This is a genomic window from Stenotrophomonas genospecies 3, from assembly GCF_054473855.1.
Genome location: NZ_JBTMUR010000004.1, coordinates 115344 through 172225, shown reverse-complemented (window position 1 = coordinate 172225; position 56882 = coordinate 115344). Strand labels below are relative to the sequence as shown.

Below are 56882 nucleotides of genomic sequence, written 5' to 3'. Positions count from 1 at the left end.
ACTGCCGGCACGTCCGCTGCAGGCACCGGCATCGCCGCCAGCAGCTGTGCCGAGGCTTCCGGTGCCAGCGGGTAGACCAGATCTGCGGCAACGTCGGTGGCGGTCATCGCCACCGCCTGCGGTGCGGGCAACCAGGCCAGCTGCAGCGGCTGGCTCCAGAACAGGCCGAGCACGGCCTGCAGCGACACCAGCCACCACAGGCGGCAGCGGGTGGCCGCCGACAGCGACGGCAGCGCGCGGCACACGCCGTACACCAGGGCCACCAGCAGCACGGTCTGCAGGCTGGTCCAGCCCAGCCGTTCCAACAACGGGATCAGCATCGTGGTGTCCATGGCTCAGCCCTCGTGGCGGCGCGATTGGAGTTCGGCGACCAGCGCTTCCAGCTCGGCCAGCTCGTTGTCGCTGACCTGCTGGCGCTGCGACAGGTAGGCCACGAACGGCGACACCGAGCCCTGCAGGGTGTTGTCGACGAACTGGGCCACTGCACCCTGCAGCACGCTTTCCGGGCCACGCGTGGCCTGGTAGCGGTAGACGCCGTCCTGCTGCTGGCGACGAAGATACCCCTTCGCCCGCAGCCGCTCCATCATCGTCAGCACGGTGGACCGGGCCAGGCCACGGGCCTCGCCGTAGCCACTGGCGACCTCACCGACGCTGGCCGGCGCATGTTCATCGATGTACTGCAGCAGGGCCAGCTCCTGGTCCCCGATCGTCTTGCCACGCATGACACCACTCCCTTGACTACACGTGTCGCCACTTTCTGCGTGACGACAACTGTAGTCAACCCCCCGGAAGTCATGGGCCGACGAACGGTAGGGGGACGCCGCCCGGCTCAGTACTCCACCCGATACCCGATCGAGAAGGTGCGCCCTGCCGCGGGCAGGCTGGACATCTTCCCGTAGGTCGCCTCGGCCTGCTGGCCATAGACCGTGCGGTAGTCACGATCGGCCAGGTTGTAGATGCCGACACTGAAGCGGCCGCCGGCCAGCGGCAGCTCGCCGATCAGGTCGAACACCGCATAGCCGTGGATCTTCGCCGCCGGGGTAGCGCGGATGCTGGGACTGATCGCTGCGAGCGGCGCATCGCGCCAGGCACGATCGGTCCCGCCCACCACTTGTCCCTGCAAGCGCAGCAGGCTGTCATTGGCGAAGCGCCACTGCCCATGCACACCCGCCTTCAAGGGTGAAACGCGGAACGCATTGAGCTCACGCCAACGTCCGGCAGCATCGCGGTACTGGCCCCGGGTGCTGGCAAGGCTTGCGCCCAGCTCCAGCTGCGCCGTCGGTGTGTAGCGCAGGTTGGCCTCCACGCCCCACACGCGCTCATCGGTGTCGGCCACCGACACGCTGTAGTCGCGGTTGAACTGCACGGTCTTGTCCGAGCGGTTGTAGAACGCGGTCACCGCGCTCTGCAGCGATGCATCGCTGCGGCGCCAGCCCAGCTCATAGCTGTCGACCTTGATCGGGCCGACGTTGCGGCTGTCGATGACGAAGCTTGCCGGTACATCGCGCAGCATGCGCTGGGTGTCGGGCAGGCTGAAGCCCTGCGAGACGTTGGCGAACAGCTGTTGCGATGCATCCATCCGGTACACCACGCCGGCATTGAACAGGGTCTGCGAGTGGCGCACGCGGCCGCCCCGCAGCAGGTGCGGCTGATACCCGGCAACGGCATCGGCGGTGATCGCTTCGGTGTAGGGAAGCGAGTCTTCTACGCGGTTGCGCAGGATCTGGTGGCGCACGCCGGCCTGCACGCTGAAGCGCTCACTCAGCGAATGGTCGGCCTGCAGGAACAGGCCGGTGGTATCCACGCGCACGTCCGGCCCCATCGCGTACTGCGCGGTGGGCTGGTAATCGAGACCGTTGCTGGCGATGAAGCGGTTGATGTCATACATCTGCCCGCGCTGACTGTCCTGCTCGCGCTCGTGGTCCACGCCGTACGACAGCTGCAGGCTGCGGCCCGCCACGTCGAAACCCTTGTGCAGCGCTGTGCGCAGCCCCCACACATCGATATCGGTATTGGACTGCATCGCCACATAGGCGAAGCCACCGCGCAGTGCCGGGTGCACCAGCGTCGACACCGACGGGAACCAGCGTCCCTGCTCGTTGCGGTAATAGGCTTCCACGCTCAGTTCCTGCCCGCCCAGTACATCGCGGTTGCGGTACTGCGCATTCACTCCCTGGTGCCGGGTACGTGGCTGCGCCTCCAGCTGCAGGCCGGGCAGCGCCTGGTGGCTGGGCGTGAATGCAGGGTTGAACAGCACGGCCAGGCGCGGGCCATAGTCGGGGCCATGATCACTGTCCTGCTGATCGTCGAACCAGCGCACGCCCACGCTCAACTGCTGGCTGTCCGTCGGGGTCCAGTCGAAGCGCGCATTGAGTTCGCGGGTCTCGGTGTCCTGCCGATCAGTCTGCGCGATCTCCGGGCCGATACGGCGGCCATGCGCATCCAGCGATGCGCCCTGCCGGCCATAGGCGAAGCCGAACGCGCCACTGAACTGATCGCCGCGCACGGTCATGGTCTGCGCGGCGTTCCAGGCCAGCGTGTCACTGGACAGATGCGAGGGACTGCGCAGGCCGAACTGGCTGGCCAGCTGCACCGGCTGCTCACCGGGCTGAAGGGTGATGATGTTGATGATGCCGCCACTGGCACCGGCGCCATACAGCGCGGTGGCACCGGAGATCACCTCGATGCGCTCGATCATGGTTGGCGAAATGCTGTTGAGCTGGCGCGATCCATCGCGCGCGCCGGTCAGTGGTACGCCATCGATCATCACCTGCACGCTGCGGCCACGCATGGTCATGCCGTAGTTGCTGGTGGTTCCGCTGGCCGGCGCCAGCGACGGCACCAGCTGGCCGAGGATGTCGGCGGCGCTGCGCCCGGCGGTGATCTGCTGGGCAATCTGCTCGCGCTCGATGGCATACACGGTGCCGGCGATCTCGGCCACGCTGCGTGCGCCTCGCACGGCGGTGACACTCACCGCATCCAGTTGCCGGGTGCCGGACGTAGCGGACGCATTCTGCGCCGCCAGCTGGCCACTGATGGCCATCGCCAGCATCGCCAGCGGAAGGGTTGCTGCGGTATGCCGCATGGTGTCCTCGTTGCGTATCAGGGGGAGTTCGTGGGTGCTGCGAAGCGGCGCATCAGCGGCCGGCACAGCAGCAACCCGAGCGCCGAAACTGCCGCCAGCGCGATGTAGTAGATGGGGTAGCCCAGGCCCTTGGCGAGGAAGCCGGACAATGCACCGCCGATGAAATTGACCAGCAGCTCGAAGCACACCAGCAAGGTGAAGTCAGTGCCGGCCTGGGCACGCGAACTGACCCGCATGAACAGGGCATACAGGCTGGTCATCGCCACATAGCGCAGCGCCAGCAGTGCGATCACCAGCGCGCCCAGGCCCCACCGTGACGACGCCATCGCACCGCTGTAAAGCATCAATGCCAGCAGTACATACAACACGGTGCGCCACCAGCCAGCGTGCATCAGCAACTGCTCGGCCCGGCGCTGCTTGAGCAGCCAGGCGGCGGCCACCGCAGCCAGCATGCCGGTACCGGCGCCGCCCACCGAGATCAGCAACCCGATCTCGGTCAGGCTGAACTGCTGGTCGACCAGCAGCGGGTTGATCATCGCCATGGCCGGCGCTTCCACCAGCCGGTACAGCACGATCAGCAGCAGCGCCCAGCGCAGTTCGCGGCGACGCAGCGCACGCAGGATGCTCGGCCGCGGCGCGTCGGGCCTGGCCGGCGTTTCGTTGATCTGCTGCACTGCCAGCAGGGTCAGTGCGCTCATTGCCGCCAGGCTCAGCAGGGCCACGCTCCAGCCGCGGGTTTCATACAGCCACAGCACGCCGGCGCCACCGATCATGCTGCCCAGGGCCACGCCCACGCTCTGCGCCATGCTGCCCAGCCGGTGCTCGGCCGGCGCCAGCGCCTCCACGGTATAGCCGTCGATGGCGATGTCCTGGGTGGCGGCAATGGTCGAGATCCACATGCCGACCAGCACGAACACGACCAGGCCATGATCCAGGCCGGTGAACGCCAGCACCAGGATCCCGGCCAGCAGCAACAGCTGGGTCAGCCACAGCCAGCTGCGGCGGCGACCGAGGGCCGGCAGATGCCAGCGGTCGACCAGTGGTGCCCACAGGAACTTCAGCGCCCACGGCAGGTAAAGCAGCGACAACATGCCGATCCAGCGCAGATCCACGCCCTGGCTGCGCAGGATGGCCGGTACCGCCACGCTGTAGAAATACAGGGGCAAGGCATGCGCCATGTACAGCGCGACGATCACCCCAAGGCCGAACGGCGAAGCGGCGGCGCGCTCAGTGCGCATCAGCCTGCTCCAGGTGCTCGCCAATCCAGCGCATGCCCGCGCCGGCATCGGCGGTGACGAAGTACGGCACGGCCCACGCCGCATGCAGCGCCGGAGTGTCCAGCCGCTGCTGCTCGGCGGCATCGCTGGCGATGCGCACCAGGCCCCGGCAGTACTGCCGGAAGGCGGCCTTGTACTGCTTGTACCAGACCGCCTGCAGGGCACGGTAATCGTCGCAGAAGGTGGCACCGGGCGCGGTGCTGGCAACGAAGTAGAAGGGGCGGTGGGCATCGATCAGCGCCTGCACGCGGTCCAGCCAGTACCGGATCTGGTGCGCATCCACCGCGCCATGGAAGACGGCACGCAGCACCACCGCCTCGTTGATCACCAGACCCATCGCCATCGACCTTCTTGCTGAACAGGGGAAAGGGGCAGCGAACCCCCGCAAATGAGAATAATTTGCAATACCATTGAAAGTTTAGGCGCGACGAAAGAAAATTTAGGCACGACAGCATTCGCGGGTGCCTTGCATGCAGGTCTATTCCTGCGCCGAACTGATGAGCGCCGCCCACGCGCTGGGCGGCCGGGTCGACTTTGAATCGGGCCTCCCCGATGCGCTGCCGGTGCTGGCCGGCTGGCAGCAGGTGCAGTCGATGGACAGCGGCCTGGTGCTCTACCTCAGCCGCAGCCAGGACATGGTCGGCGGCCGCAGCCAGAACTGCCTGCCTGCGGGTCTCACCGCCAGCTTCCTGCTGAAAGGCCAGGCCGAGGTGGTCATTGCCAGCCAGCACCTGGACCTGGACAGCCGGCGGGCGAGGAACCCGGCGATGCTGGTCCATCTGCGGGAGGAAGAAGCATTCCAGCGCCATTGGCAGGCCGGGCGCGAAGAAACCAAGGTCAGCTTGCACCTCAGCCAGGAATGGCTGGCGCGCCAGCTCGATGGTATCGCATCGGCCGGACTCACCCGCCTGCGACTGAGCCACGCACGCAACCAGGCGTGGCAACCGCCTGCGCCACTGCTGCGGCGGGCCGCAGCGTTGTTCGGGGCGGAAACGTCGGAGCCGCCTCTGCTGGCCAACCTGCAACGCGAGAGCTTTGCGCTGGAAGTCGCGGCCAGCGTGGTTCGATCCGTGATCGCCGAACGCGAGGCGCCTGCCCCCAGCGCACATCTGCGGCGTTGCGTGGACCAGTTGCAACAGTGGCTGCAGAGCGGCGAAGCCGATGGCCTGACCATCAACCAGATGGCGCGCAGGCTGGGGACCAACGCCGTCGACCTGCAAAGCACCTTCCAGCAGCTGCACGGCAGCAGCATCGCCGCCTGGCTGCGTGCACTGCGCCTGCAACGGGCGCACGATGCCCTGCTGCAACGACGGGTGTCAGTGGACGTGGCGGCCAGCGTGGCCGGGTACGCCCATACCAGCAGCTTCAGCGCCGCGTTCAAGCGGCAGTTCGGAAGGTCTCCTTCCCGGATCCGCTAGCCGCAGCAGGCACGCCCCGCGCGCACAACCAGTACCTGCCACGCAGCGCAGGTACTGCTTAAACCTTTTACGCACCCGCTGCATCCGATCCTCGACGCCCCGCCGGAATCCCGCATGTTCCGCCCAACGCTTCGAGTCATGCTCATGCTCATCACTGCCCTGCCCTTCGCCGCCATCTCCGCCAGCCAGGACCAGGCCAACGACCAGACCCGCCGCCTGATCCGCCAGATCATGCTGGAGCAGCGCATTCCCGGGCTGCAGGTCGCGGTGATCAAAGACGGGCAGATCGTGTTGTCCGAGGCCTACGGCCTGGCCAATGTCGAGAACGGTGTGCTTGCCTCGCGCGACACCCGCTTTCCGCTCAATTCGGCCACCAAGGCGTTCACCGGCGTGGCTGCCGCGCAGCTGGCCCAGCAGGGGCAGCTGGATCTGGACGCGCCGGCCTCGCGTTACCTGGATGATCTTCCACCAGCGTGGAGAGACGTACGCGTACGCCAGTTGCTTGCGCATACCTCAGGCCTTCCGGACATCCTTGATGCGAACGGGCTGTTGGGTGGTGGCTCCGAAGCGCAGGCGTGGACAGCCGTCACTGCGCGGCCGGTCGAAGCCGCACCCGGGCAGCGCTTCGCCTACAACCAGACCAACTACGTACTGCTGGCACGGATCATCGCGCAGCAATCCGGCATGCCCTACGAACGTTTCCTCGCCACCGGCCAGTTCAGCAGCGCGCGCATGGCCCGCACCACCTTCGGCGACAGCTACGACCTGATTCCGGATGCGGCGACGATGTACAGCCTGGCCCCGCGTGCCACCGACGCAGCCGATGCACCGGCGCGCCTGTCGCACTGGTTCTACGACATTCCGCCTTCACTGTGGGCCGGTGGTGGCATCCTCACCACCGCCGATGACACCGCGCGCTGGCTGGTCGCGTTGACCGACGGGCGCCTGCTTCAGGATGCAGCTCGGAAGAGGATGTGGACCGCAGAGCGCCTCACCGATGGCCGTGCCGGCCCATGGGCGGGCGGCTGGCCGGTGCTGCGCGCATCGCCCGACCTGCAGGTGGCCGGCATCGGTGGCGCGCGATCGGCCTTCATCGTCTACCCCGACCGCGGCGTGGCGGTGGTGGCGCTGACCAATCTGGTCGGTGCCAATCCACAGCAGTTCATTCCGCGCATTGCCGATCTCTATGCGCCTGCGGTGACCGTGCCCTGAGGCTGCCGGCCAGCGGCCGGCACTACCGGAGCATCGGCCGCGCCGACGGCCATTTCCGGCAGAATCGGTGCGTCAGCCGTGCGGCCCGCCCATCACCGGCAGGATCACCCCGCTGATGTAGCTGGCACAGACCGGCGAGGCCAGGAATACATAGGCCGGCGACAGTTCTTCAGGCTGTGCGGGCCGCCCCATGTCGCTGTCCTTGCCGAACTCCGCCACGTCCTCCGCCGGCTTGTCGGCCGGGTTCAGCGGCGTCCACACCGGTCCCGGCGCCACGCAGTTGACCCGGATGCCACGTGGTAGCAATTGGCTCGCCAGCGATTTGGTGAACGCATGGATCGCGCCCTTGGTGGCCGAGTAATCGATCAGCGCCTTGCTGCCGAAGATTCCCGTTTCCGATCCTGTGTTGATGATGCTGGCACCCTCGCCCAGGTGCGGCAGCACCGCGCGCGCCATCTGGATGTAACCGCCGATGTTGGTCTGCAGGGTTTCCTGCAGATGCGCGTCTTCCAGGTCTTCCAGCCGCTCGCAATGCAGCTGGAACGCGGCGTTGTTGACCAGGATGTCGATGCCGCCGAACGCCTTGGCCACCTGCTTGACCGCCTTGTTGCAGAAGCGCGGATCGCGCACGTCACCGGCGATCACCACGCAGCGACCGCCTTCGCGCTCCACGTGCTGGCGGGTGATGTCCGCGTCCTCAGCCTCGTCCAGGTGCAGTACCGCCACATCGGCGCCTTCGCGTGCGAACAGCACCGCCACCGCACGGCCAATGCCGGAATCACCACCGGTGACGATCGCACGCATGCCCTGCAGCTTGCCGCTGCCGGTGTAGTCCGGTGCAAGGAAACGCGGCGCCAGCTCCAGTTCGTGTTCGTGCCCTGGCTTGGCCAGCTGCTGCGCCGGCATCGCCTCCGGCTGACGGCGTGCGCCTGCCTGGGTCGCGGTCTTCCTTGTCGCCTTCTTTGCCGCGCGCACATCCTTGGACTTTTCCTGGTCCTGCAGGCGCCGCTGCCGGGCCGCAACGCGCGCTGCCCGCGGATCGCTGGCGGCCGCCTTGCGGGTTGCGGTCTTCACCACCCGTGGGCGATCGGGGTCGGCGACGGTCTTGGTTGCGGTGCTGCCTTTACGCACCTTCGGCGATGCCTTGCGGCGGGCGGGGGTCTTCTTGGCGGTGGCCATGCAGGTCTCCTCGGGGGGAATGGGGTTGCCGGCCAGCTGCCGGCGCTACCACGGGCGGCATCCGCCGCGCCTGCAGTGTCTCCACCTATGCTGTTGGCGGCAGTGAGCGCACCGTGTCCACGATGTGCACGGTATTCATTCCGCCACCACGTGCGACGTCGCACGCTGCACGCAACCACACAAGGAACGCCACCATGAAACATGCCATCGCCACCACCGCCGTCTGCTTCGCCCTCGCCGCCTGCAGCAGCACACCGATGGCCCAGGTGCAGCCGATCGACGGCGTGATTTCCGGGCAGTGCCACAGCGACATGGTGCGCGGCGCACTTGGCCTGGCCGCTTCGGATGCCACCGTGGCCCGCGCACGCGTGGACAGCGACAGCCTGCATGTGCGGGTGCTGCGCCATGACGGTCCGCGGGTACCGCCGGCCAGCGAAGGCGGCGACCGCCTGACCATCGAAAAGGGCCGCACCAACAACATCACCGCGATCTACTGCGGCTGAGCCTGCGCGCCCTGCGCAGCACGCGCAGGGTGGCCTGCTCCCACTGGCGCGGCCCACGCAGGCCGGCCAGCTTGGCCAGTTCACCGCGCTCCCAGCCGGCGAACACGCACGGGTCGATGTAGGCCTTGCGGCACACCGCCGGCGTGTTGCCCAGCAGCGATGCCACTTCGCACACCACCGCGCGCTGCGCCTGCGCCAGCGCGCGCTGACTGGCCGGTTCCGGCAGTTCGGTGGCGGCAAACGCCTGCACCGCCGCCACCGTGCCACCCCAGGTGCGGAAATCCTTGGCAGTGAAGTCCTCGCCCATCACCTCGCGCAGGTAGTCGTTCACCGCGCCGGAATCCACCGGCTGCAGCGCACCGTCGTCATCGCGGTACTGGAACAGCGCCTGCCCCGGCAGCTGCTGCAGGCGCCGCACCAGCAGTCCCAGCTTGCGGTCGCCCACGGTCACCTCCTGCACCTGCCCGGACTTGCCGCGGAAGCGCATGCGCACCCGGCCGCCGCGCAGCAGCTCCAGATGGCGGTTGCGCAGCGTGGTCAGTCCGAACGAACGGTTCTGTTGTGCATAGGTTTCATTGCCGACCCGCACCAGGGTGTCCGCCAACAGCGCCACCACCATGGCCAGCACCTTTTCCTGCGGAAACCCAGGTCGCTTGAGATCCCGCGACAACCGCCGCCGCAGCGTGGGCAAGGCCTCGCCAAAGGCGATGATGCGGTCGAACTTGCCGGCGTCGCGCTCCTTGGCCCAGTCGGCGTGGTAGCGGTACTGCTTGCGTCCGCGTGCATCGCGGCCGGTGGCCTGCAGGTGGCCGTTGGCGTGGGCGCAGATCCATACGGCGGTATACGCCGGCGGAATCGCCAGCGCACGGATGCGTTGCAGGGTGGTGGCGTCGCGTATCGCGTGACCATCGGCATCGCGGTAGCTGAAACCCTTGCCGGCGCGGCGCCGGCTGATGCCCGGCTGGGTATCGTCGACATAGCGCAGGCCGGCCGCGCGTGCGGCCTGTCGTTCGGGAGTAGAGGGGGTTGGCATGTCGGTAGTCTCGCCGTCGCCATGCCGCGATCCTGTCGATAACGCAAGACAAACACGTGAGGGCCGGTTCGCCGCTATGCTCGGGTCTTCACAACCCCTTCCGGAGTCATGATGTCGTTCCCGATTCGCGCCCGTTCGCTCTCCGCCCTGTTGCTGCCGGCCGTGCTGGCGCTGACCGCCTGCCAGGCACCGGCGCTGGATGAACAGGATTCGGCCACGGCCCACGCCCAGCAGGCCGCCGAAGCCGCCAAGGCGCCGGCCGACGAAGCCGGCAAGGCCACCGAGGCTCCGCCGGTCGGCACCTGCGATGCCAGCCAGGTGCAGAGCCTGGTCGGCCAGACCTACACCGACGCGCTGGGCAAGCAGGCGCAGGAAGATGCCGGCGCCAACCAGGTGCGCGTGCTCAAGCCCAACGACGTGGCCACGATGGAGTTCCTCGGCGACCGCCTGAACATCGAAGTGGACGCCAAGGGCGCCGTCAGCGGCGCGCGCTGCGGCTGAGTCCGGCCCCGCGCCGGCACTGGGTTGCCGGCGCGTTCTGTTGCACCTGCAACCGTGTATTGCGGCGTTGCAGCAACCTGTGATCTAGTCGAGGCATCCGGTGGCCTCACGATGCGCTCCAGGGATTGAGCGGGCTTGAGTGTCCCCGTTCAATTCATTCCGCATCGAGGTAGAGATGGCCCCCCGCAACCGCCAAGGGCTTTACGACCCGCGCTCCGAGCGCGATGCCTGTGGATTTGGCATGGTCGCCCAGCTCGACGATCAACCATCGCGCCTGTTGGTTGATACCGCCATCGCCGCGCTTTCGCGCATGACCCACCGTGGCGGTGTCGCCGCCGATGGCCTGACCGGCGATGGCTGCGGCCTGCTGCTGCGCCGCCCCGATGCGTTCCTGAAACTGCTGGCCAGCGAAGCCGGCATCGCGGTCGCTGCGCGTTTCGCCGCCGGCCTGGTGTTCCTGCCGCACGACGCCGACGCGGCGCAGGCCTGCCGCGCGCAGCTGCAGGCGCAGGTGGAAGCGGTGGGCTGCAAGGTCGCCGGCTGGCGCGAGGTGCCCACCGATGACAGCGTCTGCGGCCAGCTGGCGCGCGACACGCTGCCGCGCATCGAGCAGGTGTTCGTCGACGCCGGCATCGGCCAGGACGATGCCGGCTTCGCGCTGGCGCTGTTCCTGGCCCGTCGCCGCAGCGAACAGCAGCTGCGCGGACACGCCGACTTCTACGTCACCACCCTCACCCCGGATGCGATCAGCTACAAGGGCATGGTGCTGCCGGACAAGCTCAGCCGTTTCTTCCCGGACCTGCAGCGCCGCGAACTGGCCTCCAGCGCCATCGTGTTCCACCAGCGCTTCTCCACCAACACGCTGCCGCGCTGGCCGCTGGCGCACCCGTTCCGCATGCTCGCCCACAACGGTGAGATCAACACCATCGAAGGCAACCGGCGTTGGGCCCAGGCGCGCAGCAAGGTGTGGAAGACGCCGCGCTTCGATATCGGTGAATTCGACCCCGTCATCTCCATGCACGGCTCTGACTCGCAGAGCCTGGACAACATGCTGGAGCTGATGGTGGCCGGTGGCATGGAGCTGATCCAGGCGCTGCGCATCCTGGTGCCGCCGGTCACCCAGTCGCTGGAATTCAAGGACCCGGACCTGGCCGCGTTCTACGAATTCCACGGCCTCAACAGCGAACCGTGGGATGGCCCGGCCGGCATCGTCGCCTGCGACAGCCGCTATGCGGTGTGCACCTTGGACCGCAACGGCCTGCGCCCGGCGCGCTGGATGCTGACCGCCGACCGCCACTTTCTGGTCGCCTCCGAAGCGGGTGTGTGGGAAGTGCCGACCGAGCGCGTGGTGCGCAAGGGCAAGCTCGGCCCCGGCGAAATGGTGGCCATCGATCTCAAGCGCGGTGACCTGCTCGACTCCGATGCGGTGGACCGCATCAACCGCGGTCGCGCGCCGTACAAGCAATGGCTGCAGCAGGGCGTGACCTACCTGCAGACCGAACTTATCGATCCCTCGCTGGTGGAGGAACCCTTCGACGAAGGCACGCTGCGCAGCTACCACAAGCTCTACCAGCTCAGCAGCGAGGAAGTGGAGCAGGTGCTGCGACCGCTGGCCGAGACCGAGCAGGAAGCCACCGGTTCGATGGGCGACGACACGCCGATGGCGGTGCTGAGCCAGCGCAGCCGTCCACTGTACGACTATTTCCGCCAGGCCTTCGCGCAGGTCACCAACCCGCCGATCGACCCGCTGCGCGAAGACTGTGCGATGTCGCTGTCCACCCAGCTCGGCAGGGAGACCAACATCTTCCACGCCGGCCCGGAGACGGTGAACCACGTCATCCTCAACTCGCCGGTACTGAGCCAGCGCAAGCTGCGCCAGCTGCTGAAGATGGACCAGTACGTGCAGGCCAACCGCCTGCTCGACCTGTCCTACAGCGAAGACGAGGGCCTGCGTGCCGGCATCGAGCGCATCTGTGCCGAGGCCGAACAGGCCGCGCGCGACGGCATGGTGATGCTGCTGCTGTCTGACCGCTACCCGGTGGCCGGGCGGCCGATGGTGCATGCCCTGCTCGCCACCAGCGCCATCCACCACCACCTCTCGCGGCTGGGCCTGCGCTGCGACGTGAATCTCATCGTCGAGACCGGCACCGCGCGCGACCCGCACCACATGGCCTGCCTGCTCGGCTTCGGCGCTACCGCGGTGTACCCGTACCTGGCCTACCAGACCCTGTTCGACCTGGGCCGACGCGGCATCCTCAAGCTCAGCAAGGGCGGTGAGCAGTCGCAGATCGGCCGCCGCTACCGCAAGGGCGTCTACAAGGGCCTGTCGAAGATCATCTCGAAGATGGGCATCTGTACCGTGGCCAGCTACCGCGGCGCGCAGCTGTTCGAGATCATCGGCCTGGAACCGGAAGTCGTGGACCTGTGCTTCCCGGATACCGCTTCGCGCATCGGTGGTGCCGGTTTCGCGCGCCTGGATGCCGACGCACGCGAGCTGTGCGCGCAGGCCTGGGACGCGCAGCAGGACGTGGATGTCGGCGGCCTGCTGAAGTACGTGCACGGCGGCGAGTACCACATGTACAACCCGGACGTGGTGACCACCCTGCAGCGCGCGGCGCGCAGCGGCGATCCGCGTGCCTGGCAGCAGTACTGCGATGCCGTGCACGCGCGTCCGCCGTCGGCACTGCGCGACCTGCTGGAACTGGTGCCGGCCGCTGCGCCGACACCACTCGATGACGTGGCGCCGGCCAGCGAGCTGTTCCCGCGCTTCGATACCGCGGCGATCAGCCTGGGTGCACTGTCACCTGAGGCACACGAGGCGCTGGCGATTGCGATGAACCGCCTGGGGGGCCGCAGCAATTCCGGCGAAGGCGGTGAGGATCCCGCCCGCTATGGCACCGCCAAGCGCAGCAAGATCAAGCAGGTGGCCTCGGGCCGCTTCGGCGTCACCGCCGAATACCTGGTCAATGCCGAAGTGCTGCAGATCAAGGTCGCGCAGGGCGCCAAGCCCGGCGAAGGCGGCCAGCTGCCTGGGCACAAGGTCAACGAGCTGATCGCGCGGCTGCGCTACGCGCGTCCAGGCATCGGCCTGATCTCGCCGCCGCCGCACCACGACATCTATTCGATCGAGGACCTGGCGCAGCTGATCTACGACCTCAAGCAGGTCAACCCGACCGCGCTGGTGTCGGTGAAGCTGGTCAGCCATGCCGGTGTGGGCACGATCGCCGCCGGCGTGGTCAAGGCCGGTGCGGACCTGATCACCATTTCCGGCCATGACGGCGGCACCGGCGCCTCGCCGGTCAGCTCGATCCGCTATGCCGGCGTACCGTGGGAACTGGGCGTGGCCGAAGCGCACCAGGCGCTGCTGGCCAACGACCTGCGCGGGCGCACCCTGCTGCAGACCGACGGCGGCCTGAAGACCGGTCTGGACGTGGTCAAGGCCGCGCTGCTGGGTGCGGACAGTTTCGGCTTCGGCACCGCGCCGATGATCGTGCTGGGCTGCAAGTACCTGCGCATCTGCCACCTCAACAACTGCGCCACCGGCGTGGCCACCCAGGACGAGCGCCTGCGCGAGAACCACTTCACCGGCCAGCCCGAGCGCGTGGAGAATTTCTTCCGCCTGCTGGCCGAGGAAGTGCGTGGCTGGCTGTCGTACCTGGGTGCGCGTTCGCTGGAAGAAATCGTAGGCCGCACCGACCTGCTGCGGCAGATCGAGGTGGCGCCGCGCGACGGCGTGCGCGTGGACCTGTCACGCCTGCTGGCCGACAGCCGCTATGAGGGCAGTCACTGTGCCGCGCAGCGCCTGTACGAGTCGCCGGACAGCCTGGCCACGCAGATGGACGGCCTGCTGGCCCCGGCCATCGAACACAAGCGCGGTGGCGAACACCGCTTCCTTATCCACAACACCGACCGCAGCATCGGCACCCGCCTGGCCGGTGCGGTGGCGCGCGCACACGGCAACCAGGGCATGGCCGAGGCGCCGCTGGAACTGCGTTTCCGCGGCAGTGCCGGGCAGAGCTTCGGCGCGTTCAACGTCGGTGGCCTGCACCTGGAAGTGGAAGGTGAAGCCAACGACTACGTCGGCAAGGGCATGGCCGGCGGCCGACTGGTGGTGCGTCCGCCGCGCGGCGCCCGCTTCGAGGCACGCAGCACCGCGATCATCGGCAACACCTGCCTGTACGGTGCCACCGGCGGTGAACTGTTCGCTGCCGGTCGTGCCGGCGAACGTTTCGCCGTGCGCAATTCCGGCGCGCTGGCGGTGGTGGAAGGCGCCGGTGACCACTGCTGCGAGTACATGACTGATGGCGTGGTGCTGGTGCTGGGCAAGGTCGGCCTGAACTTCGGTGCGGGTTTCACCGGCGGGCTGGCCTACGTGCTGGACGTCGACCGCGATTTCGTCGACCGCTACAACCACGAGCTGATCGACATCCATCGCGTGTCCGCCGAAGGCTTCGAGAACTACCGCCAGCACCTGCACCGCCTGATCGGCCGCCATCGCGAGCTGACCGGCAGCATCTGGGCGCAGCAGATCCTGGACGAGTTCCGCGACTACATCGGCAAGTTCTGGCTGGTCAAACCGAAGGCCGCCAGCATCGAGTCGCTGACCGAAACCCTGCGACGCGCCGCGTAACGGTAGTGCCGGCCGCTGGCCGGCATCCCAGGATCACGTAGTGCCGGCCGCTGGCCGGCAACGTTCCCCCCCGCATTCCAGAGCCCGCCATGAGCCGCAAGCACGCCTTCCAGTTCCTCGACCTGCCCCGCACCATGCCGCAGCGCATTCCGGTGGAACTGCGCACGTCCGGCGACTGGGGCGAGCTGTATGGCAAGTTCGGCAAGGAGGACGCCCAGTACCAGGCCGGCCGCTGCCTGGACTGCGGCAACCCCTACTGCAGCTGGAAGTGCCCGGTGCACAACGCCATTCCGCAGTGGCTGCAGCTGGTGCAGGAGAACCGCATCCATGAAGCCGCCACGCTGTGCCACAGCACCAACCCGCTGCCGGAAGTGTGCGGCCGGGTCTGCCCGCAGGATCGCCTGTGCGAAGGCAGCTGCACGCTGGAGGAGTTCGGCGCGGTCACCATCGGTGCGGTGGAGAAGTACATCGTCGACACCGCGCTGGCCAGCGGCTGGCGCCCGGATCTGGGCGCGGTGCAGCCCAGCGGCCACAGCGTAGCGGTGATCGGCGCCGGTCCGGCCGGCCTGGCCTGCGCCGATCGCCTCGCCCGCGCTGGCATTGCCGCCGTGGTCTATGACCGCTATGAGCAGATCGGCGGCCTGCTGCAGTTCGGCATTCCCAGCTTCAAGCTGGACAAGGACGTGATCCACCGCCGCCGCGAAGTGCTGGAGGGCATGGGCGTGCAGTTCCGCCTCGGCGTGGAGATCGGCCGTGACCTGAGCGTGCAGCAGCTGCTGGACAGCCACGACGCGGTGTTCGTCGGCACCGGTGCCTACCGCTACACCGATGGCGGTCTCGACGGCCAGGACCTGAAGGGCGTGCTGCCGGCCCTGCCGTTCCTGGTACAGAACAGCCGCATCGTTGGCGGCGATGACCCGAAGGGTCGGCCGATTGCCGGCTGGGAAGACACCATTGCCCTGCCCGACCTCAACGGCAAGCGCGTGGTGGTGCTCGGTGGCGGCGATACCGGCATGGACTGCGTGCGCAGCGCGGTGCGGCTGGGCGCGGCCAAGGTCACCTGTGCCTATCGCCGCGACGAAGCCAACATGCCCGGCAGCGCGCGCGAAGTGGCCAATGCCCGCGAAGAAGGCGTGCGCTTCCTGTTCAACCGGCAGCCGCTGTCGATCGAAGCCGGCGCCGACGATGAAGTGATCGGCGTGACCGTGGTGGAAACCCGGCTGGGCGAGCCCGATGCCAACGGCCGCCAGAACGCCGTGCCGATCGAAGGCAGTGAATCGCTGCTGGAAGCGGACGTGGTGATCATCGCCTTCGGCTTCTCGCCGAGCGTGCCGGCGTGGCTGGCCGAGCTGGGCGTGGAAGGCCAGTCCAACGGCCGCATCGTGGCCGGCGGCAAGGACCGCCTGCCGTTCCAGACCGCGCATCCACGCCTGTTCGCCGGTGGTGACGCGGTGCGCGGTGCTGACCTGGTGGTGACCGCCGTGGCCGAAGGCCGCGATGCCGCCGCCAGCATCGTGCGGCTACTGGCCCACTGAGTCCGGTACCAGCAATGCCGCCAGCAGCGCCCGCAGTGCGTGCGGCTCCACCGGCTTGGCCAGGAAGTGGTCGATGCCAGCCGCACGACAGGCTTCGCGGGTGCTTTCCATCACGCTGGCGGTGAGCGCGATGATCGGCACCTGCGCACGCGCCGGGCAGGCATCGGCACGGATCGCCCGTGCCAGCGCGAAGCCATCCATGCCCGGCATGTGGCAGTCGGTGATGACCAGGTCGAACGGCTGCGCCTGCCATGCTTCAAGCGCCGACCGTCCATCGGTACAGGCGTGGACCTGCAGCCCGAGCGCACACAGGTGCTGCTCCAGCAGATGCAGGTTGGTGGGATGGTCTTCAGCCATCAGCACGCGCGCCGCCGGCAATGGACGCTCGTCCGCAACCGCCGGCGCGGGCGCTGCCACGGGTGCCTCACAGGCATCCAGGTCCAGATCCAGCCACACCGTGGTGCCCTTCCCGGGTGAGCTGCGCAGCTGCAGCTCCGCCCCCATCGAGATCGCCAGCTCACGGCAGATCGCCAGGCCCAGCCCACTGCCGCCGAAGCGCCGCGTGGTCGAGCGCTCCGCCTGTGTATAGGCAGCGAACACCGCCTGCTGGCGCTCCTCGCTGATGCCCACGCCGCTGTCGCTTACCTGCAGGCGCAGCCGCTGGCCCCAGTCACGTTGCTGCAGTACCTGCACCTGCAGCTCCACGTGGCCGTGCCGGGTGAACTTCAACGCGTTGCCGGCCAGGTTGAACAGGATCTGGCGCAGGCGCAGGCCATCGGCCAGCGATCCCGGCTGCATCTCCGGATCAAGCACCACCTGCAGGTGAAGGCCTCGGCTGGCGGCCACCGGCATCAGCAGCTGCTGCACCGCGCGCACCAGTGCCGCCAGGTCGGTGGGCCGCAGCTGCAGTGGTGCGCCCTCCAGGCGTTGGCTGTGCAGTACATCGTCGAGGATCTGCCGCAGCATCCGCGCGGCATCATCGACGGTGGCCAGCACCTGCTGCTGGCGCGGCTCCAGCCTGCTGCCCGCCAGCCGTTCAAGCATGCCCAGCAGCGTGCTCATCGGGGTGCGGATCTCGTGGCTCATCGTTGCCAGGAAGTGCGCCTTGGCCTGTGCCGCCTGCTCGGCCTCGCGGCGCGCTTCGGCCAACGCACGGGTACGTGACTGCACCTCACTGACGTCGATCCAGTAGCCGCTCCACTCGACGTCGCTGTCGTCGCAGGACAACGGCCGCCCATGCGAGCGCACCCATCGCCAGCCCTGTGGCGAGCGGGTGCGGAAGGTGACGTCGATCGGGCCACGCGCCAATGCAGCCATCTCGACGCAGGCCATCACCTGGTTGCGGTCTTCCGGGTGGACCGCGGCCAACAACCGCTGGTGATCGATCCGCGCGGTCTCCACGCTGATTCCGAACAGGGCCTGCACGTCCCCGGCGATCTGCGGAAAGCTGTAGTGGCCGCCCGCCGAACGACGCGCCTGGTAGACCACCGCCGGCAGGTTCGCGGTCACCTCCTGCAGGCGCTGCTCCACCCCTCGGCGGCGCACGCTCTCGCGATGGACCCGCCAGTAGCCGAAGGCATGGACCAGCGCCAGGGCGAGCAGGATCAGCGAGGCCGGCACCAGCCAGCGCAGGGGCGACGATGACGGAGCGTTGCGCGGCCGGTCCGGCAGCCAGGCCGCGCGGATCTGATCGCGCTCGGTATCGGTCAGCTGCGACAGCGCCTGTTCGAAGCCGGCGATGACATCGGCGCAGGCGGGCGTGGCCGCCAGCACCAGGGCATCATCGAAACCGGCCGGCGCGGCGATCAGCAGTGCATCGCCCTGGTAGCGGCGCAACGCCGCCTCGACGTCGCCAAGGTTGGCGACCACCGCATCGATCAATCCGGTGCCCAGCAGCGGGAGTGCATCGTCCAGCGCTGCCGGAGGCAGCAGCTGTGCACCCGCTGCCTGCTCGGCCAGCAGCCCCTGCAGCGGCACCCGGCTGGGGCTGGCCACAATGCGTCCACGTAGATCTTCCAGGCCCAGCACCGGCGGCGCATCCTCCCGGCGCACGATCACCTGTGGCAGCTGCAGGTAGGGCGTGCTGACCACCCATCCGGCAGGCAGTTGCGAGCGTGGCCATCCCAGCAGCGCCTGGGTGCCGGCCGGCAGCTCGTCCCGGTCCACGCTGGTGGCCGGCACGGGCAACAGCTGCAGTGGCCGTTGCCCGCCCAGCAGCTTCAGGTACGCCGCGCCGAGCCCCCGGGCTTCGCCCTGTTCGCTGGACGACAAAGGAGCACGGTCGGACGGCCAGGCGATGCGCAGCGGTGTGCTGCAGCCCGTGGCGGAGGCCGCGGCAGGCAGCAGCAGGCTGGCCATGACAGCAATGGCTGCCGGGAAGCCGGCGACATTCACGGTAGGCATCCTCATCTCGCGGGCGGAAGGAACGGCCGCGCTGCGGTACCGCTGCCTGCCACGCTATCGACGCCCGGGCCGACGGCAATGAAGAAAGTTGTAAAAGCATCCAGATGGGGGAATGCCGACATACACTGCCGCCTTCACCCGTACCTGCGGAGCGTTCGATGCGCATCGGCCTGGCTGCCAACCGTCTTCATCACCACGACGCGCGCGCTGCGCTGTTCCGTTGGCTGCGCAGCAGCGAGGCCGGCCTGCGCGAGCTGGGCGTGTCGCTGCATGCGGTCGGCCGCACCCATGACGCGATCGAACGGCAGGGCTTCCTGACCGGGTACGCGGGCCTGCACCGTTATCCCTACGGACGCCAGGGTGGCCTGATGAAGCTGGTCGCCGAAGTCGTTGGCATGGGTCCGGATCGGACACTGGATGGCGCGATCTACCTGATCGACCCGGTCGATCCATCCTCGGTGTTTCCGGAAGCAACCGCGCTCAAGCGGCAGTGCGTGATCCACGGCAAGCCGTTCATTTCGACCGTGGCCACCGCACGCGACTGGGTGGAGGTGGAGCGCGTCCACGCCGGGCTGGCAGCCGATGCCGGCGCCGACGACCTGCATGCGTTCGAAGGCCAGACGCTGGCGCTGATCGCGCACGATGCGATGAAGCCGGCGATGCTGGCCTTCGCCGATGAGCACTTCGATGTGCTGGCCCGGTTCGGTGAGCGGGTGGCCACCGGGACCACCGGCCAGCGTTTGAACGAGCTGGCCTGGAGCCGGGGCTGGCCGCGTGATACGCCGTGGGTGACGCGCTACCAGAGCGGCCCGATGGGCGGTGATGCGCAGATTGCCGACCGGGTGCTGGAGGGGCGTTGCCAGCGCGCGATCTTCTTCGAGGATCCGCATGTGGCGCGCCAGCATGAGGCGGATATCCAGCTGCTGGAGCGCGCGGTGACGACGGTGACCGATCAGGCGGTGTGCATTACGGCGCCGCGGGTGGCGGCGCGATGGGCGGCGGCGGCGGCGTTGCGGGCGGGGTGAGGGTTTCGGCCAACGGCTGAGCCCCTCGTGGTGGGTCGTTCAGATCAGAAGCCGTGCTTGGCCGGGTGGGGTGGATTGCGCAGGGGTCGCTGCAAGTACGTCCTTGTAAGCTCGGTCGCCGCATCCATGCGGCTCACGCCCCTGCACAACCCACCCCACCCGGCCACGGACACTTTCCGGTGTGCCCACCACGGAAGAAAGAAAGAAGAGCAGGAGCGAAAGCGGGTCGCGCGCTGCGCGCGCTTTTGTAGAGCCGAGCCATGCTCGGCTGCTGTTGATCGCGAGGGCTGAATATCCGCGCTACGCGCGTTAGCCGAGCATAGGCTCGGCTCTACAGCAGCTGGCGGAGCATAGCTTTCAAGCGGCGCCCTTCGAGCTGGAAGTAGTCGCGCTGTTCGCGCCAGGCGGGGAAGCGTTGTTCCACTTCATGCCAGAACGCGGGTGAGTGATTCGGCTGGATCAGGTGGCAGAGTTCGTGCACCAGCACGTACTCGAACGCTTCCGAACGACCGAGCACCAAGGCCAGGTCCAGTGCCATGCTGCCATCGGGGGCGAGCGAGCCCCATTGCGAGGACATCACCTTCAGGCGCAGGCGGCTGGGTGCGCGCGGCAGGGTGGGCAGGTACTTCGGCAGCCAGCGGCCGACGTCGGCGCGGGTCTGGGCTTCGTAGAACTCGCGCAGCAGGCGGCGCAGGGTGGCATCACCGCCGCGGGTCGGCCACTGCACGCAGGCGCCGTGCGCGTCGATCTCCAGCCGCGCGTAGCGGCCTTCCTGCCAGCGCAGCGGCAGCAGTTCGCCACGCAGGGGCAGCACGCCGTCTTCGCCCGGCTGCAGCGGTGCTGGCAGGCCCTGGCCCTGGTACTGGCGCAGCTGCAGTGCCAGCCAGTCGCGGTGCTGTTCCAGGAAGCGTTCGCCCATCACCAGGCTTGCGCGCGGCGGCAGGGTCAAGCGTGCGCCGCGCTCGTCCACGCTCAGCTTGATGCGGCGCGCACGTGGATCGCGCACGCGCAGCACCTCGATCTCGGCATCCTCCAGGCGCAGGCGAACGGTGTCGCGCTGTACGGTGGCGGGCGGGGTCGGGCTGATCAGGCGGCGCAGCAGACGGCTCATGCGCCCAGCATAGCGCCGCTTCGGGCCGCCGGATGACCGGCGGCCGTCGGGCTGCCTGTTCAGTCAGCCTTGCTGAGCTTGAAGGCTTCTTCCAGCAACAGGAACAGGCGGCGGATCTCGGCGCTCTGCAGGGCGAAGCGGGCGTCGAACTCGGCGCGGCGGCCGTCTTCGTCGGCATGCTCCAGCTGGTCCAGGGCGCCGTCGAGGAACTTCAGCTTGCGCACGATCAGGTCGTCGCCGATCACGAAGGACAGGTTGTCTTCGAAGATCAGCGCCAGCTTGGTCACCTGCTTGCCGGCGTCCAGGTGCTTGTCGATCTCGTCGCAGCGCAGTTCCTGGTGCTGGCACTTGACCACCGCGCCACCTTCCACCGGGTCCTTCATCTCGCACTCTTCGCCCAGGCTCAGCCCGGTCGGCAGCGGCTCGCCGGCGATCCAGCCGGTCAGGATCGAGCGCGGCGCGACTTCGGCATTCAGCGGCATCGCCGGGAAGCTGCCGAGCAGGCCGCGGATGTCGGACATGAAGTACTCGCCGGTCTTGCGGCTGGAGGTATCCACCGCCACGTAGCCGTGCTGCAGGTCGATGAAGGCGTCGTTGCGCGAGGACTTCACGAAGGCGCGCGGCAGCAGTTCATGCAGCAGGTCGTCCTTCATGCGCTTGCGCTCGCGGCCACCCGGGCGGCGGCCTTCCTTCTCCTCGATCTCCTCCAGCTTGCGCTCGAGCAGGTCGTTGACCACCGCCGCCGGCAGGATCTTGTCCTCGCCGCCCACGGTCAGCCACAGATGTTCGGCGATGCGGTGGGAGAGCAGTTCCTTCTCCTCGCGGCCGAACGGCGAGATGAAGCCGCGCGAATTCATTTCCAGTGCGCCGACCGGCTTCAGCAGGGCGTGCGGCAGCAGGGTGTCGACTTCGGAAAAATCGGTGGTGGTCGGGAAACGGAAGAACGTCAGGTTGCGAAAGAACATGGAATTCCGGATGGCAAAGAGGAAGGGCGACCGACCTTAAACGGTGGGCGTCTCGGGATCTGCGTCGGCGTCGGCCGGGGAACCGGCCAGCCAGGCATGGGCGTCGGGCAGCGGCGCGTCGTCGCGACGGCCCAGCGCCATGAAGTCGAACAGGGTGGTGTCGGCCAGCTGCGAGGGCCGGACTTCGCCCATGGCACGCGCGATCTGCTCGATGCGGCCCGGGTGGTCCTTTTCCCACTGCTTCAGCATCAGGCCGACCTGGCGGCGCTGCAGGTTCTCCTGGCTGCCGCACAGGTTGCAGGGAATGATCGGGAACTGGCGTGCCTGTGCGTACTCGACGATGTCGCTTTCGCGCACATAGGCCAGCGGCCGGATCACCACGTGTTTGCCGTCATCGCTGCGCAGCTTCGGCGGCATGCCCGACAGCTTGGCGTGGTGGAACAGGTTCATGAAGAACGTGGCCACCATGTCGTCACGGTGATGGCCCAGCGCGATCTTGGTGAAACCGTGGGTCTCGGCGTAGTTGTACAGCGCGCCACGACGCAGCCGCGAGCACAGCGAGCACATGGTCTTGCCTTCCGGGATGACCCGGCTGACCACCGAATAGGTGTCCTGCTCGATGATGTGATACGGCACGCCCAGGCCTGCCAGGTATTCCGGCAGTACGTGCTCGGGGAAGTCCGGCTGCTTCTGGTCCAGGTTCACCGCCACCAGCTCGAACGGCACCGGCGCCTTCTTCTGCAGCTGCAGCAGCACGTCCAGCAGGGTGTAGCTGTCCTTGCCGCCGGACAGGCAGACCATGACCTTGTCGCCGGCCTCGATCATGCCGAAGTCGGCAATCGCCTCGCCGACCTGGCGGCGCAGGCGCTTGGCCAGCTTGTGCTGCTCGCGCTCGGCCACGCGCGGATCACGGGCGGCGCGCGGCTGGGGATCGGGAAGGGAAATCACGGCACTCATGGGTTCCATTCTAACGGCTCGGAGCGGCCACGGCCGGGGGTCGGAATTCCCCTCTCCCGGCAGTCATCATCGCTGTGTATGCTCGGAGGCTGTGGACACCTACAGCCCCGCCGAGATCGTCGAGCACCTCGCCGCCCTGCGCGCCGAGCACCGCCTGCTGGATGAACAGATCACCCGCATGGCCGCCAACGGCGAGGACGAACTGGAAGCCAAGCGCCTGAAGCGGCGCAAGCTGCAGCTGAAGGACTGCATCGCCAGGCTGGAAAGCCTGCAGATTCCCGACGAACCGGCCTGAGCGGTGGCCCATCCACGCATGGCGTGGATCTACTGCTTCGCCCCGGTAGATGCCAACCTTGGTTGGCATGCCGTTCGCCGGGCACGGCCCGGCACTGCCTTCAATCCTGCGGCGCAGGCTCGTCCGGGCGTGCCGCTTCCGGGCTGACCCGTTCGATGGTGTGGCGCAGCTCGCGGCCGAGGATGAACTTGGCATCCTTGGCCCACGCATCCAGGCGTTCGTCGAACAGCAGCTTGCTGTTCTCGTCCGGCCACACCAGGCGCAGCTCGCGCAGCTTCTGGATGAAGCCACGGAACAGGGATTTGTCGAAGAACTCCGGTGCCGCCGGTGCATAGAGCAGGCTCAGCCGCTGCGCGGCCTGCTGGCACAGGCTTTCCAGCTCGGCCGCGCCGAGCACGCCGGGGCCGTTCTTCACCAGTACCGAGATGGCGATGTAATAGCGCTCGAACGCCTGCTGCAGCGAATGGCCGATCGCACGCAGGCGGAACACCTCGTCGGTCTGCCCGGTGTTGCGCGCCAGGATGCCGCCATCGTCATCGTTGACGTTCTGCAGCAGGCCTTCGCGCACGAACACGTCGATGGTCCGGTCGATGCGCTGGGCGAACTCGTCCTCGCTCCACGGCAGGAACAGCTCGGCCTGCAGGAACGGGTATACCGTACGCCCCAGCTGGACCAGGCCGGTGCGGCTCATGCGGCGGTTGTTCTGGAAGCAGCAGGCCACCCACGACGAGGCGGTGAACAGGTGCACCACGTTGTTGCGGAAGTAGCTGAGCAGCACCGCGGTATCGCCGCTGACGCTGAGCACGTCGCCCAGCGGGTGCTTGATGCGGGTGAGGACGTTGATTTCCTCGGCATGGGCGATGATCCGCTCCGGCGAGTGCGGGGTCACCGTCACCCGGTCCGAGTACGGCATCTCGACCAGCAGGGTCTTGCACAGCTCGATCTGCGCGATCAGGTCGGCCTCGCCCATCGCATGCTTCGGCGTGGACAGCAGGGCCAGCGCCAGCAGGTTGATCGGGTTGACGTCGGCGGCACCGTTGATGCGCACCTGGATGCGTTCGGCCAGCGTATCCACCGTGGTCGACAGCCACGCCGGCTTCTCGTCCTCGGACACCGCCTCGCCCTTCCACTCCGGCGCCTTCTCGGCGAGCACGTCGTTCAGTGCGATCGGTTCGCCGAAGTTCACCACCACCTGGCCGTAGTTCTGCTTGAGCACCTTGGGGATGCCCCACAGCAGCGACCAGATCGATTCCTTTTCCTTCGGCCGGCCGGACAGTTCGTCCAGGTAGCTGCCGCCCTCCATCAGCTTCTCGTAGCCAATGTAGATGGGCTGGAACAGCACCGGCTTGCGCGGCTGGCGCAGGAACGCGCGCAGCGTCATCGAGATCATGCCGCCCTTGGGCTGCAGCAGTCGGCCGGTACGCGAGCGGCCGCCTTCGACGAAGTACTCCAGCGAGTAGCCACCGGCCACCAGCTGCGCGACGTATTCGCTGAGCACCGCCGAGTACAGCGCGTTGCCACGGATCGAGCGGCGGATGAAGAACGCACCGCCCTTGCGCAGCAGGGTGCCGACCACCGGCAGATTCAGGTTGATGCCGGCCACGATGTGCGGCGGCACGATGCCACGGTCGTACAGCAGGTAGGACAGCAGCAGGTAGTCCATGTGGCTGCGGTGGCTGGGCACGTAGACCACTTCGTGGCCCGGCGCGGCGGCCTTGAACTTGTCCAGGTGGTGCACCAGCACGCCCGCATAGATGCGGTTCCACACGTGGCTGAGCATGAAGCTGGCCGAGCGCACCACCGGGCTGGAATAGTCCGCGGCGATTTCCCAGGCGTAGGCGTGTGCCTTCTTCCAGGCATCGGCCGGCTTCGAATTGTCGCGCTTGGCCTGTGCGGCGATCGCTTCGCGCACCGGTTCGGCGGCCAGCACCTGGTCGACCAGCAGGCGCCGCGTCGACAGGTCAGGGCCGATCACCGATTCACGAATGCGGCGGAAATGGGTACGCAGCACGCGCTGCAGCTTGCGCACCGTGCGCTCCGGCTCCAGGCCTTCGTCCACGGTGCTGCGCAGCGAGATCGGCGGGGCAAAGCGGACGATGGTGCTGCGGCCGTTGAGCAGCACCGCCAGCAGGCGGCGGAAGCGGCCGACCAGCGCCCAGTTTTCCGAGAACAGCACGGCGAACCAACCGCTCTGCTTGTCCGGCGCGCGGCCGACGAAGATCGACACCGGCACCAGATGCACGTCCAGGTCATCGCGCACGCGATGGGCCTGCAGGACCTTGGCCAGCGAATCGGAATGGGTCTTGGCGCCGCGCTGTTCGGGAATCAGCGAGTTGCTGGAGCTGCGCCGCGACAGCGCCAGGTAGGCGCGCTTGCGGCCGGTCGGGTCACCGGCCAGCGGCACCAGCGGCGACGGCAGGCCGGCCTGGCGGCAGGCCTTGTCCAGGATCAGCGCATTGGACAGGCCGTAGTCCTCCAGCACGTACATGACCGGGCGGCCATCGTTGTACTGGCCCGGGTCTTCCGGTTCGATCTTCAGCGACAGCCACGGCTCGACCAGACGGCCGAGCAGCCGAGCCCACAGCGGGCGGCGGCCAGCCGGACGCGCGTGCGCGGGCGGCGGTACCGGGTTCGGGCCGGTACCGGTCGAGGGGGACGCCGGCACCGTATCGGCGGGCGTCGACTGGGATTCTTCGCCGGGGAACGGCAGCGGGTTCTGTTTCGACATCGGCGCCATTATGGCTTAGGCGGCGGCGTTGCCGCTTCCCCACCCTCGGCGGGGGCTTCAGCCGGTGACGGCGACGCAGCGGCGCGGGCCGCGTCGGCCTTGCGCAGCAGCGCGTCGGTGTCGGCCAGGGTGCGGGTCAGGTACCAGTGGCCCTCGCGGCGGCTCAGCGGCAGCTGCAGGGTCATCTCACGCCCCGCCAGGTCGTAGTGCAGGCGTACCAGCGCGTTGTCGCCCTCCACCGAGAGCAGTTCACCGCGCACGCTGCGCAGTGCGTCATCCACGCCCAACCCGTAGCTGCCCAGCACCGCCTTGAGGGTATGGATGAACGGCGCCAGCTGCTGCAGGCTGCCTTCCATGCCCGCGGCCTGCAGGCCGGCCTCATCGTCGAAGCCAACCTTGCCGGCGGCACCCACCAGCGCGGCGATCGTGCTGCGTGCACGCGCACGGTCACTGATCGGCGCGCCCTGCGCCCAGCTGGCAAGGGTTTCCACCAGGGCGATGTAATGGGCCTGCTGGCCGGGCGTATAGCCCTTCTGGTGGCGCAGGTACTGCACGCCGAAGTTGCCCATCGACTGCGCCGCCTGGCGTACCGCGCTGGCCTGGCCTGCCAGCTGGCGGTCGAAGCTGCGTTGCAGTTCGGCACCGGCATTGGGCGTGCGCAGTGCGGCCAGCATCGGCAGCAGCTGGTCGCCCAGCGGCAGCTCGGTCAGCGGCCACTGGCTGTGGCCCTCGGCCCAGGCCTGCTGCAGGCGCTGGTACTGGCTGGGCGGAACCGACAGCTTTGCATAGCCGACCAGATCGTCCTCGGCCAGGCGCAGGGCCATCGCCTGCACCGCCGCAACCGGTTCGGCTGCCGGCCTGGCCGGATCGTTGGCCGGTTCACGGCACGCGGCCACGGCCAGCAGCATGACTGCCAGCCCCCATCCACGCGCAGACCTTCCTCGCACTGCCACGCTCATGCACTCGGACTCCCCGGACCGGTCCGCATCTTGCGGCCTGCGAGGTGACAGCGGCAAGCCGGGACGTCACGGTTTCCGCGGTTGCTTGTGCAAGTCACTGATCGGAATAAAAAAAGAGCCGGGATCACGAGGATCACAGGCTCTTCAAGCCGGCGCAGGGCCGGTGGACAGTGTTGTGGCACATGTCCGGTCCGAGGACCGGATGGCGGCGATCCTACGCTGCCCTTCAAGTTAAGGCAACACTTCACGTAATGCCATGTATGTATTTGATTTTATTGAATCAATCGCGCTGCCAGACAGATTCAATGAAATCTACGGCGTGTTTTTCGGCGATTCGGGCACAACCGCTTGCTGGACGGATGCAAAAACGCCATCCCGCGCGGGTCGGGATGGCGTTCGGGCCTGCAGCCTGCGCAGCGGAATCTCAGCGCGTAGCCAACGCCGACGCGATTTCCTGCTGGATGGCCCGGGCCGCAGCCTGCGGATCGGCGGCCAGGCGGATCGGGCGACCGACCACGATGGCATCGGCGCCATCGGCAAAGGCCTGGGCCACGCCAACGGTACGCTTCTGGTCATCGCCGACCGGGCCACCGGGGCGGATGCCCGGGCAGACGATCGAGAACCCGTCGCCGGTAGCGGCGCGGATCGGGCCGGCTTCCTGGCCCGAGGCGATCACGCCATCGATACCGGCCACCTGCGCGGCCAGCGCGCGCTCGACCACCACGTCCACCGGCTCACGGTCGATGCCCATCTGCGCCAGGTCCGGGCGGCCCATCGAGGTCAGCACGGTCACCGCCAGCAGGCGCATGTCGCTGCTGTTGGCGGCGGCGCAGGCTTCCATCATCGCCGGGTGCCAGCCGTGGATGGTGGCGTAGCTGACCGGCCACTGCGACAGGCGCTTGATCACCGCCGCGGCGGTGGCCGGGATGTCGAAGAACTTCAGGTCGACGAACACGCGCTTGTCGCGGCGGGCCAGCTCGTCCAGCACCTGGAAGTACTCGCCGGAGGCGAGCAGTTCCATGCCGATCTTGTAGAACGCCACGCTGTCGCCGAGGCGGTCGACCCACTCCAGCGCCTGCACGCGGTCAGGCACGTCCAGCGCGAAGATCAGGCGCTCGTCATCGCGCAGCGGCAGCGGCAGCGGCGCGCGGCTCACGGTGCGTAGTCCAGCGCAGCGCGCTTGGCGTCGTGACGGGCCTGGCGCGACTGGCTGTAGTCGTTGTTGAACTGCGCCGGCTCGAAGCCGCCGTAGGTCGGGTTCGGCAGCATCCACCAGCGCTCGCCGAACCAGTCGTGGTACTGCTGCAGCAGCGCGTCACGACCGTCGTTGGTGTTGGCGGTCACTTCGACGAAATCGCCCAGCTGGTCGCCGAACTGCATCAGCACGCGGTATTTCTGCCCGGCCAGGCGGCGGCGGCAGTTCTTCTCGCTGCCGGCCTGCTCGCAGCCTTCGACCACGGTGCCCAGGCCCAGGAACACGCTGTCATCGGCCACCGGCAGGCCCTGCTCGCGCAGGTTGGCCAGGGTTGCGTCCTTCAGGTGCACGGCGCGGTTGGAGATGTACAGCAGGGTCACGCCCTTGGCGTTGGCGGCCTTGGCGAAATCAACCACGCCCGGAATGGCCTTGGCCTTCTTTTCGGCCACCCACTGGTCCCAGGTCAGCTCGTCGTATTCCTTGCCGTCGCGTACCAGGCGCGCCTGGTAGGGCGAGTTGTCCAGCACGGTCTCATCCACGTCCAGCACCACGGCCGGCTTCAGGCCCTTGGCCTCGTTGCCGCGTTCTTCCGGCACCAGCGCATCCCAGTGGGCTTCCTTCAGCGCGGCATCCAGGTGGTCGGCGGCGGCACGGTAGGTCTGCTCGGTGATCGCCTTGTACTCCTGCGCGCGCTGCATCCACAGCACCGCATTGAGGTTGTCGTTGGCAGTGGCATCGAGCGTGCCGTCGGCCTTGGCAGCGGCGGCCGGGGCCTCCGGTGCAGCGGCTTCGGCGGCAGGCGCATCCACGCGCTTGCAGGCGGACAGGCCCAGCGCCGCGGTGGCGAGCAGGGTCAGGGACAGGGAAACGGGACGACGCATGGATTCACCGGCAATCAGATATACCGGCGCATTTTACCGGCAAAGGCGGTCCCGGGACGGCTATGCTTGGCGGTTGACCCGTTGCCCTTCCGGAGGCCGCCATGACCGATTCCACCCAGACCCCCGACGTCCCCCTGCTCGACGCCGTGCAGGCCCGCCTGCTGGGCTGCCTGGTGGAAAAGGAGGCAACCACCCCGGACACCTATCCGCTGACGGTCAACGCCGCCCAATCGGCCGCCAACCAGAAGACCGCCCGCGAGCCGGTGATGAACGTCGATGCCGGCAGCGTGCAGCACGCGCTGCGCCAGCTGGAAACACTGGGCCTGGCCCGCCAGCACTTCTCCTCGCGCGCAGACCGTTACGAGCACCGCCTGCAGGCCGCGCTGGACCTGACCCGGCAGCAGACCGTGCTGCTGGCGATGCTGCTGCTGCGTGGGCCGCAGACCCTGGGCGAACTGGTCACGCGCAGCGAGCGCCTGCACCGCTTCGCTGACGCCGACGAAGCCCGCCACGCCATCGAGCGCCTGCAGCAGCGCGCGCTGCTGGTGGTGCTGCCGCGCGCCAGCGGCCAGCGCGAAGACCGCTACATGCACCTGCTGTGCGGTGAAGTGGACGGCGCGGCGCTTGCGGCCAAATACGCCAGCAGCGGTGGTGGCAGCGACGCGGCCGATCCGGGCCTGGCCGAGCGCGTGGCCCAGCTTGAAGCGGCCGTGGCCGAGCTGCAGGCGCAGCTGGCCGAACTGCGCGGTTGATGGTGGGTGCCGACCGTCAGCTGCTACTGTGCCGGCCAGCGGCCGGCACTACCCGACGTCAGCCGCACCCAAGGTGGCGTACAGCCGGCTGGGCGTTTCGATGCCCGGCAACTGGATCACCCCGCGCTCCTGCATGCCCAGGCCCAGCAGGATCTTCCCGGACACCACGTTGTCCAGATCGGTGATGCCGTACAGATCCTGCAGGCCCAGCTCAGCGCGCGCATGCGCGAACACCGCCCGCGCCGCCTCACTGGCATAACCCTGCCCGGCGAATTCAGACAGCACCGCGTAGCCGATGTCCGGCCCCGGCAGGCCATCGCGGCGCACCAGCCCGGCATTGCCCAGCCACGCCCCATCGGACAACCGCTCGATGGCATACATGCCGAACCCATTCAACGCATAGCTGTGCAGCACCCGCAGCGCGATGTACTCACGCGCCTGTTCTTCACTGCGCACATTGCGGTCACCAATGAAGCGCACGAAGCCCGGATCATTCAACAGCGCCAGCATCGGCGCCGCATCGCGATCAGGTTCAATCGCACGCAAGCGCAGGCGTTCGCTTTCAATTGGATGCACGCGCAGACCTCCAGCCGAAACCCCGATTCTGCCTCAACCCCCGGCTGTTGCTTTTGATTTTCTTTTTTCTTTTCCGTGGCTGGCGCGCACGGAACCTGTCAGAGGCCGGGCGGGTGGGCTGGGCGGGACCGTCCGCGGCATGGGCCCGAGGCATGCCTCGGGCGGGTTGGGCAGGACGCCCAACCCCGGTCTTGCCGTGTGCGCAGGACAGCGCACACGAGCAAGCCGCGGCCGAGCCCCCATGGATGGGTTTACGGCGTGTCGCGACCGGCCCACCCGCCCGGCCCACCACGAATGCGCTGCGAACGGCGGCAGCCACGAGGGGCTGCGCCGTTCGCCGATCAATCGAACAACGCCTCGATCGCCGCCAACCCCGCACTCGCCCGTTCCTTCTTGCGCACCGCATCGGCCACCGGATCAGCACCATCGCGCTGGATCTCCTCCGCCGGAATCTCCTCGAAGAACCGGCTCGGCTTCAACCGCACGTGCTCGCCGAACTTGCGGGTCAGCTTGCTGTAACTCATCCACAGCTGGATCTTGGCGCGGGTGATGCCCACGTAAAGCAGGCGCCGCTCTTCCTGCAGGTTGCCCTCGTCCAGGCTGACCTGGTGCGGCAGCACGCCATCCTCGCAGCCGACGATGAACACGTACGGGAATTCCAGGCCCTTGGAGGCGTGCATGGTCATCATGCGCACCTGGTTGCCGCCCTCGTCCTTGTCGCTGCGCGACAGCAGCGCCAGCTGGCCGGCCAGATCGGCGGCGGTGGCACCGCGCGGGCCGCTTTCGAACCACTGCGCCAGTTCCTCGATGTTGTTGGCACGGCGCTGGTAGCTGGCCTCTTCCTTGGCCTGCTGGCGCAGCTCACTCAACAACCCTGATTCCTTGGCCACCTTGCGGATCATGTCGCCGGAGCTGACCTGGCGGGTCTGCGCACGCAGGTCGCGCAGGATGTCGGTGAAGCGCGCCAGGCTGTTGGCCGCGCGCGGTGGCAGCTGCTGCAGCGCGCCGATCGCCTCGGCGGCCTGCGCCATCGGCATGTCCTTTTCCTGCGCCAGTTCGGCCAGCTTGGCCAGCGTGCCGGCACCGACGTCGCGCTTGGGTGACTGCACCGCACGCATGAACGCGGTGTCGTCGTCCGGGTTCACCAGCAGGCGCAGCCAGGCCAGCGTGTCCTTCACTTCCTGGCGTTCCAGGAACATGGTGCCGCCGGTCAGGTGGTAGGGAATGCGCAGCAGCTGCATCGCCTTTTCCAGCGGACGCGACTGGAAGTTGCCGCGGAACAGGATGCAGAAATCACTCCACGGCACATTGCGCGACTGCGCCACGAAGGCGATCTCGGCGGCAACCTTTTCCGCCTCATGTTCGCTGTTGCGGCACTCCCACACGCGGATGCGTTCGCCGTCGGCCTGGTCACTCCACAGCTTCTTCAGGTGCTCGTGCGGGTTGTTGGCGATCAGCGCATTGGCCGCGCGCAGCACGCGGTTGGAACAGCGGTAGTTCTGCTCCAGCTTGATGATCTCCAGCTTGGGATAGTCGCGCCCCATCTGCTGCAGGTTTTCCGGATTGGCGCCACGCCAGGCATAGATCGACTGGTCATCGTCACCCACGCAGGTGAAGTTGCCCTTGTCACCGGCCAGCTGCTTGAGCAGCCGGTACTGCGCGTCGTTGGTGTCCTGGCATTCGTCCACCAGCAGGTAGCCGATGCGCTCGCGCCAAGCCAGCGCGATCTCCGGATTTTCTTCCAGGATCTGCACCGGCAGACGGATCAGGTCATCGAAGTCGACCGCATTGAACGCGGTCAGGCGCAGCTGGTAGCGCTCGTAGACGCTGGCCGCTTCCTTCTCGCGATTGCTGCGCGCGGCGGCCATCGCCTGCTCGGGCGACAGGCCGGCGTTCTTCGCGCGCGACACCAGGTTCTTCATGTCCTCGATGTCATCAGGCTTGGCCCCATACATCAGGTCCTTGATCTGCGCAGCGGCATCGTCTGCATCGAAGATCGAGAAGCCGCGCTTCAGGCCAACGGCCGCGTGCTCGATCTGCAGGAACTTCAGGCCCAGCGCATGGAAGGTGCAGATGGTCACCTCGTCGGCGTCCTGCTCGCGCAGGCGCTTGGCCACGCGCTCGCGCATTTCCTTGGCCGACTTGTTGGTGAAGGTGATCGCCGCGATGCGGCGCGCCGGATAGCGGCCGCAACCGATCAGGTGGGCGATCTTTTCCACGATCACACGCGTCTTGCCGCTGCCCGCGCCGGCGAGCACCAGCAATGGACCTTCGATGTGCAGGACGGCGGCGGCTTGGGGGGGATTGAGACCGTGCATGGGATGGGGATTGTAGCGGGGCCGGGTGACGACCACAGCGGGCCGCCGGTGGGGTTGCTGAACGGCTTCGGCGAAGCGGGGCTGCGGCGTACAATCCGTCGATGGCCAAGCTCTACTTCTACTATTCGGCGATGAACGCCGGCAAGACCACCACCCTGCTGCAGAGCGCCCACAACTACCGCGAGCGCGGCATGCGGGTGGCGATCCTGACCCCGCGCCTGGACGATCGTGCCGGCGCCGGCGTGGTCGCCTCGCGGATCGGCCTGCGTGCGGACGGCATGGCCTTCGACCGCGATACCGACCTGCAGCGCTGGGTCGAGCAGGATCTGGCAGCCAACGGCCCGATGGGCTGCGTGCTGGTGGACGAGGCGCAGTTCCTGACCCGCGCCCAGGTCTGGCAGCTCAGCGAAGTGGTCGACCAGCTGCGCATTCCGGTGCTGTGCTACGGCCTGCGCACCGACTTCCGCGGCGAGCTGTTCGAAGGCAGCCAGTACCTGCTGGCCTGGGCCGATGAGATGCAGGAGATCAAGACCATCTGCCACAGTGGCAAGAAGGCGACGATGACGGTGCGCGTGGACGAGCATGGCCACGCGGTGCAGGACGGCCCGCAGGTGGAGATCGGCGGCAACGACCGCTACGTGTCGGTCAGTCGCGCCGAGTTCAAGAAGATCACCCGCGGCGAAGGGCGGATCGATCCGGCGCAGGCGCCGCTGCCGCTGTAGCAGGCGCGCCGGTGCGCCATGACCTCCAGCGGTTTACAAGCACGCGCTGTCGCGCCTAGGCTGCGGCTCCCCTGCTGCCGAACTGGACGTCCGACATGCGCTCTGCCCTCCTGCTGCTGCTGCTGCCGCTGCTGTTGCTGCCCCTGCTGGCCACCGCGGCCGAGCGCCCGTCAGGTGAAGACGATGCGGCGGTGATCGGCGCCGGTTTCATGGACAGCCACCCGGACATGATGTACCGGCAATGGGGCGTCAACGCGCTGCGTCGCAACGATGTCAACGGCGCGATGGACAACTTCCGGCTGGCCGCGCGGTATGCGGACAAGCCTGCCCAGGGCTACCTCGGCGAGATGTACTGGTACGGGGTAGAGCAGCCGCGCAATCCGGTCATGGCCTATGCCTGGATGGAGGTGGCGGCCGAACGTGGCTATCCGTTGTTCGTCGAGCTGCGCAACGAGTACTGGGCCACGCTGCCGCTGGAGCAGCATGATGCGGCGCGCGCGCAGGCAAGCGCGCTGCGCGCCGAGTATGGTGACGAAGTCGCGCGCCCACGCATGGCCGAAGTGCTCAGAAAGGGGCGCCGCGAGATGACCGGCAGCCGCGTCGGCTCGATGTCCAACAACGTCGACATCGTGTACATGGACGGCGGAATCTCCCGCACCATCAAGGCCGATCGCCTCTACGACCCGAAGTACTGGGACCCGAAGCAGTACGAACGCTGGCAGGACGAAACCTGGATGAAGATCCGCCGGGGCACGGTGGAAGTGGGTGTGCCGACCCAGTCGCACGCCACCGACAGCAAGCCTTGAAACAACGGTGCCGGCATGTAGCCGGCACCGGGCCGCATCCATTCAGTACAGCGTGCGCTCCGGCGCACCTGCCGGCGGCGGGGTGTACTGGTACAGCCAGGTCTCGGTGAGGGTCTTGCCGCCACTGCGCAGGAACAGGCGGATGTCGATCTGCTCGGTGCTGCCTTCCGGCGGCACCAGGTCGAACATCGCGCGGTAGCCGTTGATCTCGCGCAGCGGGCGCGCCGACACGATCTCGACCCGGCCGCGGCTGGCTTCCACCACGGCCTCGACCTCCCCCTTGTCGATCAGCCTGGCCAGTTCGCCGCCTTCGAAGTCCACCGCGAAGCGCCAGCTGAAATACTCGCGCTTCTTGCCGACCACGCCGCCCAGGCCGGTGCGGCTGGCCACGCAGTGCGCCAGCGGCGGCCGTGCCGGCGGCTCGGCGCCCCAGTACAGGCGGTAGCCGACCAGCAGCTCCTGGCCCGGCTGCGGCTTTTCCTTCGGGTTCCAGAACGCCACGATGTTGTCGAAGGTCTCGTCCACGGTGGGAATCTCCACCAGCTGCACCGAGCCCTCGCCCCATTCGCCCTTCGGCTCCACCCACAGGCAGGGGCGCTTCTCGTAGAACACGCCGTCGTCCTGGTAGTGGTCGAAGTTGCGGTCGCGCTGCAGCAGGCCGAAACCACGCGGGTTGCGGTCAACGAACATGTTGAAGCGCAGGTTGCGCGGGTTCAGCAGCGGTCGCCAGATCCATTCGCCGGCACCGGTCCACAGCGACAGGCCGTCGGTATCGTGGATCTCCGGGCGCCAGTCCCATGCCATGCGGCGGTCGTTCTCGCCCACCTGGTACATGCTGGTGCACGGGGCGATGCCCAGCCGCTCGATCGCCTTGCGCGGGTACAGCGCGCTGTCGATGTCCATCAGCAGCACGTCGCCGTTGGTGATGGCGAAGCGGTACGCACCGGCCACGCTGGGCGAATCCAGCAGGCCGTAGACCACGATCGTCTCCGAATCGGCCGACGGCTGCTCCAGGTAGTAGGCGATGAAGTCCGGGAATTCCTCCGGCTTGCCCATGCCGGTGTCGATCGCCAGGCCGCGCGCGGACTGGCCGTACTGGCCTTCCTTGCCGACCGCGCGGAAGTAGCTGGCGCCGAGGAAGGCCGCGAAGTCGCGGTCGGTGTCCTTGCGGGTGTTCAGGCGGAAGCCGGCGAAGCCCAGATCGGCCGGCAGCTCGCCGTCCTTGATGCCGCTCTTGCCGTAGTTGAACGCCGCGCCGTCATAGGCCAGCTCCTGCGCCTTGCCGTCGACCACGTCGAACATGCGCACCGGCGAATGGAAGTACAGGCCCAGGTGGAAGAACTTGGCCTGGAACTTGCCCGGCTGGTCAGCCCACAGCGCATGGTCCTGGCGGTAGCCGATCGACTGGTACTGGTCCCAGTCCAGGCCTTCCAGGCGGCCCGGCAGCACCCGCTTGTGGCTCTTGTAGGGTGCCTGTGCCAGCGCGCGCGCCTGGCCCTTCAGGGTGGCGAAGTCGAACGGCTGCGGCTGGCCGAGGCGGCGCAGGCCCATCTGGCCGCTCTTGCTGGCCGCGCACGCGGGCAGGGACGGCAGGCCGAATGCAGCCAGGGCGAGGGAGGCATTGCGGATGAAGTCGCGTCGTTGCATGCAGGCGCGTCAGGCACAGAGGGAAGGTCGGCCATCATAGGCAGACAAACGTTAACGGGCAGCGGAGACGTACCCTGCCCGTTCAGCTGCCGCTGGCCGCCCGCCTCAGCGCTGGCAGTGGCTGCACCAGACGCTGGCGCGCTGGCCGATGGTGGCGTGCTTCAGCGCGCGGCCACAGTTCGGGCAGGGCAGCCCATCGCGGCCGTACACCAGCAGTTCCTGTTCGAAGTAGCCCGGTGCGCCGTCAGGGCTGATGAAATCGCGCAGCGTGGTGCCGCCACGGGTGATGGCGTAGCCGAGGATTTCCTTCACCGCGTCGGCCAGCCGCTGATAGCGCCCGCGCGAGATCTTGCCGGCCTCGCGCAGTGGACTGATGCCGGCCTTGAACAGGCTCTCGGCGGCGTAGATGTTGCCCACGCCCACCACCACCGCCTGGTCCATCAGGAAGGTCTTCACCGGCGCGCTGCGGCCACGGCTGCGGGCGAACAGGTAGTCGCCGTCGAACGCGTCGTCCAGCGGCTCCGGGCCCAGCCCCTGCAGCAGCGGATGGATCTCACCGGCCGGCTGCCAGAGCAGGCTGCCGAAGCGGCGCGGGTCGTTGAAGCGCAGCAGGCGGCCGTTGTCCAGGCTGATGTCGACGTGGTCGTGGGCGCGTACCGGCGTATCACCGGGCAGCACGCGCAGGCTGCCGGACATGCCCAGGTGCAGCACCGCGCTGCCGATGGCGGTATCCAGCAGCAGGTACTTGGCGCGACGGCGGATCTCCTCGATGCGCTGCCCCGGCAGCAGCTCGGCCACTTCCGGCGGAATCGGCCAGCGCAGGTCGGCGCGGCGCAGGATCACGCCATGCACGCGGCGGCCCTGCAGGTGCGGCGCCAGGCCGCGGCGGGTGGTTTCGACTTCGGGCAGTTCAGGCATGAACCGATTCTACGCCCGCTCAGCGTGGCGGTGCCGCCAGTTCACGGGCATCCAGGACGCCATCACCGTTGGCATCCTGCTTGTGGAAACGCTGCACGATCACCTGCCGCTGCTGCTCGCGGCTGATCGCCCTGCCCTTGCCGCCGGGCAGCTCGTCTGCGCTCAGCACGCCATCGCCATTGCGGTCCATGCGATCGAAGGCATACAGCATCCACTGCACGTACTCGGATTCACTCACCCGGCCGTCGCCATCGCTGTCCATCCGCTGCAGGTAGCTGGTGGTGTCGGTGACCTGGGCCAGCGCCGCGCCCGGCAGCAGCATCGTCAACGCAAGCCCATACCCAGCCCTCACGCGCCCACCAGGCTGTAGCCCTTCAACCGTGCGGCATAGGCCTGCAGCGCGGCGATCCCGCTTTCCTCGGCCTCACGGCACCACGCCTGCAGCTGATGCAGGCGCTCGGCAGCATCGTGGCCGCGGGCCTCGAGCAGCGCCGCCAGCCGCGCGCGGTACTCGACCAGGGTGCGGATGCGCGGGCGCTGTGCCACCCATTCGCTGAGCTGGGCACGACTGTCCGGCTTCAGCCAGCGGCCATCGTTGACCAGGCCACGGCGCAGACGGCGTGGCAGCAGGCGGCGCAGCTTGGCCCCGGCCTGCACGGCTTCCTCGCGCAGGGCCGGCATGAACACATTGCGCTGGTAATCGGTCATCGCCTGGAAGCGGTGCGACAGCAGCGCCTTCAGGGTTTCGGCATCGGGCACCGCGATGTTCGGGCGCACGTCCATGGCCGGCGCCACCCGCAGCACCTTGGCCAGACGCAGCGCCTGCAGCAGGCGGATCGCACTCCAGCCGATATCGAACTCCCAGCGCCGCATCGCGAAGCGCGCCGAACTGGGGAAGGCATGATGGTTGTTGTGCAGCTCCTCGCCACCGATCCAGAACCCCCACGGCGTGAGATTGGTGGAGGTGTCGGCGGACTCGTAGTTGCGGTAGCCCCACCAGTGCCCCAGGCCATTGACCACGCCCGCGGCCCAGAACGGGATCCATGCCATCTGGATCGCCCACAGGGCCACGCCCGGCAGGCCAAACAACACGGTATTGATCGCGAACAACAGCACCGGCCCCAACGTGGCATGCGGGGTATACAGGCGGCGCTCGATCGCATCATCCGGGGTGCCGCGCCCGTACTGCTCGATGTCCGCGCGCATGCCACGCGCTTCGCGGTACAGCTCCACGCCGTGCCAGAACACCTTGCCGATGCCACGGGTGACCGGGCTGTGCGGGTCGTCCTCGGTCTCCACCTTGGCGTGGTGCTTGCGGTGGATGGCCACCCACTCTCGGGTGATCATCGAGGTGGTCAGCCACAGCCAGAAGCGGAACACATGGGCCAGCGCCGGGTGGAAATCGACCCCACGATGGGCCTGGCTGCGGTGCAGGTACAGGGTCACCGAGAAGATGGTGATCTGAGTGAAGACCAGCAGCACCGCCAGCATGGCCCACCAGCCCAGGCCGAGCACACCACCGGTCAACAGGGACATCAGGGCATCTGGCATGACGGCTCTCCGGGTCGACGCGGGGATGGCAGACATCATGGGCGCTTGCGTTGCAAACTGCATCCCTGCGGCGATGCTTTGCATCGCCATCCGAGGCACCGTTCACAGTTGGGGACCTGAGTTGTCGAGCCTTGATCCACGCGCCAGCGCCATGACCGCCGCCCCGCCCCTGGCGGAGCAGCCCCCCTTGATCGAACTGGACCGCGCCACCGTGGTACGCGGCCAGGTGAAGGTGCTGCACGGGCTCAGCCTGCGCATCGCACAGGGCCAGCACACCGCCCTGCTCGGCCCCAACGGCTGCGGCAAGTCCACCTTCATCAAGCTGATCACCCGCGAGCTGTACCCGCTGGCCCAGGGCGACGGCGCGGTGGCGGTGAAGGTGCTGGGCCAGAACCGCTGGCAGGTGGACCGGCTGCGCTCGCAGCTGGGCATCGTCACCGGCGACCTCAGCAGCAACCTGGCCGACATGCCCGGGCTGACCGTGGAACAGGCGGTGCTGTCCGGCTTCTTCGCCAGCTACGTGGTGCCGGCCTTCCGCGAGGTGACCGCCGACATGCGTGCACGCGTCGGCGAGACACTGGCGATGACCGGCGCGCTGTCGCTGCGCGACCGCGCCTACGCCGAGTTGTCGGCCGGCGAGACCCGCCGCGTGCTGATCGCCCGCGCGCTGGTCAATCGGCCGCAGGCACTCCTGCTGGACGAACCTTCCACCGGGCTGGACCTGGTTGCCCGCGAACAGCTGGTGGCAACCATGCGGGTGCTGGCACAGCAGGGCATCACCCTGGTGCTGGTGACCCATCACATCGAAGAGATCATTCCCGAGATCGAGCGGGTGGTGCTGCTGCGCGACGGCCGCGTACTGGCCGATGGCACCCGCGCCGAGCTGCTGCGCAACGAACCGCTGTCGGCGGTGTTCGGCGGCGCGATCACGGTGGTCGAACAGGAAGGCCGACTGACCGCGTACGCGGGATAGACAGATGCATCGCTCTCCGTAACCGTCTGTAGAGTCGAGCCATGCTCGACTGCCGTTCGCCGCGAGCAGAAGCAGCCGAGCATGGCTCGGCTCTACAGAAGGCGGGGCAGCGGGCCGGATGTTCCGGCCCGCCACCGCTTTGCTCAGAACCGCAACGCCAGTGCGCGCGACTCGATCGGTGCCATCCGGCTCTGGTCCTGCAGCTGCAGGTCGCGCAGCTCGTACGGTGCGCCGAAGCCGGCCGGCAATGCGGCCTGGTCGAACGGCAGCACCAGCTGGCCTGCGCCCGGGCCATCGAACCACGCGGCCGCATGTGCCTGTGCGACCGGCTTCAACTGGCCATCGCGGGCCGTGGCATACAGCGTGCCCCGTGCCTCATAGCGGCCTGCGGCGGCCACCTGCAATGGCAGTGCCACCTGGCGATTGGACGGATCCGGTGCCGCCTGGCCACTGAAGCGGGCAGTCGGCCGTGCCACCGCAAAGGCGACCTTGCCATCGCGCAGCACACCGTCGGCCTGGGCGAACACCTGCAATTCCCACAGCCCCTGTGCAGTACCGACATCGGCCGGGATGCGCACCTGCGCGCGCAGGCTGCCATCGGTAGTGCGCAGCAGGCGCTGCGGCCAGCTGCGGCCATCCGGCGCGACCAGCAGGGCTTCTCCGCCGAGGCCGCCACGGCGCGATGCCAGCTGCGCGGTGGTGGCGCCGTCTTCCAGCAGGCGTGCCTGCAGCTGCATGTTGCCGCCGGCCAGCACCTGCGCCTGGTTGGCCTGCACCTCCAGCCGCAGCGGGCTGTTCGGCTCCAGCACCTGCACCACGTAGCGGCCCTGGGCCTGCGCGCTCTGCAGCGTGTAGGCACCGACGGCACTGGTCGCGCCGGTACGCAGCATGCTGCTGCCATCGCTGACCGGCATGCCGGCGTCCTGCAGCGCGCGCGCATCGACACTGCGCGCCACGCTGCTGCGGCCGGCCGGGTCGCGCACCTGTAGCGTGTTGGCCGGCAGCGCGCGGGCACCGTCGGCCGGGCTCAGCTGGATCACCGCATCCGGCGCCGTCAGTGGCAGGTCCAGGCCGCGTTGCAGCTGCGTGCCATCAACCTGCTGCCAGTAGCTGCGGCTGACCGAGGCATACGGCGTGGCCGCCTGCAGCGGTTGTGCGGGGTCCAGCGCCCAGGCAAAGGCCAGTGGCGCGTGTTCGCTCTCATCGGTGGGAAGCGGCGCGGCTACCAGGGCGGCAGGCACCTGATCGCCCGCACGGGCGCCCTGCAGCGGCTGCGCGGCCTGCGCTGCGGAAAGGGACAGCACTGCCAGGGTGGCGCCGGCCAGCAGGGTGGATTGAATCGTCATGGTCGTCTCCCTCACTGGGTCAGGTCGTTGCGCAGCAGGGTGCCGAGGCCGAAGCACTCGCGGCGGCTCTGGTTGTGGCTGAGCGGTTCTGCACCCTGGGTACGCGCCTTGTCGGTGAACCAGGTGGTGCCGGCGGCCTTCTGGCTGCTGCACTCCAGGAAGCCATCGGAGCAGGACGACAGCCAGTTCTGGGTGAACTCCAGGCCGACGTTGGCGGCATAGCCACCGCAGTAGCTGTTGCTGTCCCACACCGCCGATTCCACATCGCTGCCCACCACCGCGCGGAACGGTTTGGGCAGGGCGGGACGGCCGGCGGTGCCGTACAGGTTCTGCGCGTTGTAGGTGGCCATGCTCGCCACCTGCTGTTGGCGCACGGCGTCGTTCTTGTAGCCCAGCAGCCAGCCCAGCGAGGTTTCAAAGGTGTTGCCGTTGAGCACCGCATCGGCCAACGGCGTGCCGGCCGAAGACGGTGCCAGCGCGTTGACCTTGCGCACCGTGCGGATGATCTTCGGATAGCGGCTGTCATAGGTCGGGTTGGACAGGATCCAGCGCATCACGTTGCCGCCGTTGGAGTGGGTGATCACCACCAGCTGGGTGATGCCACGGCTGTCGATGAAGCCGGTCAGCTGATTGGCCAGGCAGCCGGCCGCTTCCGGCTTCCACATGTACTGGGTGAAGTCACAGTTGATGACGACGTAGTTGCTGCTGTTCGGCAGGCCTTGGCGCACGGTGTCGATGATCGCCGGCTGCCAGTAGTCCTGGGTGGCGTTGGTCTGCGCGCCGGTGCCATGCACGAAGGCCACGCCTACCACGTCGGCGGCCTGCGCCGGCGCTGTTGCAAGCCCGAGGAGCAGGGCCAGGACGGTACTTCCTGTTGCGGTGCTGCGCATCGCTTCTCTCCCTCTGTCTTCGGATCCCCCCGACCCGGCTGGAACTGGACGGCCCTGGCGCTTGCCGTTGTGCCGATGCTCGCGGTGCAGCGGCGTGAAAGTCCGTGCGCTGCGCCCGGAATCAGGAGACTGACGTCAAACGATGACGCTTTTCATATCGCGACAATGACCATGCCGGGTCTGGCCGTATGACCGATGTCCACTGCAGTGTCGTATGGGGGCTGCGATCATGGCGCGTTGTTTTCTCTCCCGGAGCCTGTCCATGTCGCTGATTTCCCACCCTGCCCGCCCGCTGCTCGGCCTTGCCGTCGTCGCGGCCCTGGCCGGTTGTGCCGCCACCGCCGCCAAGCCGACCGCCGTCGAAGCCAACATCACCACCAAGGCGGTGGGCTATCTGGACAAGAGCGCGGTTCCGGCCAGCCTCGACCTGGTACCGGCACCACCGGTGGCCGGTTCGGCCGCGCTCGCCCTGGACGAGCAGGTCAGCCGTGAAGCCCGCGCGCTGCGTGGCAGCCCGCGCTTCGCCCAGGCCGGTGTCGATGCGGAACTCGGTTTCCCCGAAGGCGCCAACCACTTCTCCTGCGCCGCCGACATCGACGTCGATGCGGTGAAGACCCCGGCGCTGTATCGCCTGCTGGAGCGCAGCCGGATCGACGCCAGTGCGGCGACCAAGGCGGCCAAGAACCACTACCAGCGCCCGCGCCCGTTCATGGTCAATGGTGAACCGACCTGCTCGCCGAAGGACGAGGAAGGCCTGCGCAAGAACGGCTCGTACCCGTCCGGCCACACCTCGATCGGCTGGGCCTGGGCCCTGATCCTGTCGGAGATCGCACCGGATCGCGCCGATGCCATCCAGGCGCGCGGCCGCAACTACGGCGAGAGCCGCCTGGTGTGCAACGTGCACTGGCAGAGCGACATCCTGGAAGGCCGCTTCATGGGCGCCGCCGCCGTGGCCCGCCTGCATGACAACGCCGCGTTCAACAAGGACCTGCTGGCCGCACGCAAGGAGATCGCTGCCGCGCGCAAGGCCGGCCTGCACTCCAGCCGCGACTGCGCGGCCGAGGAAGCGGTGCTGAAGGTGCGCCCGCAGAGCGCGCTGTAAGCGCCTGGCGGTTCAATTGTTGCCGGCCAACGGCCGGCACTACCGATGGGTGTAAAGCAGAAGGGCCGGCATTGCGCCGGCCCTTCTTCATTGCATCAACGCAGCCACCGCATCAGAACTTCGCGGTGAACTCCACGCCCCAGGTTCGCGGCTCGTTGAGGAAGCCGGTCAGGTTGTTGAAGTCGATCGCGCCGACCACGCGGGTCTGGTTGGTCAGGTTGCGGCCGAACACGGCCACGTCGTACTGGCCGTAATCCCAGTTGTAGCCCAGGCGCAGGCCGCCTTCCAGCGAACTACGGCCGCGGAATTCCGGCGACTCGTAGATGAAGAAGTTCACCGCGCTGCGGTAGGCCCAGTCGGTGTAGGCATACAGCTCGCTGCCATCGCTGAGCGGGAAGCCGACACGCAGGGTCGCGTTGTGGATCCACTTCGGCGCCTGCGGCAGCGGATTGCCGTTGACCAGTGCGTAGGTGCCACCGTTGATGACGGTGGTCGGGTCGTTGATGGTGCAGCCACCGCCGCAGATCGCTACCGCCAGATCCTTGTCCTTGATCTCGGTGTCGTTGTAGCTGCTGCCGAAGGTCAGCAGCACGTTGTCAGCCAGATAGGCTTCCAGGTCCAGCTCCACGCCCTGGCCGATGGTCTTGTCGGCGTTGAGCAGGGTGGCGGTGTTGTTGGTGCCGCCCACGGCGATCAGCTGCTGGCCGTCAACGTTGTAGCGGAACACGCTCAGGCCCAGGCGCGCACGGCGCTCGAACAGGTCGGCCTTGATGCCGGCTTCGTACGAGATCACCTTCTCCGAATCGGCCTGCGACAGGCCCGGCGCGAAGGCCAGGCGGCCCTGGATCGACGGCGCACGGAAGCCCTTGGCCACGCGGGCGTAGGCATTCACGTTGTCGGTCAGCTTGTACACGCCGCTGACATCCCAGCTGACGTCGTTGACGTCGGTGTTGGCCAGGTACGGGCCACTGACCGGGGTGCCGAACGGAAGGACGGCCTGCAGCACGCTGGCGTTGAAGTCCTTCTTGTCCTGGGTGTAGCGCACGCCGGCGCGCAGCTTGAAGCGGTCGGTGACATCGAAGTCACCCGAGGCGAACACCGCCCATGCCTTGTTGCGCTGGTTCTGCACCACATGGCCGGTCTGCGGGTTGCCCGGCTTCAACGAGTTGTAGTTGAAGTTGTTGATGGTCACGTCTTCGTCGAAATAGAAGACGCCGGCCTGCCAGTCGAAGCGGCCCCATTCGTTGGATTCGACGCGGAACTCCTGCGTCCACTGGCGATGGTGCGGCAGGCCGTCGGCCGACTCCGACGAGAACGGGATGAAGCCCGGCCCATAGTTGCCAGCGCCCAGCGATGCGTCGCCGTAGCCACCGTCGATGTCACCACGATTGAGCGATTCGGCGGTTTCATAACCGGTGATCGAGTGCAGGGTCACCGAGCCGAGGTTCCACTGCAGGCGCGCGCTGCCGCCCCAGGTCTCCAGGTCGGAGAAGTTGACGCCGTCGTTGGCCACCTTGTCGCGGTCGAAGTTCTCGACCAGCGAATTGCCACCCTTTTCGATGATGTTGGCGCGGAACAGGCGCGCGGTACCGTTGAGCTTGCGCTTGTGCAGGTTGAACAGTGCTTCGAAGTCGTCGCCTTCGTACAGGAACTGCACGCGGCCGGCGGCTTCGTCATAACCTTCGAAACCGCTGTTGGGCGCACCGGCGCGGGTGTTGTCGACCCAGTCGTCACGGCGCTGGTAGATGGCCGAGACGCGTGCCGACCAGCGGTCGGTCAGCGGGCCGCCATAGGCGCCCTGCACGTTCCAGCTGTTGTAGCTGCCATAGCCCACGCGCACGTAGCCGTCGGCATCCTGCGACGGGCGCGCCGAATCGAACTTGACCACGCCGGCCGGGGTATTGCGGCCGAACAGCGTGCCCTGCGGACCGCGCAGCACTTCCACGTTGGCCAGGTCGAACAGCGGGAAGCCCTTCAGCAGCGGGCTTTCCTGCACCACGTCGTCGTACACCAGCGACACCGGCTGCGACGCATTGAGGTCGAAATCGGTGTTGCCCAGGCCACGGATGTAGAAGCGCGGGAAGGCACGGCCGTAGGACGACTCGATGTTGAGGCTGGGCACGCGCGCGGCCAGGAAGCGGATGTCATCGCCCGCCGAACCCAGCACATCGAGCTTCTCGCCCTGGATCGCGCTGATCGCGACCGGCACGTCCTTGGCGTTCTCGACGCGGCGCTGCGCGGTCACCTGCAGGGCATCAAGGGCAACCGGATCCTTGGCAGCGGGAGTTTCCTGGGCGGCTGCTACCAGCGGCAACAGGGCGGAAAGAGCGGCAACGAGGGGGCGCGCGACCGGAAGGCGGCCACGGGAAGTGCGGGTCGGAGACATGGCGGTAGGCTGTGTTTGGAGGGGTGGTAAAACGGCGCTACCAGATAATTGTTGCAATACAGCACCTGCCCCGCAAATGCCTGCCGTTCATGGCCGCGTCGCTCCGGCCCCCGCGCCCTCGCTAGACTCGGGGTTTTCCAGCCCTGCAGAGCCGCCGCGATGACCCAGTGGTACTTCCATGCCTCTGCCCAGGCCGAGCGTATCGGCCCGCTTGATGACGAGGCCGCGCGCCGTTATGCGCAGGCCAACCCGCGCGCCCTGGCCTGGTGCCAGGGCATGAGCGGGTGGACCTCGATTGCCGAGGTGCCCGAACTGCAGTCCGCGGCCCCGGGCATGCCGAACACCCCGCCGCCGGTCCCCGCCGCGGCCAGCGGTCGCGCCGACGACATCGAGTTCCGCATCGTCGGCCATGAAATGCAGTTCGTGGAGATCGAGCTCGACCCCGGTGAGAGCGCCATTGCCGAGGCCGGCGCATTGATGTTCAAGGATGCCACCGTGCAGATGGACACGGTGTTCGGCGCCGCCAACGGCGACCAGGGCGGCGGCTTCATGGGCAAGGTGATGGCCGCCGGCAAGCGCGTGCTGACCGGCGAGAGCCTGTTCGCCACCGTCTACACCCAGAGCGGCCACGGCAAGGGCAAGGTCGCCTTCGCCGCGCCCTACCCCGGCACCGTGCTGGCAATGAAGCTGGACCAGCATGGCGGCCGCCTGATCTGCCAGAAGGACAGCTTCCTGGCCGGCGCGCGCGGCGTGCAGATCGGCGTGCAGTTCCAGCGCAAGATCATGACCGGCCTGTTCGGCGGCGAAGGTTTCATCATGCAGAAGCTGGAAGGCGACGGCTGGGTGTTCATCCATGCCGGCGGTTGCGTGGTGGAGCGCGAGCTGGCCGCGGGCGAGCGGCTGGATGTGGATACCGGCTGCGTGGTGGCCTACCACCCGACCGTAGACATGGACGTGCGCCGGGTGGCCGGCATCAAGAGCATGCTGTTCGGCGGCGAAGGCGTGTTCCTGGCCACGCTGACCGGCCCGGGCAAGGTCTGGCTGCAGTCGCTGCCGTTCTCACGCCTGGCCGGCCGCATGTGGATGGCCGCGCCGCAGGGCGGTGGCCAGAACCGCGGCGAAGGCTCGGTGCTGGGCGGCCTGGGCCGGATGCTGGACGGCGACAACCGGTTCTGACCGCCCCCGGTCGTGCCGGCCGCTGGCCCGCAACCTCATGGACCTTGGCGCGCATCCCGGTAGTGCCGGCCGCTGGCCGGCAGCCTCATGAACCTTGGCGAGCGTCCCGGTAGTGCCGGCCGCTGGCCGGCAGCCTCATGAACCGCTGCCAGGTTCCCAATGATTGCCGGCCAGCGGCCGGCACTACCTTTATGAATGGGCGATGTTTCCTACCCTGCCCGCCCCGCCACGGCTTCGGTATGCTGGCGCCCTTTCCTGAATCCGGCGCCGCGAGCGCACTGCCGATGAGCCTGTTCCGCCCCCGCATGCTGCTGTCCGTCGCCCTGATCGGCCTGCTGGCCGGCTGCGGTGGCGACCCGGTCCGCCCCACACCGCCGCCGGCGCCGACCGTGGTGCCGCAGGCCAAGCCGGTGAAGATCGGCATCGCCCTCGGTGGTGGCGCAGCCAAGGGCTTCGCGCACATCGGCGTGATCAAGATGCTGGAAGCCAACGGCTTCGAGCCGGCCGTGGTGTCCGGCACCAGCGCCGGCAGCGTGGTCGGCGCGCTGTACGCCAGCGGCATGGACGCGTTCCAGATGCAGAGCAAGGCGGTCGCGCTGGACGAAGCCAGCATCCGCGACGTGCGCCTGTTCTCCGGCGGCCTGGTGCAGGGCCAGAAGCTGCAGGACTACGTCAACGAGCAGGTTGCCAACCGTCCTGCCGAGCGCCTGAAGAAGCCGTTCGCCGCCGTCGCCACCCAGCTCGAAACCGGCGAGCGCTCGATCTTCGTGCGCGGCAACGTCGGCCAGGCGGTGCGCGCGTCCAGCAGCATTCCCGGTGTGTTCGAACCGGTGAAGATCGGCGGCCGCAACTACATCGATGGCGGCGTGGTCAGCCCGGTGCCGGTGGATGCCGCGCGCCAGCTCGGCGCCGACTTCGTGATCGCCGTGGACATCTCCAGCAAGGCCAGCGGCAAGGCGCCGACCGACATGCTGGGCATCGTCAACCAGTCCATCTCGATCATGGGCCAGCGCCTGGGCGAACAGGAACTGGCACGCGCCGACATCGTCATCCGCCCGAAGGTGCTGGACATCGGCGCCGCCGATTTCAGCCAGCGTGGCACCGCAATCCTGGAAGGCGAAAAGGCCGCGATGGCAGCCATGCCGCAGATCCGCGCCAAGATCCAGCAGCTGCAGCGTGCACGTGCCGCCGCAGCCGCACCGGCACCGGTGGCCGCGCCGAAGTGCGAGGAAGCCTCGCGCCTGGGCAAGCTGATGGGCCGCAAGGGCAAGTGCTGATCTGAGCCGGTGTGTCGCTGCCAGACTGCGACGCGCGTGCTAGCGCGTGGGCCGGTAGCCGCTGGCCTGCTGTCGCTCGCGCCTGCGCTTCTGGCGCGCCTGCTCCTGCAGTGTCGCCGTGTGCTGCAGCTGTTCCATGCCATCGGCCGGTACGTGCAGCTGGCGTCGCGCACGGGTCAGCGCCAGATAGACCGCGCGCACCGGGTTGTGCCAGATGCGCCCGCCCTGCCCCGCACTGAAGCAACCGGGCGACAGCGAGACCACGTCGAACTGCAGGTTCTTCGCGTGTTCGGCCAGGCACAGCGCCACCCGCCCTTCAGCGGGCGTGTCCTGGTCATCAAGCGCTTGCAGCAGTGACTGCACCCGATCGGCAGACGCAAACAGTTCGACCAGCGCGCCCTGCCCTTCGTCGGCCTGCGTGGCCAGGAAGCGCTCCCATTCCTGGTCCGATGCGCTGTCGCGGCGCCGGCGCCACGCATCCAGTGGCCGCTGCAGCACGCTGCGCAGCGCGCGCAGCGATGCCGGATGCAGGTAGGGCCGCAGCCCGAGTGCGTGCAGCTGTGCCGCGTCCAGGGCCAGATCGGCGACGCTGCCATGGATGCGCAGGCCCTCGCTCGGCACCTGCGCCCAGTCGCGGTAATGCAGCACACCGGTGGCGCGGTCGGTGGCACCGACGAACGGCCCACTTTCCTGGCCCAGTCCATCCAGTGCCAGGGTCTGGTTGACCAGACCCTCGACCTGGTTGCCCTGGCGCACCGACTGGTGCATTTCCAGCACCTTCGACGCGGCCCAGCGCGGCACCGTACCGGTCAGGCACTGGTGCGGATCACCCAGGCTGACCACGCCAGGCGCATGGCCGGCCAGCAACTGCTTCCACGACGGGCTCAGGTCATGCGCCTCGTCCACCAGCAGCATGCCCATGTCCAGCGGCGGGGTGACGCCGCGCAGCGCCAACCACTTGCCAATGTGCGCCGGGCTGAGGCTCAGCAGCGTGCCCCGCTGCAGTTCGGCGTCGAACATGCAGCGCCAGACGTGCTCGGCGGCCGCCATGTACGGTGACACATCGAGCATCGCGGCAGGCACCGAACGGTCGAAATGCTGGAAGGCCATGCGCGGCGCGGACGAGGCGCACCAACGGTTGATGGCCTCGAACGCGGTCAGCAGCACCTGCTCCGGGCTGCGCCCACCGATGCCCTGCAGTCCGATGCGGCCGGCAATCTCGCGCGGCGTACGGGTGCTGCGCCGGTAGCTGGCAACGAAGCCACCGGTCTGGCCGCTGCGCGCGGCGTGCTGGGCCACGCGGTTGGCGAACTCGATCTGGGTCAGCAGGCGCACCGCAGTGCTGGCCGGCACGCGGGCGCGGAAGGCTTCCACCTGCCCACGCGAGGGCGCCACGTAGGTGTAGCGGCCCGGCCGCGCATCCATCAGCGCCAGCACCAGGTGGCCCTTGCCGGTGCCGGCATAGCCATCGAGGTCGATCAGCTCATCGGGGTTGGCGGCGATGGCGCGCAGCACGCGGGCCTGCTCTGAGGTGTACAGGCCATGGTGTTCGACCGACCGCGCGTCCGCGGCGGCGACGTCATCCTGCGTGGCCTCGTCGTCGTCACTGGAAAAGGTGGCGGGAAAGCGGATCTCATGTTCGACCAGGGTTTCCTGGCAGGCCTGCTGCAGGGCCAGGCCCGGGTACTCCCGTGGCGACTGCGCGATGACGTCCTGCAGGATCTCCGCCGGCGCCAGCAGCACGCCGTGGGCAGCCAATGCGGTCAGCCAGGCATCCAGCTCCGGTTGGCCACCGCCACCGGGCCCGGCCAGCTGTGCAGCCGCGCCTTCGTTGCCAGCAAACAACGCGCAGGCATCATGCAGCAGGCGCTCGATCTCGGCCGCCGGATGCAGGCGCGTCCGGCACAGCTGCGCGGCCATCAGGCCGGCCTGCTCCACTGCGGTCTGCGGTGGCGTGCCATGGGCAACGTAGCGCGCCAGCGACTTGCGCTGCAGCGGCAGGAACGTGGTGGTGGGCAGCGGGTGCTGGAGTTCGGACATGCGTGGAACCGGAAAGGAACGCTGCGACGCGCGCAGGGCGGAGATGCTCGGCTACCCGCCCGGCGCCGTCAAATCGCAGCGGCGCGTTCATTCCAGCTGCGACAGCGGCAATGCCTGGAAGCCCTTCACCGTGCGCAGCACGAAGCTGGAATTGGCATCGGCCACGCCACCGGCGTTGAGCAGCCGGTCAAGCAGGAAGTGCGAGAAGTGCTCCAGGTCGCGCACGTAGACGTGCAGCAGGTAGTCCATGTCGCCGGTCAGTGCATGGCAGGCCACCACTTCATCCCAGCCCTGCACGCTGTCCACGAAGTGGCCGATGGCGGCCTGGTCGTGCTTTTCCAGCTGCACGCGCACGAAGGCCTGCAGGCCCAGCCGCAGCTGCCGTGGCTCCAGCCGCGCGCCATAGCCGACGATCACGCCCTCGCTTTCCAACCGCTGCAGGCGACGCAGGCAGGCAGAGGGCGAGAGGTTCACCCGCGTCGCCAGCTCGGCGTTGGTGGCGCGCCCATCCCGCTGGATTTCAGCCAGCAGACGTATATCCGTGCGATCGAACTGGACTTCTCCGGCCATTGTTGCCCCGCAACATGGTGAGTACGCAAGGATATTGCGCCAACAAGGCCAATCGGCGCAACTTTTGCAACCCTGTTGCGCGCGCCCTGCCCTAGCATCGTGGGTATCTCATCCCGGAGTGCCCCATGGACCTCGCCCAGCCCCGCCGCGTCGAACACCAGCAGACCGACAAGGGCTACGTGCCGGTGTATACCACCGCGCTCGTCGAGCAGCCGTGGGACACCTACAGCGCCGACGACCACGCCACCTGGAGCACGCTGTACCAGCGCCAGCGCGAACTGCTGGTCGGCCGCGCCTGCCAGGAATTCCTGGATGCACAGGACGAGATGGGCATGAGCGCGCACATGATTCCGCGCTTCGACCAGCTCAACGAAGTGCTCGGCGCCGCCACCGGCTGGACCCTGGTCGGCGTGGAAGGCCTGCTGCCGGAACTGGACTTCTTCGACCACCTGGCCAACCGTCGTTTCCCGGTGACCTGGTGGATCCGTCGCCCGGACCAGATTGATTACATCGCCGAGCCGGACCTGTTCCACGATCTGTTCGGCCATGTGCCGCTGCTGATGAATCCGGTGTTCGCCGACTACATGGAGGCGTACGGCCGTGGCGGCGTCAAAGCCCACGCGATCGGCCCGGACGCGCTGCAGAACCTGACCCGCCTGTACTGGTACACGGTGGAGTTCGGCCTGATCGATACGCCCGACGGCCTGCGCATCTACGGCGCCGGCATCGTGTCGTCGAAGGGCGAATCGCTGTACTCGCTGGAGTCGGCCGCGCCCAACCGCATCGGTTTCGACCTGCAGCGGATCATGCGCACGAAGTACCGCATCGACACCTTCCAGAAGACCTACTTCGTCATCGACAGCTTCGAACAGCTGATGCAGGCGACGTCGCCGGACTTCACCCCGATCTACGCGGCGCTGTCTGATCAGGCGCATCTGCCGGCGGGCGATGTGCAGGCCGATGACCGCGTGTTCCAGAAGGGCACCGGCGAAGGCTGGGCCGACGGCGGCGATGTGTAAGCGCACGGCGTACAGCGCTTCGCATTGAACGGAAAACGGCGCACCTGAATGCGCCGTTTTCGTTGCTGCCTGCCTGCACCGTCACGGCAGTGCAGGCGAGGGCAGGGCGATCAGGCGTCCACGGCCCGGCAGGAACCGCGCACCATCAATTGCGGATGCACGCTGGTTGCGGTCGGCGCATCCGGCACGTCGGCCTGCACCAGCATCGCCGCTGCCATGCGCCCGATGTCGGACACATGGCGGCGCACCGAGGTCAGCGGCGGCCACAGCCGCGACGCCAGCGGGCTGTCGTCGTAGCTGACGATCGACAACTGCTGCGGCACCGCGATGCCCGCACGCAACGCCACCTGATACACGCCGGCAGCCATTTCGTCGTTGCCGGCAAAGATCGCACTGGGCCGTTGTCCGCCCATCAGCAGCCGTTCGGCGGCATGCACGCCGGACTCGAACGTATCGCCCGCTTCCAGCACGCGTTCACCCGGCAGGGTCAGGCCCACCTGCGCCAGCCGGTCGAGGAAGCCATGGGTGCGCTCGCGTGCGGTACGGCGGTCACCCGGACCGGCAATCACCGCGATGTCGCGGTGGCCGAGCGAGAGCAGGTAGCCCGCTGCCGCGGCTGCACCGTCGCGATCATGGGTGACCACGGCCTGTGCCTCGTCATCCGACACATGCGCGTTGATGCGGACGTAGCGGCATTCAATGCCGTCGAGCATCTCCGTCAACGCAGCTGACTCGGAGGCACGCGGGCCCAGGATCACGCCATGCAGCTTCTGCTGCTGCACGAAGCGCCGCACGCCGTACGCACAGTCCGGAGCCAGGCTGTCGCAGGGATGCACGACCAGTTCATAGCCGGTGCCGCGCAGCGCTTCCAGCGCGCCGTGCTGCAGGTCGACGATGCATTGGGCGCCCGGGTCGTCATACACCAGGCCGATCAGGAAGGAGCGGCGGAACGCGAGGCCGCGCGCCAGGGGGTCGGGCACGTAACCGACCTCGCGCATCAACGCCTCGACCTTGTCGCGGGTGTCTTTGCGCACCAGCGGCGAGTTGTTGATGATTCTTGAAACCGTTTTCTTGGAAACTCCCGACAGTCGTGCGATGTCGTTGATCGTGGCAGCCTTGCCCTTCGATGCCGGCAACGCGGCATCGCTAATGATTCGCACTGACATGTATAGAACCAGGTAAGTCGGAGAATTCTAGCCTTGCGCCCGTGGGGCGCGAAGTTGCGGAATGTCGCAGCGAAGATGGATCGCGTCGTGTTCGACCGCTTCTGCTGCGCGAGGTTCCATTGTGATCGCTCTACTTGATGTCCATCTGAACCGTTCTTCCGCGCGTGTTCACCTTGAATGCGGGCGCGACGCGCGCGAACGCCAACATTCCCTTAACCACGCTCCGCTACAGTCGGGGCATGGACCTGCAGACTTCTCCGTTTCCGGTGTTCCGTGGCCGCGACAGGTTGATCGCTGCGGTCGACGCGGCGATGACCTCCGGTGATGCCGAGCGCATCACCGCCGACCTGCAGCTGGCGCTGCAGGAAGCCATCGCGGACAGCCGCATCGAATTGCCCGAGTGCGTACACCGTCCGGTCAGTGATCATTACGCGCGACGCCCGCTGTACCACAGCCGCGAACACGGCTACAGCGTGATTGCCATGAGCTGGGGCCCAGGGCAGGGCACGCCGCTGCACGACCACGATGCCATGTGGTGTGTGGAGGGAGTGTGGTCAGGCGAGCTGGAAATCACCCGCTATGAACTGCTGGAGCGCAACGGTGAGCGCTGCCGCTTCCGCCGCCACGCCGTGCTGCGCGGGGGCTGCGGCAGTGCCGGCAGCCTGATTCCGCCGCACGAGTACCACACCCTGCGCAACGCCAGCAACGAAGCGCTGGCGATCTCGGTTCACGTGTACGAGGCGCAGATGGAGCGCTCGGCGGTGTTCGATCCGCTCGGTGGTGACTGGTACCAGCGTCGCATCCAGGCATTGCAGGCCGACCCGGCCTGAGCCGGGGGCAGGGCGGGGCACCACCAGCACCGTCGTGAGCCACGTGGCATCATGCGCCGCTGCGCTGCCGGACCCGGCGGCGATCCGCGATGCCCGGTCGGGCAAGGAGCAAGACGATGTCCAGCGCTGATCCGCGCCTGCGCGCGCTGTTGAAGCTGGCACCGGTGATTCCGGTGTACACCCCCGAAGATGTGAATGAAGCGGTCGAAGTGGCCCAGGCGCTGTTCCGCGGCGGCCTGCCGGTGATCGAAGTGACGCTGCGCACGCCGCAGGCGCTGGATGCGATCAAGGCGATGGTCGAGGCCGTGCCCGATGCGGTAATCGGTGCCGGCACCGTGCTCAACGCCGCGCAGATGCAGGCAGCCAAGCAGGCCGGTGCGCGTTTCGCGGTGTCCCCCGGTGCCACGCCGACGCTGTATGCCGCCGCGCGTGATGCCGACCTGCCGTACCTGCCTGGTGCCGCCACTGCCTCCGACCTGATCTTGGGCCTGGAGCACGGCCACGACACCTTCAAGTTCTTCCCGGCGGTGCAGGCCGGTGGCGCTGCGTTGCTGGCGGCCTGGCACGGCCCGTTCGCCGATATGCGCTTCTGCCCGACCGGCGGCATCAGCGCGCAGACCGCGCCGCAGTTCCTGCACCTGCCCAACGTGCTGTGCGTGGGCGGCTCGTGGCTGACCACCCCGGCGCTGCTGCAGACCCGCGACTGGGATGCGATCGAGCGTCTGGCCCGCGAGGCCTCGGTACTGGCCGGCTGAACCGCTGCACGAATCGTCAAAGGTTTGATCGTGATCAAAGCGCCGGCCTCGAGCCGGCGTCATTCTGTGGGCAAGCGCACTACGGAGATCCGAACATGAATTCGACCATGAAGGCCGCTGTCGTGCGTGAGTTCGGCAAGCCACTGGTGATCGAGGAAGTCCAGGTACCGCGCCCGGGGGCGGGCGAAGTACTGGTCAAGATCGAGGCCTGTGGCGTCTGCCACACCGACCTGCACGCCGCCGAGGGCGACTGGCCGGTGAAACCGAACCCGCCGTTCATCCCCGGCCACGAGGGCGTGGGGCACGTCGTGGCCGTGGGAGGCGGGGTAGGGCACGTCAAGGAAGGCGACAGGGTCGGCATCCCCTGGTTGTACTCGGCGTGTGGCCATTGCGAACACTGCCTGGGTGGCTGGGAAACGCTGTGCGAGACACAGCGCAACACCGGTTACTCGGTCAACGGCGGCTTCGCCGAGTACGCACTGGCCGATGCCAACTATGTCGGCCTGCTTCCGAAGGACGTGGGCTTCGTCGAGATCGCGCCGGTGCTGTGCGCCGGCGTGACCGTCTACAAGGGCCTGAAGGTCACCGACACCAAACCCGGTGACTGGGTGGCGATTTCCGGCATCGGTGGCCTGGGCCACATGGCGGTGCAGTACGCCCGCGCGATGGGTCTGAACGTGGCTGCGGTGGATGTGGACGACAACAAGCTGGCATTGGCCCGGCAGCTCGGCGCGCAGATCACCGTGAACGCGCGTACCACCGATCCGGCCGCCTTCCTGAAGAAGGAAATCGGCGGCGCGCACGGCGCCCTGGTCACCGCGGTGTCGCCGAAGGCGTTCGAGCAGGCGCTGGGCATGGTCCGCCGTGGCGGCACGGTCTCGCTCAACGGACTGCCGCCCGGTAATTTCCCGCTGGACATCTTCGGCATGGTGCTCAACGGCATCACCGTGCGTGGCTCGATCGTCGGCACCCGGCTGGACCTGCAGGAGTCGCTGCAGTTCGCTGCCGAAGGCAAGGTCGCGGCCACGGTCAGCACCGACCGCCTGGAAAACATCAACGACGTGTTCGCGCGCATGCATGCGGGCACGATCGAAGGCCGCGTGGTGCTCGACTTCGCCGCCTGACCGCCTGTGCATGGCCGCCGTCGCTCCGTCCCCCTCTCCCACGGACGCGGCGGCCATGCCTATCCCCCGGTGGTGCCGGCCGTTGGCCGGCAAACCCCAGGCATTTCGCGCCGCCGTACAATGCGCGCATGCCCGACCTGCTCAAGACCCTGTTCCTGTCCCTCGTCGCCCTGATCGGCGGCGTGCTGTCGCTTGCGCTGGTCAGCAGCGTCGCCAGCTGGCTGCCCCCGCTGGTGGGCATGTCGCCGGACAACAACAGCGTGCAGCTGGGGTGGGACCTGGCCTTCAGCGTACTGGGCGGCATCGCCGGCATTTCCTTCGGCACCTACTACGCGCCGTGCTGGCCGCGTTCGCATGGGTTCTCGATCTGGTCGCTGATCGCGCTCGGCTGCGCCTACGCAATGTGGACCGCAGGCGCGGATTTCCCGCTCTGGTTCGTCATTTCGCTGCTGGCATCGCTGCCGTTGCAGCTGCTGGCCGGCTGGTGGTTCGGTCGCCGCGCGTCGCGCGATCCGCGCTGAGCGCATCCAGGTAGTGCCGGCCGCTGGCCGGCAACCTCGCCCATCCTACAGGTGCCGGCCAGCGGCCGGCACTACCGCTTCAGCGACGGCAGCGTCTGCTTCAATCGCGCGATGCCCTGCCATGGGTCACCCTTCAGCCGCTTGGCACGCGCCAGCGCCTTGGCCATCGGAAACGCGTCGGCCGCGCTCACCCGCGCCAGTTCTTCCCAGCGCAGCGGCACCGCCACGCCGCCAGAATCGCGTGCACGCAGCGACCACGAGCACACGCTGGTGGCGCCTCGGGTGTTGCGCAGCCAGTCGATGAAGATGACGCCATTGCGCTTCGCCTTGCTCATCGTCGCCACGTAGCGGTCCGGCGCCTGCTCCGCCATCGCCTGTGCGAACGCCTCGCAGAATGCCTTGGCTTCGCCCCAGCCAGCCTTGGGCTGCAGTGGTACCACCACGTGCACCCCCTTGCCGCCAGACAGGCGTACGAAGCTCTCCAGACCCACCTGCTGGAGGCGGTCACGCACATCGCGTGCACCGGCTTTCACCTGTGCCCAGCTGACGCCGTCACCAGGGTCGAGATCGAACACCAGTCGATCCGGATGCTCCGGGTCGGCCACGGTCGCACCCCAGGGATGCAGCTCCAGCGTGTTCATCTGCACCAGTTGCAGCAGGCCCCGCGCATCGTCGATGTAGACGTAATCCTCGCGGCCGCTCTTCTGCAGGAGGGGCACCGCATGTACCGCATCGCCCAGGCCGGGGCCATGATGCTTCTGGAAGAAGCAGGCCTTGCCGACGCCATCCGGACAGCGCAGCAATGACAGCGGACGTCCGGCGATTTCGGGCAGGATCCAGCGCGCCATGCGCTGGTAGTAGTCGGCCACGTCGCCCTTGCTCAGTTTCTGCTTTGGAAACACCACCCGCTCAGGATGGGTGATCTGGACCTCACCTCCGGCTTCGGCATCTGCGGTGCTCATTCCCAGGTCCTCCTTCTGCTTGTCGCTGCGCAACCGCTTGAAACTGGCCTGGCGCAGCAGGCCTTCCTTGCCCCAGCCACGGAACGCCACCTCCGCCACCGTCACCGGTTTCACCCAGCGTACGCTGGCTGCGCGGAACGGCACATGCGCCGGCAGCTGCAGCACCGGCGTCTTCACTGCCAAAGGCTGCAGTGCCTTGAGCAGCGCGCGCAGGCGCTCGTCGTCGAAGCCGGTACCCACGCGGCCCACATAGCGCAGCCCGGCCTTGTCCGGCGTGGCCAGAAGCAGCGAGCCGAATCCCACCCGGGAACCCTTGGGTGCCGTATAGCCGACGATCACGAACTCGTCGGTGTCTTCGTGCTTCACCTTCACCCAGCTGCGCGCGCGGGTGTTTACGTACGGCGCATCCACCTGCTTGCTGACGATGCCTTCGAAGCCGGCCTCGCCGCTGGCATCGAACACCTGCGGCCCATGGTCGACCACGTGTTCGCTGAAGGCCAGTGTGCCGGGCGCCGGCCCGATGAGATCCTTCAGCAGCGCCTTGCGTTCCAGCAACGGCGCAC

At 67.9% G+C, this 56882-nt stretch carries 48 protein-coding genes (2 of these 48 cut by a window edge); 20 read left to right on the top strand and 28 right to left on the bottom strand.

All coding sequences use genetic code 11. The features are described from left to right. The 5 genes from ACX9OT_RS07350 to ACX9OT_RS07330 all read right to left on the bottom strand — a co-directional run. Positions 1-332: the 5' end (the start) of a M56 family metallopeptidase gene (locus ACX9OT_RS07350; RefSeq protein WP_277778866.1), read on the bottom strand. 1663 nt of this gene lie to the left of the window's left edge; only the first 332 of its 1995 coding nucleotides appear in the window; the start codon lies at positions 330-332; the stop codon falls past the left edge of the window. 3 nt (positions 333-335) lie between these two features. After that, positions 336-722, bottom strand: coding sequence for a BlaI/MecI/CopY family transcriptional regulator (locus ACX9OT_RS07345; protein ID WP_004133922.1), 387 nt, complete (start codon positions 720-722; stop codon positions 336-338). Between the two features lie 107 nt (positions 723-829). Then, positions 830-3085, bottom strand: coding sequence for a TonB-dependent receptor (locus tag ACX9OT_RS07340; protein ID WP_277778867.1), 2256 nt, complete (start codon positions 3083-3085; stop codon positions 830-832). A gap of 17 nt (positions 3086-3102) precedes the next feature. Continuing rightward, entirely contained in the window at positions 3103-4323 is a 1221-nt protein-coding gene (locus ACX9OT_RS07335) for an MFS transporter (protein WP_049461559.1), read from the bottom strand. Further along, positions 4313-4705 (bottom strand): hypothetical protein, encoded by a 393-nt coding sequence (locus ACX9OT_RS07330; RefSeq protein ID WP_223224697.1) that lies wholly within the window; start codon positions 4703-4705, stop codon positions 4313-4315. The genes ACX9OT_RS07335 and ACX9OT_RS07330 overlap by 11 nt, the downstream gene beginning before the upstream one ends. A 127-nt stretch (positions 4706-4832) precedes the next feature. Between ACX9OT_RS07330 and ACX9OT_RS07325 the strand changes: the two genes are divergently transcribed. Together ACX9OT_RS07325 and ACX9OT_RS07320 are read left to right on the top strand one after the other, a co-directional pair. After that, positions 4833-5780 carry a helix-turn-helix transcriptional regulator gene (locus tag ACX9OT_RS07325; protein ID WP_277778868.1) on the top strand — a complete coding sequence of 316 codons (948 nt, stop codon included), beginning with the start codon at positions 4833-4835 and terminating at the stop codon, positions 5778-5780. A 144-nt stretch (positions 5781-5924) separates the two neighbouring features. Further along, entirely contained in the window at positions 5925-6992 is a 1068-nt protein-coding gene (locus ACX9OT_RS07320; protein ID WP_049461573.1) for a serine hydrolase domain-containing protein, read from the top strand. 72 nt (positions 6993-7064) lie between these two features. Here ACX9OT_RS07320 and ACX9OT_RS07315 read toward each other — a convergent pair whose 3' ends face one another. Continuing rightward, a complete protein-coding gene (locus ACX9OT_RS07315; protein ID WP_277778869.1) occupies positions 7065-8171 on the bottom strand; it encodes an SDR family oxidoreductase in 1107 nt (368 codons plus the stop codon). A gap of 194 nt (positions 8172-8365) precedes the next feature. On the opposite strand from ACX9OT_RS07315, the gene ACX9OT_RS07310 reads away from it, so the two are divergent. Continuing rightward, a complete protein-coding gene (locus tag ACX9OT_RS07310) occupies positions 8366-8674 on the top strand; it encodes a hypothetical protein (RefSeq protein WP_004153470.1) in 309 nt (102 codons plus the stop codon). On the opposite strand, the gene ACX9OT_RS07305 is transcribed toward ACX9OT_RS07310, so the two are convergent. Beyond that, the gene (locus ACX9OT_RS07305; protein ID WP_277778870.1) at positions 8652-9707 is read right to left on the bottom strand and encodes a DNA topoisomerase IB; all 1056 of its coding nucleotides are present in this window, start codon (positions 9705-9707) and stop codon (positions 8652-8654) included. The two genes, ACX9OT_RS07310 and ACX9OT_RS07305, sit on opposite strands and share 23 nt — an antisense overlap. A gap of 111 nt (positions 9708-9818) precedes the next feature. Between ACX9OT_RS07305 and ACX9OT_RS07300 the strand changes: the two genes are divergently transcribed. From ACX9OT_RS07300 to ACX9OT_RS07290, 3 genes are all read left to right on the top strand, one after another. After that, positions 9819-10208 (top strand): I78 family peptidase inhibitor, encoded by a 390-nt coding sequence (locus ACX9OT_RS07300; RefSeq protein WP_004133799.1) that lies wholly within the window; start codon positions 9819-9821, stop codon positions 10206-10208. Between the two features lie 175 nt (positions 10209-10383). Beyond that, complete coding sequence (gene gltB / locus ACX9OT_RS07295) at positions 10384-14838, top strand: glutamate synthase large subunit (protein WP_277778871.1); 4455 nt, start codon at positions 10384-10386, stop codon at positions 14836-14838. 89 nt (positions 14839-14927) lie between these two features. Further along, positions 14928-16373, top strand: coding sequence for an FAD-dependent oxidoreductase (locus ACX9OT_RS07290; RefSeq protein WP_014035469.1), 1446 nt, complete (start codon positions 14928-14930; stop codon positions 16371-16373). Here the strand turns inward: ACX9OT_RS07290 and ACX9OT_RS07285 are convergent. Further along, positions 16359-18767 carry an ATP-binding protein gene (locus tag ACX9OT_RS07285; RefSeq protein ID WP_277778875.1) on the bottom strand — a complete coding sequence of 803 codons (2409 nt, stop codon included), beginning with the start codon at positions 18765-18767 and terminating at the stop codon, positions 16359-16361. The genes ACX9OT_RS07290 and ACX9OT_RS07285 overlap by 15 nt on opposite strands. Before the next feature lie 167 nt (positions 18768-18934). Here ACX9OT_RS07285 and ACX9OT_RS07280 point away from each other — a divergent pair, with 167 nt between their 5' ends. Next, on the top strand, positions 18935-19801 hold the full coding sequence (locus ACX9OT_RS07280; RefSeq protein WP_277778872.1) for a methylglyoxal synthase: 867 nt from the start codon (positions 18935-18937) through the stop codon (positions 19799-19801). A 331-nt stretch (positions 19802-20132) separates the two neighbouring features. On the opposite strand, the gene ACX9OT_RS07275 is transcribed toward ACX9OT_RS07280, so the two are convergent. Genes ACX9OT_RS07275 through ttcA form a run of 3 tightly spaced genes read right to left on the bottom strand, consistent with a single transcriptional unit; the run spans position 20133 to position 22834 of the window. Then, positions 20133-20912 carry a M48 family metallopeptidase gene (locus ACX9OT_RS07275; protein WP_032128692.1) on the bottom strand — a complete coding sequence of 260 codons (780 nt, stop codon included), beginning with the start codon at positions 20910-20912 and terminating at the stop codon, positions 20133-20135. A gap of 59 nt (positions 20913-20971) precedes the next feature. Next, the gene (locus ACX9OT_RS07270) at positions 20972-21877 is read right to left on the bottom strand and encodes a recombination-associated protein RdgC (protein WP_005411825.1); all 906 of its coding nucleotides are present in this window, start codon (positions 21875-21877) and stop codon (positions 20972-20974) included. A 36-nt stretch (positions 21878-21913) separates the two neighbouring features. Continuing rightward, the gene (ttcA, locus tag ACX9OT_RS07265) at positions 21914-22834 is read right to left on the bottom strand and encodes a tRNA 2-thiocytidine(32) synthetase TtcA (RefSeq protein WP_180843176.1); all 921 of its coding nucleotides are present in this window, start codon (positions 22832-22834) and stop codon (positions 21914-21916) included. A gap of 91 nt (positions 22835-22925) precedes the next feature. On the opposite strand from ttcA, the gene ACX9OT_RS07260 reads away from it, so the two are divergent. Further along, on the top strand, positions 22926-23129 hold the full coding sequence (locus tag ACX9OT_RS07260; protein ID WP_005421068.1) for a YdcH family protein: 204 nt from the start codon (positions 22926-22928) through the stop codon (positions 23127-23129). A 100-nt stretch (positions 23130-23229) separates the two neighbouring features. Here the strand turns inward: ACX9OT_RS07260 and plsB are convergent, their stop codons facing one another. From plsB to ACX9OT_RS07240, 4 genes are all read right to left on the bottom strand, one after another. Beyond that, on the bottom strand, positions 23230-25866 hold the full coding sequence (gene plsB / locus ACX9OT_RS07255) for a glycerol-3-phosphate 1-O-acyltransferase PlsB (RefSeq protein WP_032128690.1): 2637 nt from the start codon (positions 25864-25866) through the stop codon (positions 23230-23232). Beyond that, positions 25866-26816 (bottom strand): hypothetical protein, encoded by a 951-nt coding sequence (locus ACX9OT_RS07250; RefSeq protein ID WP_277778873.1) that lies wholly within the window; start codon positions 26814-26816, stop codon positions 25866-25868. Before ACX9OT_RS07250 ends, plsB begins: the two co-directional genes overlap by 1 nt. A gap of 424 nt (positions 26817-27240) precedes the next feature. Next, positions 27241-27972, bottom strand: coding sequence for an orotidine-5'-phosphate decarboxylase (gene pyrF, locus ACX9OT_RS07245; protein ID WP_277778874.1), 732 nt, complete (start codon positions 27970-27972; stop codon positions 27241-27243). Then, positions 27969-28892, bottom strand: a complete 924-nt coding sequence (locus ACX9OT_RS07240; RefSeq protein ID WP_049461551.1) for a 5'-nucleotidase, lipoprotein e(P4) family — start codon at positions 28890-28892, stop codon at positions 27969-27971. The genes pyrF and ACX9OT_RS07240 overlap by 4 nt, the downstream gene beginning before the upstream one ends. 101 nt (positions 28893-28993) lie before the next feature. On the opposite strand from ACX9OT_RS07240, the gene ACX9OT_RS07235 reads away from it, so the two are divergent. Further along, positions 28994-29644: a YceH family protein gene (locus ACX9OT_RS07235; RefSeq protein WP_032128686.1), complete on the top strand. Its 651-nt coding sequence runs from the start codon at positions 28994-28996 to the stop codon at positions 29642-29644. Between the two features lie 48 nt (positions 29645-29692). Here the strand turns inward: ACX9OT_RS07235 and ACX9OT_RS07230 are convergent, their stop codons facing one another. Continuing rightward, positions 29693-30220 carry a GNAT family N-acetyltransferase gene (locus ACX9OT_RS07230; protein ID WP_189720313.1) on the bottom strand — a complete coding sequence of 176 codons (528 nt, stop codon included), beginning with the start codon at positions 30218-30220 and terminating at the stop codon, positions 29693-29695. A 341-nt stretch (positions 30221-30561) separates the two neighbouring features. Beyond that, a complete protein-coding gene (locus ACX9OT_RS07225) occupies positions 30562-32538 on the bottom strand; it encodes a UvrD-helicase domain-containing protein (RefSeq protein ID WP_189720312.1) in 1977 nt (658 codons plus the stop codon). 101 nt (positions 32539-32639) lie between these two features. On the opposite strand from ACX9OT_RS07225, the gene ACX9OT_RS07220 reads away from it, so the two are divergent. Beyond that, positions 32640-33260 carry a thymidine kinase gene (locus ACX9OT_RS07220; RefSeq protein ID WP_008264720.1) on the top strand — a complete coding sequence of 207 codons (621 nt, stop codon included), beginning with the start codon at positions 32640-32642 and terminating at the stop codon, positions 33258-33260. 95 nt (positions 33261-33355) lie between these two features. Then, positions 33356-34066, top strand: a complete 711-nt coding sequence (locus tag ACX9OT_RS07215) for a sel1 repeat family protein (protein WP_180837741.1) — start codon at positions 33356-33358, stop codon at positions 34064-34066. Positions 34067-34108: 42 nt separating this feature from the next. On the opposite strand, the gene ACX9OT_RS07210 is transcribed toward ACX9OT_RS07215, so the two are convergent. From ACX9OT_RS07210 to ACX9OT_RS07195, 4 genes are all read right to left on the bottom strand, one after another. Then, complete coding sequence (locus ACX9OT_RS07210; RefSeq protein ID WP_012509627.1) at positions 34109-35713, bottom strand: OpgD/OpgG family glucan biosynthesis protein; 1605 nt, start codon at positions 35711-35713, stop codon at positions 34109-34111. Between the two features lie 105 nt (positions 35714-35818). After that, the gene (gene mutM / locus ACX9OT_RS07205; RefSeq protein ID WP_049422377.1) at positions 35819-36631 is read right to left on the bottom strand and encodes a bifunctional DNA-formamidopyrimidine glycosylase/DNA-(apurinic or apyrimidinic site) lyase; all 813 of its coding nucleotides are present in this window, start codon (positions 36629-36631) and stop codon (positions 35819-35821) included. A gap of 19 nt (positions 36632-36650) precedes the next feature. Next, entirely contained in the window at positions 36651-36983 is a 333-nt protein-coding gene (locus ACX9OT_RS07200; RefSeq protein ID WP_277779111.1) for an EF-hand domain-containing protein, read from the bottom strand. Next, positions 36980-38182, bottom strand: coding sequence for a DesA family fatty acid desaturase (locus ACX9OT_RS07195; RefSeq protein ID WP_032128677.1), 1203 nt, complete (start codon positions 38180-38182; stop codon positions 36980-36982). The genes ACX9OT_RS07200 and ACX9OT_RS07195 overlap by 4 nt, the downstream gene beginning before the upstream one ends. A 151-nt stretch (positions 38183-38333) precedes the next feature. Here ACX9OT_RS07195 and ACX9OT_RS07190 point away from each other — a divergent pair, with 151 nt between their 5' ends. Continuing rightward, a complete protein-coding gene (locus ACX9OT_RS07190) occupies positions 38334-39155 on the top strand; it encodes an ABC transporter ATP-binding protein (RefSeq protein WP_049398997.1) in 822 nt (273 codons plus the stop codon). Between the two features lie 143 nt (positions 39156-39298). On the opposite strand, the gene ACX9OT_RS07185 is transcribed toward ACX9OT_RS07190, so the two are convergent. Both ACX9OT_RS07185 and ACX9OT_RS07180 read right to left on the bottom strand, forming a co-directional pair. Continuing rightward, on the bottom strand, positions 39299-40501 hold the full coding sequence (locus ACX9OT_RS07185) for a DUF4785 domain-containing protein (RefSeq protein ID WP_277779112.1): 1203 nt from the start codon (positions 40499-40501) through the stop codon (positions 39299-39301). Between the two features lie 11 nt (positions 40502-40512). Next, entirely contained in the window at positions 40513-41391 is an 879-nt protein-coding gene (locus tag ACX9OT_RS07180) for a hypothetical protein (protein ID WP_032128674.1), read from the bottom strand. 262 nt (positions 41392-41653) lie between these two features. Here ACX9OT_RS07180 and ACX9OT_RS07175 point away from each other — a divergent pair, with 262 nt between their 5' ends. After that, positions 41654-42493: an acid phosphatase gene (locus ACX9OT_RS07175; RefSeq protein ID WP_277779113.1), complete on the top strand. Its 840-nt coding sequence runs from the start codon at positions 41654-41656 to the stop codon at positions 42491-42493. 112 nt (positions 42494-42605) lie between these two features. Here ACX9OT_RS07175 and ACX9OT_RS07170 read toward each other — a convergent pair whose 3' ends face one another. After that, positions 42606-44879: a TonB-dependent receptor gene (locus tag ACX9OT_RS07170; RefSeq protein ID WP_049462417.1), complete on the bottom strand. Its 2274-nt coding sequence runs from the start codon at positions 44877-44879 to the stop codon at positions 42606-42608. Positions 44880-45038: 159 nt separating this feature from the next. On the opposite strand from ACX9OT_RS07170, the gene ACX9OT_RS07165 reads away from it, so the two are divergent. After that, a complete protein-coding gene (locus tag ACX9OT_RS07165) occupies positions 45039-46055 on the top strand; it encodes a TIGR00266 family protein (protein WP_032129262.1) in 1017 nt (338 codons plus the stop codon). 284 nt (positions 46056-46339) lie between these two features. Beyond that, a complete protein-coding gene (locus tag ACX9OT_RS07160; protein ID WP_049462459.1) occupies positions 46340-47332 on the top strand; it encodes a patatin-like phospholipase family protein in 993 nt (330 codons plus the stop codon). A 39-nt stretch (positions 47333-47371) separates the two neighbouring features. Here ACX9OT_RS07160 and ACX9OT_RS07155 read toward each other — a convergent pair whose 3' ends face one another. Both ACX9OT_RS07155 and ACX9OT_RS07150 read right to left on the bottom strand, forming a co-directional pair. Further along, positions 47372-49372: a hypothetical protein gene (locus ACX9OT_RS07155; protein ID WP_049462432.1), complete on the bottom strand. Its 2001-nt coding sequence runs from the start codon at positions 49370-49372 to the stop codon at positions 47372-47374. A gap of 87 nt (positions 49373-49459) precedes the next feature. Beyond that, positions 49460-49942, bottom strand: coding sequence for an Lrp/AsnC family transcriptional regulator (locus ACX9OT_RS07150; RefSeq protein WP_004153377.1), 483 nt, complete (start codon positions 49940-49942; stop codon positions 49460-49462). A 125-nt stretch (positions 49943-50067) separates the two neighbouring features. Here ACX9OT_RS07150 and phhA point away from each other — a divergent pair, with 125 nt between their 5' ends. Continuing rightward, positions 50068-50961: a phenylalanine 4-monooxygenase gene (gene phhA, locus ACX9OT_RS07145; RefSeq protein WP_049462434.1), complete on the top strand. Its 894-nt coding sequence runs from the start codon at positions 50068-50070 to the stop codon at positions 50959-50961. 110 nt (positions 50962-51071) lie between these two features. On the opposite strand, the gene ACX9OT_RS07140 is transcribed toward phhA, so the two are convergent. After that, positions 51072-52127: a LacI family DNA-binding transcriptional regulator gene (locus ACX9OT_RS07140; protein ID WP_032129266.1), complete on the bottom strand. Its 1056-nt coding sequence runs from the start codon at positions 52125-52127 to the stop codon at positions 51072-51074. Positions 52128-52366: 239 nt separating this feature from the next. On the opposite strand from ACX9OT_RS07140, the gene ACX9OT_RS07135 reads away from it, so the two are divergent. The 4 genes from ACX9OT_RS07135 (at position 52367) to ACX9OT_RS07120 (ending at position 55357) form a co-directional block, all read left to right on the top strand. Continuing rightward, a complete protein-coding gene (locus ACX9OT_RS07135; RefSeq protein WP_049399007.1) occupies positions 52367-52957 on the top strand; it encodes a cysteine dioxygenase family protein in 591 nt (196 codons plus the stop codon). A 116-nt stretch (positions 52958-53073) separates the two neighbouring features. Then, on the top strand, positions 53074-53712 hold the full coding sequence (eda, locus tag ACX9OT_RS07130) for a bifunctional 4-hydroxy-2-oxoglutarate aldolase/2-dehydro-3-deoxy-phosphogluconate aldolase (protein ID WP_049462437.1): 639 nt from the start codon (positions 53074-53076) through the stop codon (positions 53710-53712). Between the two features lie 95 nt (positions 53713-53807). After that, entirely contained in the window at positions 53808-54836 is a 1029-nt protein-coding gene (gene adhP / locus ACX9OT_RS07125; RefSeq protein ID WP_049462439.1) for an alcohol dehydrogenase AdhP, read from the top strand. A gap of 128 nt (positions 54837-54964) precedes the next feature. Further along, complete coding sequence (locus tag ACX9OT_RS07120) at positions 54965-55357, top strand: hypothetical protein (RefSeq protein ID WP_134950647.1); 393 nt, start codon at positions 54965-54967, stop codon at positions 55355-55357. Positions 55358-55428: 71 nt separating this feature from the next. Here the strand turns inward: ACX9OT_RS07120 and ligD are convergent, their stop codons facing one another. Next, on the bottom strand, positions 55429-56882 hold the 3' portion of the coding sequence (ligD, locus tag ACX9OT_RS07115) for a DNA ligase D (RefSeq protein ID WP_277779114.1). Its footprint extends 1033 nt past the window's final position; only the last 1454 of its 2487 coding nucleotides appear in the window; its start codon lies off the right edge, out of view; the stop codon is at positions 55429-55431.

Coding starts and splice junctions, on each gene's coding strand:
- ACX9OT_RS07345 (WP_004133922.1), bottom strand. CDS start 722: ATGCGTGGCAAGACGATCGGGGACCAGGAGCTGGCCCTGCTGCAGTAC.
- ACX9OT_RS07340 (WP_277778867.1), bottom strand. CDS start 3,085: ATGCGGCATACCGCAGCAACCCTTCCGCTGGCGATGCTGGCGATGGCC.
- ACX9OT_RS07335 (WP_049461559.1), bottom strand. CDS start 4,323: ATGCGCACTGAGCGCGCCGCCGCTTCGCCGTTCGGCCTTGGGGTGATC.
- ACX9OT_RS07330 (WP_223224697.1), bottom strand. CDS start 4,705: ATGGCGATGGGTCTGGTGATCAACGAGGCGGTGGTGCTGCGTGCCGTC.
- ACX9OT_RS07325 (WP_277778868.1), top strand. CDS start 4,833: ATGCAGGTCTATTCCTGCGCCGAACTGATGAGCGCCGCCCACGCGCTG.
- ACX9OT_RS07320 (WP_049461573.1), top strand. CDS start 5,925: ATGCTCATCACTGCCCTGCCCTTCGCCGCCATCTCCGCCAGCCAGGAC.
- ACX9OT_RS07315 (WP_277778869.1), bottom strand. CDS start 8,171: ATGGCCACCGCCAAGAAGACCCCCGCCCGCCGCAAGGCATCGCCGAAG.
- ACX9OT_RS07310 (WP_004153470.1), top strand. CDS start 8,366: ATGAAACATGCCATCGCCACCACCGCCGTCTGCTTCGCCCTCGCCGCC.
- ACX9OT_RS07305 (WP_277778870.1), bottom strand. CDS start 9,707: ATGCCAACCCCCTCTACTCCCGAACGACAGGCCGCACGCGCGGCCGGC.
- ACX9OT_RS07300 (WP_004133799.1), top strand. CDS start 9,819: ATGTCGTTCCCGATTCGCGCCCGTTCGCTCTCCGCCCTGTTGCTGCCG.
- gltB (WP_277778871.1), top strand. CDS start 10,384: ATGGCCCCCCGCAACCGCCAAGGGCTTTACGACCCGCGCTCCGAGCGC.
- ACX9OT_RS07290 (WP_014035469.1), top strand. CDS start 14,928: ATGAGCCGCAAGCACGCCTTCCAGTTCCTCGACCTGCCCCGCACCATG.
- ACX9OT_RS07280 (WP_277778872.1), top strand. CDS start 18,935: ATGCGCATCGGCCTGGCTGCCAACCGTCTTCATCACCACGACGCGCGC.
- ACX9OT_RS07275 (WP_032128692.1), bottom strand. CDS start 20,912: ATGAGCCGTCTGCTGCGCCGCCTGATCAGCCCGACCCCGCCCGCCACC.
- ACX9OT_RS07270 (WP_005411825.1), bottom strand. CDS start 21,877: ATGTTCTTTCGCAACCTGACGTTCTTCCGTTTCCCGACCACCACCGAT.
- ttcA (WP_180843176.1), bottom strand. CDS start 22,834: ATGAGTGCCGTGATTTCCCTTCCCGATCCCCAGCCGCGCGCCGCCCGT.
- plsB (WP_032128690.1), bottom strand. CDS start 25,866: ATGGCGCCGATGTCGAAACAGAACCCGCTGCCGTTCCCCGGCGAAGAA.
- ACX9OT_RS07250 (WP_277778873.1), bottom strand. CDS start 26,816: ATGAGCGTGGCAGTGCGAGGAAGGTCTGCGCGTGGATGGGGGCTGGCA.
- ACX9OT_RS07240 (WP_049461551.1), bottom strand. CDS start 28,892: ATGCGTCGTCCCGTTTCCCTGTCCCTGACCCTGCTCGCCACCGCGGCG.
- ACX9OT_RS07235 (WP_032128686.1), top strand. CDS start 28,994: ATGACCGATTCCACCCAGACCCCCGACGTCCCCCTGCTCGACGCCGTG.
- ACX9OT_RS07225 (WP_189720312.1), bottom strand. CDS start 32,538: ATGCACGGTCTCAATCCCCCCCAAGCCGCCGCCGTCCTGCACATCGAA.
- ACX9OT_RS07220 (WP_008264720.1), top strand. CDS start 32,640: ATGGCCAAGCTCTACTTCTACTATTCGGCGATGAACGCCGGCAAGACC.
- ACX9OT_RS07215 (WP_180837741.1), top strand. CDS start 33,356: ATGCGCTCTGCCCTCCTGCTGCTGCTGCTGCCGCTGCTGTTGCTGCCC.
- ACX9OT_RS07210 (WP_012509627.1), bottom strand. CDS start 35,713: ATGCAACGACGCGACTTCATCCGCAATGCCTCCCTCGCCCTGGCTGCA.
- mutM (WP_049422377.1), bottom strand. CDS start 36,631: ATGCCTGAACTGCCCGAAGTCGAAACCACCCGCCGCGGCCTGGCGCCG.
- ACX9OT_RS07195 (WP_032128677.1), bottom strand. CDS start 38,182: ATGCCAGATGCCCTGATGTCCCTGTTGACCGGTGGTGTGCTCGGCCTG.
- ACX9OT_RS07190 (WP_049398997.1), top strand. CDS start 38,334: ATGACCGCCGCCCCGCCCCTGGCGGAGCAGCCCCCCTTGATCGAACTG.
- ACX9OT_RS07185 (WP_277779112.1), bottom strand. CDS start 40,501: ATGACGATTCAATCCACCCTGCTGGCCGGCGCCACCCTGGCAGTGCTG.
- ACX9OT_RS07180 (WP_032128674.1), bottom strand. CDS start 41,391: ATGCGCAGCACCGCAACAGGAAGTACCGTCCTGGCCCTGCTCCTCGGG.
- ACX9OT_RS07175 (WP_277779113.1), top strand. CDS start 41,654: ATGTCGCTGATTTCCCACCCTGCCCGCCCGCTGCTCGGCCTTGCCGTC.
- ACX9OT_RS07170 (WP_049462417.1), bottom strand. CDS start 44,879: ATGTCTCCGACCCGCACTTCCCGTGGCCGCCTTCCGGTCGCGCGCCCC.
- ACX9OT_RS07165 (WP_032129262.1), top strand. CDS start 45,039: ATGACCCAGTGGTACTTCCATGCCTCTGCCCAGGCCGAGCGTATCGGC.
- ACX9OT_RS07160 (WP_049462459.1), top strand. CDS start 46,340: ATGAGCCTGTTCCGCCCCCGCATGCTGCTGTCCGTCGCCCTGATCGGC.
- ACX9OT_RS07155 (WP_049462432.1), bottom strand. CDS start 49,372: ATGTCCGAACTCCAGCACCCGCTGCCCACCACCACGTTCCTGCCGCTG.
- ACX9OT_RS07150 (WP_004153377.1), bottom strand. CDS start 49,942: ATGGCCGGAGAAGTCCAGTTCGATCGCACGGATATACGTCTGCTGGCT.
- phhA (WP_049462434.1), top strand. CDS start 50,068: ATGGACCTCGCCCAGCCCCGCCGCGTCGAACACCAGCAGACCGACAAG.
- ACX9OT_RS07140 (WP_032129266.1), bottom strand. CDS start 52,127: ATGTCAGTGCGAATCATTAGCGATGCCGCGTTGCCGGCATCGAAGGGC.
- ACX9OT_RS07135 (WP_049399007.1), top strand. CDS start 52,367: ATGGACCTGCAGACTTCTCCGTTTCCGGTGTTCCGTGGCCGCGACAGG.
- eda (WP_049462437.1), top strand. CDS start 53,074: ATGTCCAGCGCTGATCCGCGCCTGCGCGCGCTGTTGAAGCTGGCACCG.
- adhP (WP_049462439.1), top strand. CDS start 53,808: ATGAATTCGACCATGAAGGCCGCTGTCGTGCGTGAGTTCGGCAAGCCA.
- ACX9OT_RS07120 (WP_134950647.1), top strand. CDS start 54,965: ATGCCCGACCTGCTCAAGACCCTGTTCCTGTCCCTCGTCGCCCTGATC.